General features: G+C 39.7%; 48 protein-coding genes. 7 read left to right on the top strand and 41 right to left on the bottom strand.

Annotated elements, in window-relative coordinates:
• Window positions 1-166 precede the first annotated feature (166 nt).
• Genes ftsY through QM374_RS06645 form a run of 3 tightly spaced genes read right to left on the bottom strand, consistent with a single transcriptional unit; the run spans window position 167 to window position 3231 of the window.
• Window positions 167-1618, bottom strand: a complete 1452-nt coding sequence (ftsY, locus tag QM374_RS06635) for a signal recognition particle-docking protein FtsY (protein ID WP_414311236.1) — start codon at window positions 1616-1618, stop codon at window positions 167-169.
• A 3-nt stretch (window positions 1619-1621) separates the two neighbouring features.
• Window positions 1622-2440, bottom strand: coding sequence for a Cof-type HAD-IIB family hydrolase (locus QM374_RS06640; protein ID WP_414273701.1), 819 nt, complete (start codon window positions 2438-2440; stop codon window positions 1622-1624).
• Window positions 2440-3231 (bottom strand): Cof-type HAD-IIB family hydrolase, encoded by a 792-nt coding sequence (locus QM374_RS06645; RefSeq protein WP_075231679.1) that lies wholly within the window; start codon window positions 3229-3231, stop codon window positions 2440-2442. Before QM374_RS06645 ends, QM374_RS06640 begins: the two co-directional genes overlap by 1 nt.
• A 331-nt stretch (window positions 3232-3562) precedes the next feature.
• Between QM374_RS06645 and QM374_RS06650 the strand changes: the two genes are divergently transcribed.
• Complete coding sequence (locus tag QM374_RS06650) at window positions 3563-4030, top strand: 8-oxo-dGTP diphosphatase (RefSeq protein ID WP_414311237.1); 468 nt, start codon at window positions 3563-3565, stop codon at window positions 4028-4030.
• A 320-nt stretch (window positions 4031-4350) separates the two neighbouring features.
• Here the strand turns inward: QM374_RS06650 and QM374_RS06655 are convergent, their stop codons facing one another.
• The 4 genes from QM374_RS06655 to rnc form a co-directional block, all read right to left on the bottom strand.
• Complete coding sequence (locus QM374_RS06655) at window positions 4351-4929, bottom strand: HD domain-containing protein (RefSeq protein ID WP_414311238.1); 579 nt, start codon at window positions 4927-4929, stop codon at window positions 4351-4353.
• Between the two features lie 138 nt (window positions 4930-5067).
• Window positions 5068-5727, bottom strand: a complete 660-nt coding sequence (locus QM374_RS06660) for a trimeric intracellular cation channel family protein (protein ID WP_414311239.1) — start codon at window positions 5725-5727, stop codon at window positions 5068-5070.
• A gap of 86 nt (window positions 5728-5813) precedes the next feature.
• Entirely contained in the window at window positions 5814-9353 is a 3540-nt protein-coding gene (smc, locus tag QM374_RS06665) for a chromosome segregation protein SMC (RefSeq protein ID WP_414311240.1), read from the bottom strand.
• On the bottom strand, window positions 9344-10042 hold the full coding sequence (rnc, locus tag QM374_RS06670) for a ribonuclease III (protein WP_248034114.1): 699 nt from the start codon (window positions 10040-10042) through the stop codon (window positions 9344-9346). The genes smc and rnc overlap by 10 nt, the downstream gene beginning before the upstream one ends.
• Window positions 10043-10195: 153 nt before the next feature.
• Here rnc and QM374_RS06675 point away from each other — a divergent pair, with 153 nt between their 5' ends.
• The 3 genes from QM374_RS06675 to ffh are packed head-to-tail and all read left to right on the top strand — an operon-like array spanning window position 10196 to window position 12329.
• On the top strand, window positions 10196-10528 hold the full coding sequence (locus QM374_RS06675; RefSeq protein ID WP_000402065.1) for a putative DNA-binding protein: 333 nt from the start codon (window positions 10196-10198) through the stop codon (window positions 10526-10528).
• Window positions 10529-10530: 2 nt separating this feature from the next.
• On the top strand, window positions 10531-10746 hold the full coding sequence (locus tag QM374_RS06680; RefSeq protein WP_414311241.1) for a 2-oxoglutarate:acceptor oxidoreductase: 216 nt from the start codon (window positions 10531-10533) through the stop codon (window positions 10744-10746).
• A 17-nt stretch (window positions 10747-10763) separates the two neighbouring features.
• A complete protein-coding gene (ffh, locus tag QM374_RS06685; protein WP_414311242.1) occupies window positions 10764-12329 on the top strand; it encodes a signal recognition particle protein in 1566 nt (521 codons plus the stop codon).
• Window positions 12330-12352: 23 nt separating this feature from the next.
• On the opposite strand, the gene QM374_RS06690 is transcribed toward ffh, so the two are convergent.
• The 6 genes from QM374_RS06690 to QM374_RS06715 form a co-directional block, all read right to left on the bottom strand.
• Window positions 12353-13243, bottom strand: a complete 891-nt coding sequence (locus QM374_RS06690; RefSeq protein ID WP_414311243.1) for an RluA family pseudouridine synthase — start codon at window positions 13241-13243, stop codon at window positions 12353-12355.
• The gene (gene lspA, locus QM374_RS06695; protein WP_414311244.1) at window positions 13233-13694 is read right to left on the bottom strand and encodes a signal peptidase II; all 462 of its coding nucleotides are present in this window, start codon (window positions 13692-13694) and stop codon (window positions 13233-13235) included. Before lspA ends, QM374_RS06690 begins: the two co-directional genes overlap by 11 nt.
• Entirely contained in the window at window positions 13691-14599 is a 909-nt protein-coding gene (locus QM374_RS06700) for a LysR family transcriptional regulator (protein WP_414311245.1), read from the bottom strand. The genes lspA and QM374_RS06700 overlap by 4 nt, the downstream gene beginning before the upstream one ends.
• A gap of 257 nt (window positions 14600-14856) precedes the next feature.
• Window positions 14857-15462, bottom strand: coding sequence for a superoxide dismutase SodA (gene sodA, locus QM374_RS06705; protein WP_126419845.1), 606 nt, complete (start codon window positions 15460-15462; stop codon window positions 14857-14859).
• Between the two features lie 69 nt (window positions 15463-15531).
• Window positions 15532-16569 (bottom strand): DNA polymerase III subunit delta, encoded by a 1038-nt coding sequence (gene holA / locus QM374_RS06710; RefSeq protein ID WP_414311270.1) that lies wholly within the window; start codon window positions 16567-16569, stop codon window positions 15532-15534.
• A gap of 32 nt (window positions 16570-16601) precedes the next feature.
• On the bottom strand, window positions 16602-17537 hold the full coding sequence (locus QM374_RS06715; protein WP_414311246.1) for a dihydroorotate oxidase: 936 nt from the start codon (window positions 17535-17537) through the stop codon (window positions 16602-16604).
• 229 nt (window positions 17538-17766) lie between these two features.
• Here QM374_RS06715 and gdhA point away from each other — a divergent pair, with 229 nt between their 5' ends.
• A complete protein-coding gene (gene gdhA / locus QM374_RS06720; RefSeq protein WP_045763342.1) occupies window positions 17767-19113 on the top strand; it encodes an NADP-specific glutamate dehydrogenase in 1347 nt (448 codons plus the stop codon).
• Between the two features lie 100 nt (window positions 19114-19213).
• On the opposite strand, the gene QM374_RS06725 is transcribed toward gdhA, so the two are convergent.
• The 12 genes from QM374_RS06725 to budA form a co-directional block, all read right to left on the bottom strand.
• On the bottom strand, window positions 19214-19858 hold the full coding sequence (locus QM374_RS06725) for a TetR/AcrR family transcriptional regulator (RefSeq protein ID WP_414311247.1): 645 nt from the start codon (window positions 19856-19858) through the stop codon (window positions 19214-19216).
• Between the two features lie 17 nt (window positions 19859-19875).
• The gene (locus QM374_RS06730; RefSeq protein ID WP_414311248.1) at window positions 19876-20880 is read right to left on the bottom strand and encodes an NADP-dependent oxidoreductase; all 1005 of its coding nucleotides are present in this window, start codon (window positions 20878-20880) and stop codon (window positions 19876-19878) included.
• Window positions 20881-21021: 141 nt separating this feature from the next.
• On the bottom strand, window positions 21022-23640 hold the full coding sequence (alaS, locus tag QM374_RS06735) for an alanine--tRNA ligase (protein ID WP_414311249.1): 2619 nt from the start codon (window positions 23638-23640) through the stop codon (window positions 21022-21024).
• A 16-nt stretch (window positions 23641-23656) separates the two neighbouring features.
• Entirely contained in the window at window positions 23657-24142 is a 486-nt protein-coding gene (locus tag QM374_RS06740) for an LURP-one-related/scramblase family protein (RefSeq protein WP_414311250.1), read from the bottom strand.
• A gap of 273 nt (window positions 24143-24415) precedes the next feature.
• The gene (locus QM374_RS06745; RefSeq protein ID WP_414311251.1) at window positions 24416-24667 is read right to left on the bottom strand and encodes a hypothetical protein; all 252 of its coding nucleotides are present in this window, start codon (window positions 24665-24667) and stop codon (window positions 24416-24418) included.
• Window positions 24668-24809: 142 nt separating this feature from the next.
• Window positions 24810-25880 carry an ABC transporter substrate-binding protein gene (locus QM374_RS06750; RefSeq protein ID WP_414311252.1) on the bottom strand — a complete coding sequence of 357 codons (1071 nt, stop codon included), beginning with the start codon at window positions 25878-25880 and terminating at the stop codon, window positions 24810-24812.
• Window positions 25877-26650, bottom strand: a complete 774-nt coding sequence (locus QM374_RS06755; protein WP_414311253.1) for an ABC transporter permease — start codon at window positions 26648-26650, stop codon at window positions 25877-25879. Before QM374_RS06755 ends, QM374_RS06750 begins: the two co-directional genes overlap by 4 nt.
• Window positions 26647-27453 (bottom strand): ABC transporter permease, encoded by an 807-nt coding sequence (locus QM374_RS06760; protein ID WP_000754116.1) that lies wholly within the window; start codon window positions 27451-27453, stop codon window positions 26647-26649. Before QM374_RS06760 ends, QM374_RS06755 begins: the two co-directional genes overlap by 4 nt.
• A complete protein-coding gene (locus QM374_RS06765) occupies window positions 27434-28591 on the bottom strand; it encodes an ABC transporter ATP-binding protein (protein ID WP_049526954.1) in 1158 nt (385 codons plus the stop codon). Before QM374_RS06765 ends, QM374_RS06760 begins: the two co-directional genes overlap by 20 nt.
• Before the next feature lie 159 nt (window positions 28592-28750).
• Window positions 28751-29656 carry a UDP-N-acetylmuramate dehydrogenase gene (murB, locus tag QM374_RS06770; protein WP_414311254.1) on the bottom strand — a complete coding sequence of 302 codons (906 nt, stop codon included), beginning with the start codon at window positions 29654-29656 and terminating at the stop codon, window positions 28751-28753.
• A 117-nt stretch (window positions 29657-29773) separates the two neighbouring features.
• Complete coding sequence (locus QM374_RS06775) at window positions 29774-30526, bottom strand: YhfC family intramembrane metalloprotease (protein WP_414311255.1); 753 nt, start codon at window positions 30524-30526, stop codon at window positions 29774-29776.
• Window positions 30527-30538: 12 nt separating this feature from the next.
• A complete protein-coding gene (budA, locus tag QM374_RS06780) occupies window positions 30539-31267 on the bottom strand; it encodes an acetolactate decarboxylase (RefSeq protein ID WP_414311256.1) in 729 nt (242 codons plus the stop codon).
• A gap of 83 nt (window positions 31268-31350) precedes the next feature.
• Between budA and QM374_RS06785 the strand changes: the two genes are divergently transcribed.
• Window positions 31351-31779 (top strand): hypothetical protein, encoded by a 429-nt coding sequence (locus QM374_RS06785; RefSeq protein ID WP_414311257.1) that lies wholly within the window; start codon window positions 31351-31353, stop codon window positions 31777-31779.
• Between the two features lie 87 nt (window positions 31780-31866).
• The gene (locus QM374_RS06790) at window positions 31867-33141 is read left to right on the top strand and encodes a PLP-dependent aminotransferase family protein (protein ID WP_414311258.1); all 1275 of its coding nucleotides are present in this window, start codon (window positions 31867-31869) and stop codon (window positions 33139-33141) included.
• A gap of 18 nt (window positions 33142-33159) precedes the next feature.
• Here QM374_RS06790 and QM374_RS06795 read toward each other — a convergent pair whose 3' ends face one another.
• The 16 genes from QM374_RS06795 to QM374_RS06870 form a co-directional block, all read right to left on the bottom strand.
• The gene (locus QM374_RS06795; protein WP_049526966.1) at window positions 33160-33975 is read right to left on the bottom strand and encodes an ABC transporter substrate-binding protein; all 816 of its coding nucleotides are present in this window, start codon (window positions 33973-33975) and stop codon (window positions 33160-33162) included.
• A gap of 157 nt (window positions 33976-34132) precedes the next feature.
• Window positions 34133-34786, bottom strand: coding sequence for a phosphate signaling complex protein PhoU (gene phoU / locus QM374_RS06800; RefSeq protein WP_414311259.1), 654 nt, complete (start codon window positions 34784-34786; stop codon window positions 34133-34135).
• A gap of 10 nt (window positions 34787-34796) precedes the next feature.
• Window positions 34797-35555, bottom strand: a complete 759-nt coding sequence (gene pstB, locus QM374_RS06805; RefSeq protein ID WP_414311260.1) for a phosphate ABC transporter ATP-binding protein PstB — start codon at window positions 35553-35555, stop codon at window positions 34797-34799.
• Between the two features lie 12 nt (window positions 35556-35567).
• Window positions 35568-36371, bottom strand: coding sequence for a phosphate ABC transporter ATP-binding protein PstB (pstB, locus tag QM374_RS06810; protein ID WP_004252558.1), 804 nt, complete (start codon window positions 36369-36371; stop codon window positions 35568-35570).
• 10 nt (window positions 36372-36381) lie between these two features.
• Entirely contained in the window at window positions 36382-37266 is an 885-nt protein-coding gene (gene pstA / locus QM374_RS06815; RefSeq protein ID WP_006153485.1) for a phosphate ABC transporter permease PstA, read from the bottom strand.
• Complete coding sequence (gene pstC, locus QM374_RS06820) at window positions 37256-38173, bottom strand: phosphate ABC transporter permease subunit PstC (protein ID WP_414311261.1); 918 nt, start codon at window positions 38171-38173, stop codon at window positions 37256-37258. The genes pstA and pstC overlap by 11 nt, the downstream gene beginning before the upstream one ends.
• Entirely contained in the window at window positions 38173-39051 is an 879-nt protein-coding gene (locus QM374_RS06825) for a phosphate ABC transporter substrate-binding protein PstS (protein ID WP_414311262.1), read from the bottom strand. The genes pstC and QM374_RS06825 overlap by 1 nt, the downstream gene beginning before the upstream one ends.
• Before the next feature lie 110 nt (window positions 39052-39161).
• Window positions 39162-40475 carry an RsmF rRNA methyltransferase first C-terminal domain-containing protein gene (locus tag QM374_RS06830; RefSeq protein ID WP_414311263.1) on the bottom strand — a complete coding sequence of 438 codons (1314 nt, stop codon included), beginning with the start codon at window positions 40473-40475 and terminating at the stop codon, window positions 39162-39164.
• A 6-nt stretch (window positions 40476-40481) separates the two neighbouring features.
• Window positions 40482-41249 carry an inositol monophosphatase family protein gene (locus tag QM374_RS06835; RefSeq protein WP_414311264.1) on the bottom strand — a complete coding sequence of 256 codons (768 nt, stop codon included), beginning with the start codon at window positions 41247-41249 and terminating at the stop codon, window positions 40482-40484.
• The gene (locus QM374_RS06840; RefSeq protein WP_414311265.1) at window positions 41239-41517 is read right to left on the bottom strand and encodes a UPF0223 family protein; all 279 of its coding nucleotides are present in this window, start codon (window positions 41515-41517) and stop codon (window positions 41239-41241) included. Before QM374_RS06840 ends, QM374_RS06835 begins: the two co-directional genes overlap by 11 nt.
• The gene (locus QM374_RS06845; RefSeq protein ID WP_045763368.1) at window positions 41518-41919 is read right to left on the bottom strand and encodes a Spx/MgsR family RNA polymerase-binding regulatory protein; all 402 of its coding nucleotides are present in this window, start codon (window positions 41917-41919) and stop codon (window positions 41518-41520) included. It lies immediately after the preceding gene.
• A gap of 209 nt (window positions 41920-42128) precedes the next feature.
• On the bottom strand, window positions 42129-42752 hold the full coding sequence (locus QM374_RS06850; RefSeq protein WP_414311266.1) for a TIGR01906 family membrane protein: 624 nt from the start codon (window positions 42750-42752) through the stop codon (window positions 42129-42131).
• Entirely contained in the window at window positions 42742-43515 is a 774-nt protein-coding gene (locus QM374_RS06855; RefSeq protein WP_414311267.1) for a TIGR01457 family HAD-type hydrolase, read from the bottom strand. Before QM374_RS06855 ends, QM374_RS06850 begins: the two co-directional genes overlap by 11 nt.
• A 10-nt stretch (window positions 43516-43525) precedes the next feature.
• Window positions 43526-44263: an acyl-ACP thioesterase domain-containing protein gene (locus tag QM374_RS06860; RefSeq protein ID WP_414311268.1), complete on the bottom strand. Its 738-nt coding sequence runs from the start codon at window positions 44261-44263 to the stop codon at window positions 43526-43528.
• A 4-nt stretch (window positions 44264-44267) separates the two neighbouring features.
• Window positions 44268-45398, bottom strand: coding sequence for a radical SAM family heme chaperone HemW (hemW, locus tag QM374_RS06865; protein ID WP_281335027.1), 1131 nt, complete (start codon window positions 45396-45398; stop codon window positions 44268-44270).
• A gap of 175 nt (window positions 45399-45573) precedes the next feature.
• Window positions 45574-46709, bottom strand: a 1136-nt coding sequence (locus tag QM374_RS06870) for an LPXTG cell wall anchor domain-containing protein (protein WP_414311269.1), incomplete at its 5' end; no start/stop codon positions are given.

The raw sequence follows: 46709 nt of genomic DNA on the forward strand, positions 1-46709 counted from the left end.
ATTGGCTTGAACACCTTAATTGTATCGCGTTTGGAGTTTTTTGGTATAACCTTCGATGCGCACCCGCATAGCGGGTGGTTTTTTTGTCTCGCACCTAACGGAGCGAGACGGACTGAAAGTCACATAATCAAAAACAATCCTGCAAGAATTCTTGCAGGATTTTCTTTTATATCAAACCTTCTAGAAGGCCCTTCATAAAGTTCTCAGAGTTGAACTCACCGATATCATCAATCTTTTCACCAAATCCAATCAACTTAACAGGGATATTGAGTTCTTCACGGATAGCAAGAACGACACCACCTCGGGCAGTTCCATCAATCTTGGTTAAGACAATTCCTGTAACAGGCGTAATTTTTGAAAACTCCTTGGCCTGAACAAGAGCATTTTGACCTGTTGAGGCATCGAGAGCTAGGAAGGTTTCATGAGGAGCTTCTGGCACGACACGTTTAATGATACGACCAATTTTTTCCAACTCTGCCATCAAGTTTTCCTTGTTTTGTAAACGGCCAGCTGTATCAATCATGAGAATGTCAACACCTTCTGCTACTGCTCGTTCCATCCCATCAAAAACAACACTGGCTGGATCTGCTTTTTCAGGTCCAGTAACCACAGGAACATCTACACGACGGCCCCATTCTGCTAACTGAGCTACCGCACCAGCACGGAAGGTATCCGCAGCAACCAGCATGACTTTCTTGCCAGCTTGTTTGTAACGGTGTGCCAATTTACCGATTGAAGTTGTTTTCCCTACACCATTCACACCTACAAAGAGCATGACAGTCAAACCATCTTGGAAGTTAATGCTTTCATTGTATTGTCCATCTTTTTCGTAGAGCTCTACCAATTTTTCAATGATAACACGACGAAGGGCATCAGGTTTCTTGGCATTTTCAAGCTTGGCTTCGTAACGTAGCTCTTCTGTTAAGTTTGACGCTACCCGTACACCAACGTCACTCATGATTAAGAGTTCTTCTAGTTCTTCGAAGAATTCTTCATCAACAGAGCGGAAGTTAGCAAAGAAAGCATTCAAACGAGCACCAAATCCCGTACGAGTTTTCTTGAGACTACGGTCATATTTTTCCTGTACAGTCTCTTGGACTTGAGGAATTTCTTCGCTTACTAGATCTTCTTCCACTTCTTGAGAAGTGTCTGCTTCCATTTCGTCTGGTTGAACTTGATCAGATTCTTCCTCGCCACTATCACTTGAAGGTACTTCTTCGACTGGTGACTCAGATTTTTCTGCAACAAACTCTGCTACCTCTTGAGCGCTTTCTTTAGTTTCTTCAATTTCTGTTGACTCTGACTCTTCCTGACAACAATGACATTCAGTTTCTTCTTCAAGTTGAATTTCTTCCTGAGGAGTTGCTATTGGTTCAACTGTTTCTGTAGTAGTTTCTGCTACTGGTTCTTCCGACTCACTAGCTTCTTTAGAATAAGTTTCCTCAAATTCTGAACTTTGGTCGATTTCTTCAGTATTTTCCTCTTCAGCTTCCTTGCTTACAGATTCTGTAACTTCGTCGCCAGGTTCTGTCAGATCCAAGTTTTCCAAAGCTTCTTTAACGACTTCTTCGATTTTTGGTTCTTCTTTTCTACCAAATAAACGGTCAAATAATCCCATACTTTAGTTCTCCTTTAGTACATATTTTTCAATGGCCCAGGCAACAGCTTCCTCGTCATTGGTCATAGGGGTGACTACATTTGCAACTGCTTTAACTTCAGGAACAGCATTTTGCATGGCTACACCAAGACCTGCCCATTCTATCATAGAAAGGTCATTGGCCTCATCTCCACATGCCATCACCTGACTTTGGTCAATTCCTAGGTGGTCAATCAATTTAGCTAATCCCGTAGCCTTATGAACGTTCTTTGGCGACCATTCCAAAAGCATGTCGCGAGATTTAAAAATTTCGTAGTTGTTAAACAAGTCTGATGAAATGTTAGCAATTGCTGCATCCAGTGGTTCTTGGGCAAAGGCTGTCACACATTTATTATAAGTCATTTGACTAGACAAATCTTCAAAGTCAATTGGAACGAAAGTCAGAGCAGGATTAAATTTAGCATACAGACTCTCTTGATCTGATTGGATTTGGTAAACGGTGCCTTCTGAAATAGCATCTAAAGGAATGCCTAGTTTTTCAGTTTCTTCATAAATGCGTGTCACATCATCGATTGAAAAGACTGTTTTATCGAGAATCTCACCTGTATTTCTCTGAACCAATCCTCCATTAAAGGTAATGGTATATTCATCATCATGACCGTCTGTTCCAAGCTCTTTGAGGAAGAAATCCATGGCCTTGAGGGGACGTCCAGTTGTCAGTACCACTTTGACTCCCTGATCACGCGCAGCCTTCAACGTCGACTTGGTACGTTCAGTCAATTTCTTGTCTGTTGTCAGCAAAGTCCCATCTAAGTCTAGGGCAATTAATTTAATATCCGCCATTACAATCCCTCCATATAAGCAATAACTGATTGGTCTTTGTGATGTCCGATAACTGTTTCAGCTAGTTCTAAAATCTCTGGACGAGCATTTTCAGGTGCTACCGGGTGCCCTACAACTTGCATCATGTGCAGGTCATTAAGATTATCACCAAAAGCCATCACTTGATCCATATCCAGATTTAATTTCTTAGCCAATTCGACAATAGCGACTCCCTTGTCAACATGGTCTAAAACGATGTCAATGGATTCAAAGCCTGTCGTCATAGCCTTGACCCCAGGAACATGTTCATTGACCCAAGATTCTCCAGCTTCTACTGTCTCTTCAGTGAAGTTAGTTGTGAATTTGAAAATCTCATCGGTAATATCTTCTAGGCTGGCTACTTTTTTGATATTTTCATTGTAATGATGACTAAACATAAGATAGGTTTCATCTACTGTATCTAAGACATAGCAAGCCTCTTTACCAGTCAAGAGCATCTTTTTCTCATCAAAATAAGGTGAAGTCTTTAGTTTTTCAAATGTTGATAGGTAAAAATCTCGAGGCATGGTTGCTTCATAGAGGTCCTCTCCATGGAAACGAACGAGACTCCCATTTTCAGCAATGAAAATAATCTCATCTTTAACATCCGCAAAATGCTTTTCAAGTGACAAAAGCCCACGACCTGATGCTACAGCAAAATAGATTCCTTTTTCTTGATAAGAATGGAGCAACTTTTTCAGACGCTCCATATCAAATTGACCGGCACCATCCAAAAAAGTACCGTCCATATCCGTTGCTACTAATTTAATCATAAATTCTTCATACTCCAATTAATAAATCTACCTTCTATTATACCATAGAAAAAGTAAAAAAAGACGTGCTGAATTGACACTCCCTTAGCTTCTATAAATCAATCCATATGCCATTTTGAAGGCCAGGCTGATTTGCTTGCCTTCTTTTATATCCAACCTCTCAACACTTTTCTTCCAAAGTTCTTGATTGAAGTCTATTCTGAGAGTTAATCAGCTATTGCGTAAAAATTATCAATCTTTGACTGAGATACATTTGTCACAATCATAAATAGCATATAGTTCTTGACATATAATCTTGCATATGAAAAAATACTTGTTGGAGGTTGATAATATGACTGAAAAAATCAAAAACTGGGTTAATATTTGCGTTTTGAAAAATCAAGAAATTTTATTACTTAATAGACAGCACGATAATTTTCCTGGCTGGATTCCACCGGGGGGAAAAGTTGAATTCCCTGAAAGTTTTTTTGAAGCTGCATTACGGGAACTTAAGGAAGAGACTGGACTCACTGCATTAAATCTTGAGTTAAAAGGAATTTCAGGTTTTACTAATTCAATTGGTAATGAGAGATTTGTCTTCTATGACTTTTTATGTACTCAGTTTACTGGTGAACTAAGCACATCTGCTGAAGGTGAGCCAAAATGGTGGAATCTAAAAGATATTGGTAAAATACCAATGCAAGATGAAATAAGAAAAAGGCTACCGCTTTATTTAAGAAAAGGAAGCTTTGAAAGTATTAACTATTGGGATGATAATAAGAAATGCATTAGTGAAAACAAAACAATTTTATTTGACTAATATCCTCTACAGTATAATCAAATGCAAAAATCTCAATCCATTAGTAATTTTTGTATAATTCAATACTCAACACAATCTGTCTTTAATAACATATAATTTAACGTTATACAAAATAAGGATATCTAATAAAAATCATCTACTCTAACAACTTTTTCCTTCTATCTATAGATAGCTAAAAAGCCTTGGAAACAGATTATTCCAAGGCTTTCTTTGTATTTTATTGTTTCAATTTCCTTATTCCGATTTCAGTTGTGACAAGTTTAATCATATATATTTCCATCCTCCGGTTAAAATTCTATCTTCTATTGGGTTAATTGTTATTAAAAATATAAGCCCTTCTCCACACTTTCCTGAATTAACTCTTCTGTCAGTTTCCATAATTCTTCTGATTCACTTTTTATGAACTTTTTCTTTTCTAATACCATGTCTGCACTGATATTATCAGGATTATAATTGAATTCTGACACTTCCAAGTAATTTATCAGCGGTACCAAGGCGTCGATCACTCTTGCATATCTTGCCTCAGCACTCTGGCCTTTTTCAAATTCCAACCACAAATTTTTCATATTCAAATATTTCTCTTCTGGAAGGAGGCTCATTGTTTTTTCAATAGATGCTCGTTCTCTATCATGAGAATGAAGCTTTTTTTCATCATCAAAAACCCAAGTATCTCCGGCATAAATCTCACCTAAATCATGAATCAATAACATAGAAATGACCTTCTCCATATTCAATTTTTCAGGATAATAATCTTGAAGAACCATTGCAGCTATGGCACCCTGCCAGGAATGTTCGGCACTATTTTCAAATCTGCCATCAAAAGTTCTATTAAATCTTGTCACTGACTTTAATTTCTCTATTTCTTTAATAAAATCAACTGAATGTTTCAAATTACTCATTGCTATTCCTACCTTATTCGAAATTACAAATATAATAGCAAAAATTTATCTTTACATCATTAATTTCCCGTATTTGCAAAAAAGTAACGCCTAATCCACATGAGATTAGACGCTAATAAAATAACTCTCGCTTATTCATCAATTCAAGGTTCTCTTATCCATATTTGGCAAAGAGAGTCTGAATTTAATGATACAAAGTCGAATCACAAAACCAACAATAGAGAGAATGATAAAGGCAGTAATTCTTGGAAAGTGAAGGACAAAGGCCAACCAGTAATAAATAACTCCGATTACGAAAGATAGAAGGGCATAGATGTCTTCTTTTAGAACACTTGGAACTTCATTTATAAGGAGATCTCGGATAATACCTCCACCGGCTCCTGTTAGACAAGCCAAAATCCCTGCAGACATCAAATTTAGCTTACTATCCACTAAGGCTGTCGCTCCAATCAAGGAGAAGATAATCAACCCAATGGAGTCAAAGATGAGATAGGCTTCTCTTAACCACTTATAGAACTTTTTATCATGACTAGCATTGGCCTGTTTTGAAGTCACAAAGACATACATGATAACCGCTACCAGGATAGAGACATAAATGGGGCTAGGATCTGCTAGAGAAGCAGGAAAGCGACTGATAATAGAATCTCTTAGGATTCCTCCGCCTACTGCAGTTACAATTGCCAATAAACTGATTCCAAAAATATCTAAACGTTTACCAAATCCTTTGATGGCTCCTGAAGCAGCAAAGGCTATAGTCCCAATATAATTACAGATCATTAGGAATAGATCGAAATCCATATAAGCTCCTCAAATTATTTTGTAACCCTTCCGACTTCTTGAAGGTTATTTAAATGCTTAGCTTAAAAATTTGTAACGAGCACTAACTAAGCATCCATATTCTCTAAATCTTTTAGTTTAACCGAAACAATCTTAGAAACACCAGATTCCTGCATGGTCACCCCATAGATAGAGTCTGCTGCTGCCATGGTTCCCTTACGGTGGGTAACAACGATAAACTGGCTATCCTTGTCAAATCGGTTGAGATAATCCCCAAAGCGTTTAACGTTTGCCTCGTCAAGTGCAGCTTCTACCTCATCTAGGATTACAAATGGAATGGTCTTAACACGGATGATTGAGAAAAGAAGAGCTAGAGCTGACAAGGCCTTCTCTCCACCACTCATGAGATTGAGAGATTGGATTTTTTTACCTGGTGGTTGAACAGAGATTTCGACACCTGCTGTCAATAAATCTCCTTCTGTCAGGATTAGGTCTGCTTGACCACCGCCAAACATCTGCGTAAAGGTCACCTTAAAGGACTCACGAATAGCTTCAAAGGTTGATTTAAAGCGTTCCTTCACTTCATCATTCATCTCTGTAATGGTCTCAAGAAGAAGATTTTTAGCAGAAAGAATATCGTCACGCTGACTATTCAAGAACTCCAAGCGTTCGTGTACTTCGTCAAACTGTTCAATGGCATCCAAGTTAACAGGACCAAGTGAACGAATGGATTTTTCCAAATCCTTAACCTTTTGTTCAGCGATTGCTAAATCTTCCAACTGATTCGCTTGTTCTAATGCTTCTGTATAACTAATCTGGTATTCTTCAGTCAGTTGACCTTGAAGATAGCGAAGGCGGTCTGTAATCTTCTCTTTAGTCGCTTCTGCTCGTGTTTGCTTACGAATCCATTCTTCATTTTGCTGACGAGCTTGTTCTAAATGACTGGCAATATCATCCAATTGACCCTCAATATCATCTAGTTCAAACTGCTTACGAATCAATCCTTGTTGAATTTCTTCCTTGTGACTCTTAGCTTCTGATTCCTGCTTAGCCAAAAGTTCTGTATCAACTTTTTCAAGATTGTCTACCTTTTCTTGCAAAATACGTTCAATCTCTTCTTGTTCAATATTGAGGTTCTCAAGTTCTTTATTGATCCGTTCAATATCTGCAACTTCATAACGCTTTTGACCTAACATTTCTGTTTTACGAAGACGCTCTTGAGAAAGTTTTTCCTGTAAGTTTTGATAGCGTTCCTGAATAGCATTTTTATTGGACTTGATTTCTTCAATCTCAGATTCAAGCTTTTGCTTTTCGGTTGCAATAACTGCGAGACGTTCTTGGCATTTTTCTTTTTCAGCTTGCCAATCTCCACCTCTGAGATTAGTTAATTCTTGCTCCTGAAGTTTTAAGAGTGTTTCGAGTTCTTCGACTTGCTGGCTAGTTTGTTGATAAGCTAGGTACAAGCCTTGTTCCTGAATACGAGCCTGCTCTCCTTGGGACTTAATGGTCTCCAAAGTTTGAGTGAGGTTAGCTAAGTTTTCTTGAACTGATTTCAGATTTTCCTCCTCTTGACGAAGAAGCTTTTCTTCTTGAGCAATTTCTTTTTGCAATTGCTCCAATTCAGGCTTGATGAAAATACTGTTATTTTGACGATTGGCACCACCAGCATAAGAACCACCTGTTCGCAATTCTGTACCATCTAGTGTTACCATCCGAACTTGATAGCGTACCTTACGAGCTGCATCACGCGCATGTTCAACTGTATCAAAAATAGCTGTGGTAGCTAGCAAGTTTTTAAAAATGGCTTCATGTTTGGCATCAAAAGTAACCAGTTCATCTGCCATGCCAAGAAAACCAGGACTTGAGGCAATCACATCTTGGTTTTGACCTGAAATACTACGTGCCTTAATGGTTGTCAAAGGTAGGAAAGTCGCACGACCAGCTCGGTTTCTTTTTAGGAAATCGATAGCCTTAGTCGCTGCCTGTTCATCTTCAACGATGATGTGTTGGCTACTTGCACCGAGAGCAATCTCAAGGGCTGTCTGATAATGAACATCAAAGGTTAAATGTTCACTAACAGCTCCAATAATACCACCTAAGCGATTTTTTTCTTGGAGAACACTCTTGACACCCGCATAAAAATTGCTATGGTTTTTAAGAATATTTTCCAAACTTTGTGCCTTGGCCTGCTTGTTTTTCAGACTATCCAAACGGTCAAAGAGTTGATTTTGCTGGCTTTGATAAGCCTGCTTTTGTGCTTCTTCTTCTTTGGCACTGGTTTGATAGTCAGCGAGTAAGTTCTGTACTTTTTCTTTAGCTGATTTAAGGGCAGCTTCTTGCTCACTAGCCTTGGACTTGGCAGAAGCCAATTGTTCCTTCAAGGATTCTAATTGTTCTTCTTGCTTTTGAGTTTGTTGGCGACTATTTTCAAGGTCATTCTCAATCCGTGTCAGCTGGTTAGACACATCAGCTTCTTCTTGCAGAAAGGCAACGAAGCGTTCACGCAATTGCTCAATCATTTGGTCTGGATCATCAGAAAAAGCTAATAATTCTGCTTCTAAACGATTGAGTTCCTTCGTATTGACCGCTAAATTTTCTTCTAACTGACTGAGATTGGCTTCTTTTTCTTCCTTCTCTTGAATGAGAGCCTTTCTCTTTTCATCTAAACTAGCCAAACGTGCTTGAGCTTCTTGTTGATTGAGAGCAACTTGCTCCGTTTCAAGTTTAGACAAGGCCAACTTACGCTCTAATTCACTGATTAAACTAGTCAAATCCATCAAGCTTGACCGGTCGTTTGCCATCTCAGCCTGCAAGTCTTGACGTTTCTTTTTGAGAGTTTGATTTTCTTCTTCTAAGTCTTGACGTTTTTGATAATAACCGGTTAAAAGTTCTTGGACTTGGTTTAATTCTTCTTCTGTCACATCCAATTCAGCCTTATTGGACTGAATTTGTGCAACCAAAACGTCCAAGTAGATCGCTTTACGCTGACCGTCCAACTCCATAAATTTACGAGCTGTAGCTGCTTGCTTCTCCAAAGGCTTGATTTGATTATCTAACTCATAAATGATATCTTCCAAACGATCCAAGTTGTCCTGAGTTTGTTGGAGCTTGCTTTCAGTTTCTTTTCGACGGGTTTTATACTTCAAAACTCCGGCAGCTTCTTCAAAAATAGCGCGACGTTCCTCAGGTTTAGAATTGAAGATTTCTTCGACCTTCCCTTGGGAAATGATGGAAAAAGAATCACGTCCGAGACCAGTATCTAAGAAAAGATCATGAATATCACGGAGACGAACTTTTTTCCCGTCTATCTTGTACTCACTATCTCCACTTCGATAGATATGACGTTCAACTTTGATTTCCTGGCCTGCATCCTTGATAAAGCCATCTTGATTATCCAAAGTAACAATAACAGAAGCGTAGTTTAGAGGCTTCCGACTTTCTGTTCCTGCAAAGATGACATCAGGCATCTTCCCACCACGCAGACTCTTGACACTAGATTCACCAAGTGCCCAACGGAGACTTTCAGTGATATTTGATTTCCCAGAGCCATTTGGTCCTACAACCGCCGTCACCCCTTGGTCAAAAACAACCTTGGTCTTGTCAGCAAAGGACTTAAACCCTTGGATCTCAATTTCCTTTAAATACATGAATCCAGCCCTTTCTCAACTGCATTTTTAGCGGCTTCCTGCTCGGCCAATTTTTTAGAGCGTCCTTTACCTGAACCTAGACTTCGCCCCTCAACAAGGACTTCAACCTCAAACATCTTATCATGGGCTGGCCCAATCTCTGAAATCACCTGATAACGAATATCAACATCTCCATTAACTTGGAGCAATTCTTGCAGATGGGTCTTATAATCCTTGATCATCTCAAAATCGCCAGCTTCAACCTTAGGAATCATGACTTGGTAGATAAAGGTTTTTACAGTCTTAATATCCTTGTCTAAAAGCAGAGCACCCAAAAAGGCTTCAAAGGCGTCGCCCAAGATCGTGTCTCGATTACGGCCACCAGACTTTTCCTCCCCCTTACCAAGCTTGATAAACTGGTCAAACTGACAATCACGGGCAAAACCAGCCAAACTCTCCTCACGGACAATCATAGCACGGAGTTTTGACAGGTCCCCTTCTGGTTTTTTAGGGTATTTTTTAAACAAATATTCTGAAATCAATAATTGCAGAACAGCGTCTCCTAAAAATTCCAAGCGTTCGTTGTGTGAAATTTTTAAGAGGCGGTGCTCATTGGCATAACTGGTATGGGTAAAAGCTGTTTCAAGTAAGCTTTTATCTGTAAAAACAAGCTCAAAACGGTCTTGTAACACTGATTCTAATTCTTTCATGACTACCTCTTTCTAAATCATTATAATCCTATCCATTATATCAAAAAAAGCCTTCATAGTCAGAAAAGAACAGTGAAAAGCTTATTTTCTAACTTCTAGCTAAAATCAGCCCACAGCTAGCGGATTAGGCATTTTTTTGGTATAATAAATCTTATGGAAATTGAAAAAACCAATCGAATGAATGCTCTGTTTGAATTTTATGCAGCTCTTTTGACTGATAAGCAGATGAACTATATCGAACTCTACTATGCTGATGACTATAGTTTAGCTGAAATCGCTGAAGAGTTCGGCGTTAGTCGCCAGGCTGTTTATGACAATATCAAACGTACAGAAAAGATTCTGGAAGACTATGAAATGAAGCTCCATATGTACTCTGACTACATTGTTCGCAGTCAGATTTTTGATCAGATTTTGGAGCGTTATCCAGAGGATACTTTTCTGCAAGAGCAAATTGAGATTTTGACCAGTATTGATAATAGGGAGTAATCATGGAAAATCTTGTCGTTTATAAAGGAATACCCTGTAAATTATTAGCTGCAGAGGAACCATTTCCTAGTCGACTACAGATTATCTCGCCCAATGATATCTCCAAAGCTATGCAAATAGGTTTTAGCTGTTGGGGATATCCAAATGAAATCATGAAAGAAGTCACACCCGAAGAACTAGAGTGTTTGCAACATTTCGACCGATTTCCACTGAATTGAAAAAATAGGAGAAAAATATGGCATTTGAAAATTTAACAGAACGTTTGCAGAACGTTTTTAAAAACCTACGTAAAAAAGGAAAAATTACCGAGAGTGATATCCAAGAAGCAACCAAGGAAATTCGTCTGGCTCTTTTAGAAGCCGACGTTGCTCTTCCTGTAGTCAAGGACTTTATCAAAAAAGTTCGCGAACGTGCGATTGGGCATGAAGTCATTGATACCCTCAATCCAGCCCAACAAATCATCAAGATTGTCAATGAAGAATTGACGGAAGTTCTTGGTTCAGACACAGCTGAGATTGTCAAGGCACCAAAAATCCCAACCATTATCATGATGGTCGGTTTGCAGGGGGCTGGTAAAACAACTTTTGCAGGTAAACTTGCTAACAAACTTAAAAGGGAAGAGGATGCTCGTCCTTTGATGATTGCGGCCGATATCTATCGTCCTGCTGCTATTGACCAGTTGAAAACACTTGGACAACAAATTGATGTTCCTGTATTTGCTCTTGGTACTGAAGTTCCTGCAGTTGAGATTGTTCGCCAAGGTTTGGAGCAAGCCAAAGCCAACCATAACGACTATGTCTTGATTGATACGGCTGGTCGTTTGCAAATTGACGAGCTTCTCATGAATGAGCTTCGTGACGTTAAAGCCCTCGCTCAACCAAATGAGATTCTCTTGGTCATCGATGCCATGATTGGTCAGGAAGCTGCAAACGTTGCGCGTGAATTTAACGCTCAGTTAGAAGTGACTGGTGTCATCCTTACAAAGATTGATGGTGATACTCGTGGTGGTGCGGCCCTTTCTGTTCGTCACATCACTGGAAAACCAATCAAGTTCACTGGTACTGGTGAAAAAATTACAGACATTGAAACCTTCCACCCAGACCGTATGGCTAGCCGTATTCTCGGTATGGGGGATATGCTGACTCTGATTGAGAAAGCTTCCCAAGAATACGATGAGCAAAAAGCCATTGAAATGGCTGAAAAGATGCGAGAAAACACCTTTGATTTCAACGATTTCATCGATCAGTTGGATCAGGTGCAAAATATGGGACCAATGGAAGATTTGCTCAAGATGATTCCAGGTATGGCCAACAATCCTGCCCTTCAAAATATGAAGGTGGATGAAAAACAAATTGCTCGCAAACGTGCCATCGTCTCTTCTATGACTCCTGAAGAACGTGAAAACCCAGACTTGCTTACTCCAAGTCGCCGTCGTCGTATCGCTGCTGGTTCTGGTAATACCTTTATCGAAGTCAACAAGTTCATCAAGGACTTCAACCAAGCTAAACAACTCATGCAAGGTGTCATGTCTGGTGACATGAACAAGATGATGAAACAAATGGGCATCAACCCTAACAACCTTCCTAAAAATATGCCTGGTGGTATGGATATGTCAGCCCTTGAAGGTATGATGGGACAAGGTGGTATGCCTGACTTATCAGCTCTTGGCGGAGCAGGAATGCCAGATATGAGCCAAATGTTTGGTGGAGGTCTCAAGGGAAAAATCGGGGAATTTGCTATGAAGCAATCCATGAAACGCATGGCTAATAAAATGAAAAAAGCTAAGAAAAAACGCAAATAAAAGGGACTCGCTTGAGTCCTTTTTTAGTTATTTCGAAGTTTCTCTAAAGTCTCTTTAAAGATAGCTGGGATATCGGAAGTAAACTCCATAGTTTCACCTGTTCTTGGATGGGTAAATCCAAGTGTCTTGGCATGGAGAAATTGCCCATGTCCTTTCAGAGTTTTACGAGGACCATAAACCTCATCCCCAGCGACAGGATGACCGATGTAAGCCATGTGTACACGGATTTGGTGAGTACGTCCTGTTTCCAGTTGTAATTCCAGCAATGTATAATCACCAAAGCGCTCCAAGACTTGGAAACGTGTCACTGCTGGTTTCCCTTTTGCAGTCACAGCTTGTTTCTTACGGTCTTTTTCACTACGTCCGATCGGCGCTTCAATGACTCCACGGTCGTTTGGAAGATTACCATGAACGATGGCCCAATATTTACGAAGAGACTTCTTGTCCTTCAATTCTTGAGCTAGTGCTAAGTGGGCTTCATCGTTTTTAGCAATCATCAAGAGACCTGAAGTATCCTTATCAATACGATGGACAATCCCTGGACGCAAGACACCATTGATGCCTGATAGGTCTTTGATGTGGTACATAAGGGCGTTAACCAAGGTACCACTGGTATGTCCAGCACTTGGATGAACAACCATCCCTTGAGGTTTATTGACTACTGCTACATCCTCATCTTGATAAATGATTTCTAGAGGAATATCTTCAGCTACATACTCCAAAACCTCTGGTTCTGGCACCTGATAAGTAACGACATCGCCCTCTTGAACCGTATACTTGGCTTTTTTTACCTGACCATTGACCAAGACCTGACCAGACTTGATTTGTTCATTAGCGAGGCTACGAGACAATTCTGTCAAATCTGACAAAGCCTTATCTAAGCGTACCCCACCGGTTTCAATTTTAATTTCCATTCATTTCCTCTTTTAGCATTGCAAGTAATAATACAATCACTCCGACAGTCAGATAGCTATCAGCCACATTAAATATGGCAAAATTAACAAAGTCTAAGTGAAACATATCCACGACAAATCCTTGACTAATGCGATCGATAAAGTTTCCTAGACCACCTGCAATAATCAAAACCAGTCCAAAGACAGTCCAGAAAGAATCCTCTATATGCTTATGCAAATAGCAGATAGCTCCTACCATGACCACTAAGGTAATCACTGCAAAAAACCACTGTTGATCTTGAAGCATAGAAAAGGCTGCCCCCCTATTTTGCAGATAGGTTAAACTAACTAGATTTGGGATCCATGACTTGATTTCACCAAGAGCAATATTTTGAACGACGTACGCCTTTACAAATTGATCTAAGATAATCAAGGCTGCTATAATCCCTGCAATTATTCCGCTTTTTTTCATGCTTTCCTCTTCTGATCAAAATACTCTTGCATAATCTCTACAAATAAAGTCCCTGCTTGGCTCAAGTCTACTTCCTCACGTTTTACATAAACCATGCGATTATTGAGATTATCATTTAATGGAATAACGGTAATCCCGTTCACACTGTCGCTATCTAAGAATCCAGAACCAGTCGCATAAGCATTTGTTCTTTCAAGAATCCCATTTAAGGTAGCACGGTCAGTTACATTAAACATTTGAGAGCTAGCACTGGTATCCACAAAGTTCTCTGAGTAATAAAGATACTCATCCTTTTCCTGTGTGAATCGAACTGTTGGTAAATCAGCCAAATCCTCCATGACCAACTCTTTTTTCTTGGCTAAAGGATGCCCTTCACGCAGATAGATATGGGTTTGGAAAGGAATCAACTCAATCACTTCAAGTCCTAACTTTTCAACCCGTTGCATAATTCCCTTTTGGTTTTGATTGTTGAGGTAGATAATTCCAATCTCACTATGTCCTTGGGCTACTTCATCCAAAATCTGAACAGTTGTTGATTCAAAAATACGGAAATTTTTATAGTCAGGATATTGTTGCGAAAAAGCTGTAATGGTTGGTGGCAAGAAATCATAGTGCTGGCTGGCTATTGAAAACTCATCTTTCTCCTCTTCAGGATTGGCATACTGATTTTGGAAAATATCAAATCCTTTAACCAACTCTTGTGCCTTTTCATAAAATTCCATCCCACGACGTGTAAGAAAAGTTCCTGAACTGGTTCTGCGGAAAATCTTGAAACCTAGCTCTTTTTCCAAGTCTCTTACAGAAATAGATAGACTGGGTTGGCTAACGTACATCTTTTCAGCCGCTTCACGAAAAGTACCACTATTAGCAATAGCCACAACGTAGCGTAATTGTTGAATATTCATGATCTCTCCTTCGTTTTCTATCTTATCATTATACCATAAATCAAGCTTATCCAACAAAGGAAAATCATAAGACAGTTATACTCTTCGAAAATCAAATTCAAACCGCGTCAACGTCACCTTGCCGTACTCAAGTACAGCCTGCGGCTAGTTTCCTAGTTTGCTCTCTGATTTTCATTGAGTATTACTTCTAAGAAAAGCAAACAAAAAACACCTTTCAAGTTAGATGAAATTCTAACCAAAAGGTGTCGTTATTAAGATTATTTAGCTGCTGCGTAGAGTTCGTCTACTTTATTCCAGTTGATAACTGAGAAGAAAGCTTTGATGTAATCAGGACGAACGTTACGGTATTTCACGTAGTAAGCATGTTCCCAAACATCCAAGCCCAAGATTGGTTTTTTACCTTCTGAGATTGGTGTGTCTTGGTTTGCAGTTGAAGTTACTTCAAGTTTACCTTCTTGGTTAACAACCAACCATGCCCATCCAGAACCAAAACGAGTTGTTGCTGCTGCAGTGAATGCTGCTTGGAATTCTTCGAATGAACCGAAAGTTTCATCGATTGCTGCTGCAAGTTCTGCTGAAGGAGCTGTTTTTTCAGGAGTCATCAATTCCCAGAAAAGAGCGTGGTTCAAATGTCCACCACCGTTGTTGATAAGCGCTTGACGGATATCAGCTGGAATAGATTCTACATCAGCAAGCAAAGCTTCAAGGTCTTCACCGATTTCAGGGTGTTTTTCAAGAGCTGCATTTGCATTATTAACATAAGTTTGGTGGTGTTTGTCATGGTGCAAGTGCATTGTTTCAGCATCGATGTATGGTTCCAATGCATCGTAAGCGTATGGAAGATCTGGTAAGATAATAGCCATCTGTAATACCTCTTTTTCTTTCTATATAAAGATGATAACGCAATCATCTTATTTTTTCAAGTTATTTGCTCAATTTGACTGGCTGGCAATCTGCAATAGAGCCTTCTCAAATAGGTAGCCTTTCTCATAAACTCCTGTCTTAATTTGGTAATCAGCTTGGATAAGATGACGAATAGAATTCTGGAGAAAATCAAGGGATAGTCTTCGTGAATCACGAAGGGCAAATTTGATTTGGTAAGGATTAGGATTGCGACCAAGATAGTGACCTAAACTGCCGACCATCTGCGATTCTGTCTGACCAGACTCTTGCAATATTTTTACCTGTGTATAGAGTCTGAACTGCCCCAGCATAATGGCAATCAGTTTAATCTCATCTTCTCCCTGCAAGGTCAAATCCTTGACTAAATCACGCGCCTGATCGATCTTCTTCCCTAAAATCAACTGGGTTAGATCAAAGATATTATCCTGCAAAGTCTTTGGTATAGCTTCAACAATGTCTTCTTCTGTAATGTCACCATTATCTTTGTAGGACTGTAAGAAGAGTAAATTTTTCTGAATTTCACTAAATTGAAAACCTGATTTGATAAGCAACTGTTCGAAAGATTTTCCAGCAAAGGTAAGTCCTTGTTCCTGAGCCCACTTTTGAAAATAAGCACGCATCTCTTGTTCTTTTGGCTCAAAGGCTTCAAAAATCTTGGCATCCCTCTTTAGAATTTTAACTAGACGTCTCTTGCTGTCTAGTTTACCTTCAGCAAAAATAACTAATTTACTCGTCGGAGATGGATTTTCCAAATATTCTTCAAAAGCCTTAAGCTCGTCATCAGATAGATAGCGTTTTTTAGCTGTCGTTATATCGAGAAAATGATCTAAAATAACAATTTTTTCATCCGCAAAGAAAGGAAGACTGATCAGCTCTAGTTCCAAGCTTTTGTAGTCTACTTCTTTCATGTCAAAATAAGCAAAGTTCAAATCAGCAGAATCATAGCTGATTTGCTTTAGCACCTGAGTTTTCATGACTTCATACTGTCCTTGATCAGCGCCTGTAAACAAGGTCAAACTAGGTAAATTTGATAAAGATAGCTTTTGGCTTTCTTCTATTGCTAGCATCATTTCTCCTTTCTTTTTAGTTTCACTTTTATTTAATCAATATAATTCAATTTACCACGGAAATCTTCAAGGTTTTCATAACCTTTTTCCGTCATAATTTCTTTGAGTTCCTTTGTAATGCGTTCAAAAGCACCTACACCTTCTTTATGTAGGGTAGTTCCTACCTGCACCATGCTGGCACCACATAGGATATGTTCAAAAGCATCACGTCCTGTTAATACTCCACCAGTTCCGATGATTTGAATTTCTGGATTCAAGCGTTGATAGAAAGCATGGACATTTGCAAGGGCTGTTGGTTTGATGTATTCTCCACCAATCCCACCAAAGCCATTCTTAGGACGGATTACAACAGACTCGTCCTCAATATAAAGACCATTTCCGATAGAGTTAACACAGTTGACAAACTTGAGCGGGTATTTGTTGAAAATCGCTGCCGCTTGATCAAAATGAACAATATCAAAATAAGGTGGAAGCTTAATTCCTAGAGGTTTTGTAAAATACTCAAAGACTTCTGATAAGATACGATCTGTAGTTTCAAAGTCATAGGCAATCTGTGGCTTACCTGGAACATTTGGGCATGAGAGATTGAGTTCAGTTAACCCACGAAAATCACTCTCTTGAATCTTTTTCAAGATGGTATGAGTTTCCTCTGGAGACATTCCTACTAATGATAAAAAGAAGGTACGGTTTGGTTCCTTTTCTTGTAACTCTAAAAGATAGTTTAAGTAATAATCTAAACCATTATTTGGTAGACCCATAGAGTTGATTGAACCGAGTGGAACATCTTGATAACGTGGTTCAGGATTCCCCTGACGAAATTCCAAGGTTGCTGTCTTAGTGACAAAGGTGCCTGCTGCCGAGTTTTTGACACCTTCCAACTCCTCAACTGTCATACAAGCAACTCCTGCCGCATTCATCAAGCAATTGTCAAACTCAAAACCAGCAACCTGTGTTTTAGTTGATACCATGATTCTGTTCCTCCAGATTCCTTTTTATGTTTAATATTATACCATACTTTGACTTTTACTTTTCAATAAAACCATTTCCATGGAAAAGGTTCGTTTTTTAGCAAGTTTTGAATCAGTTGTATCAAATTGAAAGAATTTTTAGAAAATTTGTGTTTTTTTCTTTACACTGAAAAAATTTTCTGCTATAATGACTCATGTAATAAAATATGACAACAAAAAGGAGAACGATATGACATCTGCTAAAGAATATATCCAAAGCGTGTTTGAAACTGTAAAAGCTCGTAACGGGCATGAGGCTGAATTTCTCCAGGCGGTTGAAGAATTCTTCAGCACTTTGGAGCCTGTCTTTGAAAAACACCCTGAGTATATTGAAGAAAATATCTTGGCACGTATCACTGAGCCAGAGCGCGTAATTTCTTTCCGTGTTCCTTGGGTTGACCGTGATGGAAAAGTTCAAGTTAACCGTGGTTACCGTGTTCAATTTAACTCAGCTGTTGGACCATATAAAGGCGGACTTCGTTTCCACCCAACTGTAAACCAAGGGATCTTGAAATTCCTCGGATTCGAACAAATCTTTAAAAACGTTTTGACTGGACTTCCAATCGGTGGAGGTAAAGGTGGATCAGACTTCGATCCTAAAGGCAAAACTGATGCTGAAGTGATGCGCTTCTGCCAAAGCTTCATGACTGAATTGCAAAAATACATCGGACCATCTCTTGACGTACCTGCTGGTGATATCGGTGTAGGTGGACGTGAGATTGGTTACCTTTACGGACAATACAAACGCCTTAACCAATTTGATGCTGGTGTCTTGACTGGTAAACCTCTTGGATTTGGTGGTAGCTTGATTCGTCCAGAAGCAACTGGTTACGGTTTGGTTTACTACACTGAAGAAATGCTTAAAGCTAACGGCAATAGCTTTGCTGGTAAGAAAGTTGTGATTTCAGGTTCTGGTAACGTAGCTCAATACGCTCTTCAAAAAGCAACTGAACTTGGTGCAACTGTTATCTCTGTATCTGACTCAAATGGTTATGTCATCGATGAAAATGGTATCGACTTTGACCTTCTTACAGACGTTAAAGAAAAACGCCGTGCTCGTTTGACTGAGTATGCTGCAGAAAAACCAACTGCTACTTACTACGAAGGTTCTGTATGGACTTACACTGGAAACTACGATATCGCTCTTCCATGTGCGACTCAAAATGAGATCAATGGTGAAGCTGCGAAACGCTTGGTTGCTCAAGGAGTTATCTGTGTATCTGAAGGAGCTAACATGCCTAGTGACCTTGAAGCTATCAAAGTCTACAAGGAAAATGGAATCCTTTACGGACCTGCTAAAGCTGCCAATGCTGGTGGAGTAGCTGTATCAGCTCTTGAAATGAGCCAAAACAGCCTTCGCCTTTCATGGACACGTGAAGAAGTTGACGGTCGCTTGAAAGATATCATGACTAACATCTTCAATACTGCTAAAACAACTGCAGAAACTTACGGTCTTGGAACTGACTACCTTGCAGGTGCTAACATTGCAGCCTTTGAAAACGTAGCAAACGCTATGATTGCACAAGGGATTGTGTAAGATAAATCAACACAAAAATCCTCAATCACTTCGATTGGGGATTTTTATTTTGGTTTTAAAAAGAGCTCTCTTAATTTTTTAGTGAACTTAAAATTAAGAGTTATTTTACGATAACTAAGGAAAAAGAAAGACATTCGACAATTTCATTTGTTACTTTATCAATGTTTATATCTTCTTTGTCATTTATAATCATAGGAACAATATAAGAAAGACTTAAAGCTAAAATATAGCGAACGATCCTTTCATTTGACCAATCTCGGATAACACCATTTTCTTTAAATTGATTCAAAACAGGACTAATCGGATTAATGATAGAGTGTACAATGATATTTCCTAACTCTTCAGAAATAGTTTTATCAATAAGTGAACGACTCAAAAGAATTTTAACTTGCATTTTATTGTTATGAATAAAAACTAACCTATCCCGAACGATGCTTCTTAGAAAAAGTGAAAAAGATTTTTGCTCTATTGTAAATCTCTTATCCGAAAAATCAGCAATCACTTCTGGAATAACTTGCTCTAGAAATGTAGATAAAATAGCATCTAGGATACCTTCCTTGGTTTTAAAATAACTAAAAACGGTTCCTTCTGAGACTCCAGCGTGTTCAGCAATAAGATGAGAAGTTGTATTTTCAAAACCAATCTCTGAAAATAATTTTAAACTTGACATTAATACTTGACGTTGTTTTAAACTTAAGCTACTGGATTTTAATGTCTCTGCGAACTTATATTCTATAGTTTCCATTGCTAACTCCTCCCTATCTATTCTTTTATCTTGATAATTCTTTTACCACGAGTATGTCCCAATTTCAGACTACGATATGCCTCTCTAACAGACTCCAGAGAAAAACTATACTCTTTCTCAATATTTAGCTGAATTTTTCCATCTGAGACCATCTCCTCTAGAATTTTAAAATCATCATATGTAGAATGTCTTGGCCCAGTGAACTGAGCCCCTTTTATCATAACAAATGGTGAAGGTACTAAAGTTCCAATATCAGTTCCGTTCAATCCAAGATGGAAAGCTAACTTAACGTAATCACCACCATAGCAATCCAAGAATTTTGTAATAGGTTTTGGAGCTACTGATAAAAGAGACTTTTGGACATCCTCTTCATAAGATACTGGTATAGCACCTAAAGACTCTAAATATTCTGCATTATTCTTGCTAGCAATACCAATAACAGTTGCGCCCTTAGCAACCGCATACTGAACTGCAATACTTCCAATACCACCTGAAGCAGCCGAAATAACTACAACATCTTTTGAATTTAAATGAATTCTTCTAAAAGCACCACCGACTGTTAAAGAGGCCACCCCCATAGTAGCAGCATGATACATATCAATATTATCTGGTTTCAATGCAATTTCTGATTCATAAACACAAATTTCTGTTGCTAACGCACCCCTCTTAGTACCAAGTCCAGGATCACTTATTATTGTTCCAAAAACCTTGTCACCTACTGAAAAACGGCTCACTCCTTCACCAATCTCTGTTATAACACCAGCAAAATCCCTAGCGACACCTCTTGGAAATAAAGATGATTTTGATTCAAACCAACGACTTGGTTGTTTTAATTTTGTTAAGAAAGTCAAAAAACGAAGTGGCTTTGCCCCCTCGAAAGTTTTATAATCAATAGGATTTAAACCAACAGCAAATACTGCTACCCTAACTTGGTTCATTTTTAATGGTTCAGATGTAATATTTACTAAATCTAGAACTTTCTCATCACCAAAACGATTATACTGTATTGCTTTAATAACCATTATCTAATTCTCCTAATCCCTAACGAATTGAGTGAATACTCAATTAATTTTTATATATTATACGCTTATTCTTCAAAGAAATCAACTGCTCTATGATTTTTAAACAAAAAGACCTATCCGAATGGATAGATCTTTATTTTCTTACAATTTACCTGCTACTGCATCCAACAATTCTTGGATTTTCGCTTGGTTGCTTCCTCCTGCCATGGCCATGTCTGGTTTACCACCACCACGTCCATCAACGATTGGAGCTAATTCTTTAATCACATTACCTGCATGCACATCTTTTGTCTTGCTGGCTACAAGGACATTGACCTTATCACCGATAGCTGCGACAAGAACAAGAACATCAGAGTAATCTTTTTGTTTCCAGTTATCCGCAAAGGTACGAAGGGCACCTGCATCTGATACAGATACTTGGCTGGCAATGTAACGGTGACCGTTTGCTTCTTGAACATTCTTGAAGGCATCACCTGCTGCCGCTGCCGCTGCTTTTTCCTTCAATTCTGCATTTTCTTTTTGCAATTGACGAAGTTGTTCTTGAAGTCCTTCAACTTTGTGAGGTACTTCTTTGAGTTGAGGAGCTTTCAAGGTTGCTGCGACTGCTTTCAGTGCATCTTCTTGGTCACGATAAGCTTCAAAGGCCTCTTTACCAGTCACTGCCAAGATACGACGAGTTCCTGATCCGATACCTTCTTCTTTGACAATCTTGAAGAGACCAATTTCAGAAGTATTGCCAACGTGAGTACCACCACAAAGCTCTACTGAATAGTCCCCGATAGTGACTACGCGAACTTCCTTACCGTATTTCTCACCGAAGAGGGCCATAGCTCCCATTTCTTTAGCTGTGTCAATATCAGTCTCAACTGTTTCTACTGCGATGGCTTCCCAAATCTTCTCATTGACTTGTTGCTCAATAGCACGCAATTCTTCAGGAGTGACAGCTTGGAAGTGAGTGAAGTCAAAGCGAAGGAATTCTACTTCATTAAGTGAACCTGCTTGAGTTGCATGATGGCCAAGAATATTGTGAAGAGCTGCATGAAGCAAGTGAGTGGCTGTGTGGTTCTTCATGACACGATGACGACGATTGCTATCGATAGCCAAAGTGTATTCTTGGTTCAGAGCAAGAGGAGCAAGAACTTCAACGGTGTGCAATGCTTGTCCGTTTGGTGCTTTTTGAACGTCTGTTACAGTCGCTACGACATTTCCTGCAGCATCCAAGATTTGACCATGGTCCGCAACTTGTCCACCCATTTCAGCGTAGAAAGGTGTCTCTGCAAAGATAAGTGACGCAGTTCCTTCTGATACAGCTTCTACTTCAGCATTGTCCGCTACGATAGCAACCAACTTAGAAGACAATTGACTAGCATTGTAGTTGAAGACACTTTCTACAGTGATGTTTTGAAGGGTTTCATTTTGCATACCCATAGATCCGCCTTTGACAGCAGAGGCACGTGCACGCTCTTGTTGTTCCTTCATAGCTGCTTCAAAAACTTCACGGTCTACAGTCATACCAGCTTCTTCAGCGATTTCTTCTGTCAACTCTACTGGAAATCCGTATGTATCATAGAGTTTAAAGACATCTGCACCAGCGATGACAGATTGTCCTTTAGCTTTCAAGTCTGCTACGATGCCTTGGGCAAAGTGTTGACCTGAGTGAAGAGTACGAGCAAATGACTCTTCTTCGCTCTTAACGATTTTTTCGATAAAGTCACGTTTTTCTAGCACTTCTGGGTAGTAGCTTTCCATGATTTTTCCAACAGTTGGAACGAGTTTATAAAGGAAAGGTTCGTTGATACCCAATTTTTGACCATGCATAGAGGCACGACGGAGGAGACGACGAAGGACATAACCACGACCTTCATTTCCAGGAAGGGCACCATCACCAATCGCAAATGAAAGAGAACGGATGTGGTCTGCAATAACCTTGAAGCTCATGTTGTCGCCATCTTGGTCGTAAACCTTACCAGATAATTTCTCAACTTCACGGATAATTGGCATGAAGAGGTCTGTTTCAAAGTTAGTCTTAGCCCCTTGGATCACTGCTACCAAACGCTCTAAACCAGCGCCCGTATCAATGTTTTTGTGTGGCAATTCTTTGTACTCGCTACGAGGAACAGCAGGGTCTGCGTTAAATTGTGACAATACAATGTTCCAGATTTCGATGTAACGGTCGTTTTCGATATCTTCTGCAAGAAGACGAAGACCGATATTTTCTGGGTCAAAGGCTTCCCCACGGTCAAAGAAGATTTCTGTATCAGGTCCAGAAGGTCCAGCACCGATTTCCCAGAAGTTGTCTTCAATTGGGATCAAATGACTTGGATCTACTCCCACTTCAATCCAGCGGTTGTATGAATCCTTGTCATCTGGATAATAAGTCATGTAAAGTTTCTCTTTAGGGAAGTCAAACCACTCAGGACTTGTCAAAAGCTCATATGCCCATGTAATTGCTTCGTCACGGAAATAATCTCCGATTGAGAAGTTTCCCAACATTTCAAACATAGTATGGTGACGAGCAGTCTTCCCTACGTTTTCGATATCGTTTGTACGGATGGCTTTTTGCGCATTGGTAATCCGTGGGTTTTCAGGGATAATAGTTCCATCAAAGTATTTTTTAAGAGTGGCAACCCCTGAGTTGATCCACAAAAGTGTTGGGTCGTTTACTGGAACCAAGCTAACGGATGGTTCTACTGAGTGGCCTTTTGTAGCCCAGAAATCAAGCCACATTTGGCGGACTTGTGCACTAGATAATTGTTTCATATGTATCTCCTTTTTACTAATTTGATTGGCTTTCTAGCATTTCCACATAGTCGATAGCGACACAGAGGGAAATGACTAGGTCTGCATAAGATTCGTCATAAACGGTTACGGTATAGGTAGAGGTTAAATGGAAAAGTTCCTTAGCAATCTCTGCAATTACTTGATCGCGGTCATCTAGCAATTTAAAATTCAAATCCCAGACATTTCCTTCGATACGAATACCGAGATTGTCAAATTCATACTTATCTCTAAAGAACGTCAACTTCTTGCGGATATAAAAACTATCGCCGTTACTCAGTTGAATCTCAAAACGAGGTAGGAAAGTTAAGACTTCCTTACTAATCTCACTGACCTGTTCACCAGCAACATCATAGATGGTAAAGGTTTTAGGAATCTTAAAAAATGAACCTTCAACCTGATAGGCGACATTGCCCATTTCATCCTTGATATCAAAACGTTCACCACCTAGGCGAAATTTTTGTTTGACAAGAAATGTTCTCATAAACACCTCCAAAAATAAAAGACAAATCCATATCACGAAGGGCGAAAAACCGCGGTACCACCTTCATTCAATGAACTTGTCATTCTTTGATTCTTATGCAATTGTTGGATTGAGTAGCATGATTTTCTATCTTAGATGGCTCGCAGCACCGCCAATTCTCTGAACTAAGATGGAGAGAAAACCAATTCTCAACTTTCTTATTATATCGTTTTTTTAAGTCTGCGTCAACTGGAAATGATCTCCATTTTAATAAGCAACTCCCCATATCTCTGATTACTTTTTCAGGATATATTTTTTCTTACTGCCATTTTTCTTTTTATCCCAACTTTTATCCCAAGTTTTCGAATTGCTATACATAAATACGAAAATATTTGCAAATATAAAGTAACCTATCACCAAATGTATGGAATCAGTTTTTAGGTATTGTCGATCCAAACCATCCTTTAAATGGAATAGTATAATTGTTTCGTTAACAATCAAAAAGGTTGGCCAATAACTTTTTTTGAAAAAAGTAGACATTTTCATAATTTGTTACCGCTTTCTATTATTATAAACTTAGTATACTACTAGGCTATAAAATAAGCAAATAGGATAGTAAAAATATACAGCTATACAACTATTCAAAAAACGAACCAGTTTAACTGGTTCGTTTCGTGACTGCTAATTCCTACTTTCGATACATCTTAAATTGTAGGAATAGGTCGCTGTAGATTCCTGTCCATTTATGGTCAAATTTCTCATAGACCTCTAGGTGTTTCATAGTATCTGCATCAGGATAGAAGGACTTATCCTCTTTTGTCTCCTCAGGGAGCATTTCCTTAGCAGCATTGTTTGGTGTTGAATAGCCGACATACTCTGCATTTTTCAGAGCATTTTCAGGCTTCAACATGAAGTTGATGAAGGCATAGGCTGCATCCTGGTTCTTGACTGTTTTGGGAATAACCATATTGTCAAACCAAAGGTTGCTGGCCTCTGTCGGAACGACATAGCGAAGATTTTCATTTTTCTCTAGCATCTGACTGGCTTCACCAGAGAAGGTCACACCGATGGCAGCATTATTCTGAATCATGTAACCCTTCATCTCATCCGCAACAATAGCCTTGATATTAGGTGTTAGCTTATAGAGCTTATCTACCGTTTCCTCCAACTGCTGTGGATCTTTAGAGTTGAGGCTATAGCCTAGCGAGTTAAGACCTAAACCAAGTACTTCACGCGCCCCATCAAAAAGCATAATGGAGTTCTTATACTCTGGCTTCCAAAGGTCGTCCCAATGTTCAGGCGCTTCTTCCACCATAGTCTCATTGTAGACGATTCCCAAGGTCCCCCAGAAGTATGGGATAGAGTACTGGTTGTTGGGATCAAAGGACTGGTTGAGAAATTCAGAACCGATATTCTCAATGCCCTCAATCTTACTATAATCCAGTGGAACTAGAAGGTCTTCGTCCTTCATTTTGTTAATCATGTACTCACTTGGGATGGCAATATCATAAGTCGTTCCACCCTGCTTGATTTTCGTGTACATGGCTTCGTTGGAGTCAAAGGTTTCGTACTGGACTTGGATTCCTGTTTCTTCTGTAAATTTCTCCAGAAGTTGAGGATCGATATAGTCTCCCCAGTTGTAGATAACCAATTTTTGACTATCGCGACTATTGATTTTACTGTCAAGATGGTAAGAAATTCCCCACAAGACAAGGATAATCGCTAGAATTCCTGCTAAAAATGAATAGAGTCGTTTCATGCTTGCTCCTCCTTCTCACGTGAAATGAAGTAATATCCGACAACTAGGATAATACTAAAGAGAAAGACCAAGGCTGAAAGAGCATTGATTTCTAGCGAAATTCCCTTACGAGCTCGAGAGTAGATCTCGACTGATAGGGTTGAAAAACCATTTCCCGTTACAAAGAAGGTCACAGCAAAGTCATCAAGGGAATAAGTGAATGCCATGAAGTAGCCTGCGATGATAGACGGTGTCAAATAAGGGAGCATAATTTCCTTGAACATCTGGAACTGGCTAGCTCCAAGGTCATAGGCTGCATGAATCATATCCCCATTCATCTCTTTCAAACGAGGCAAGACCATGAGCACTACGATTGGAATGGAGAAGGCTACGTGACTAGACAGAACCGTCAGAAAACCAAGTGAAAACTTGAGTTGGGTAAAGAGAATCAAGAAGCTGGCACCAATCATGACGTCTGGGGCAACCATCAAAATGTTATTGAGTGATAGGAAGGCTTCTTGATATTTTTTGCGTGATTGGTAGATGTAAATGGCACCGAAAGTCCCGATAATGGTTGCTATCAAGGCTGATAAAAAGGCCAATAAGAAGGTTTGGGTGAGGATCAACATGAGACGGCCATCACCAAACATAGTTTTAAAATGACTCAAGCTAAAACCAGTAAAGCTATTCATATCATCCCCAGCATTGAAGGCATAACCAATCAAGTAAAAGATTGGCAGATAGAGGACAATAAAGACAAAGGCTAGGTAAAGATTTGATAATTTTTTCATCGTTCTCTCCTTTCCTTAGTCACCCACATGGTGATAAACATGGTCAGGATAAGAACAACACCGATAGTTGAACCCATACCGTAGTTGTCGTTGGTTAGGAAGTTCTGCTCGATGGCAGTTCCCAAGGTGATCACTCGGTTCCCTCCAATTAATCGTGTCAACATAAAGAGACTTAAACTCGGGATAAAGACAGATTGGACGCCACTTCGCACTCCGTTCATTGACAGAGGGAAGATGACATGACGGAAAGTCTCCCACTTGGTTGCACCGAGGTCATAGCTGGCATTAATGAGATTGTTATCCATATCATCCAAGACATTGAAGATTGGCAAAATCATAAATGGAAGCTCGATGTAACTCGCTACAAAAATAAATGAGAAATCCGTAAAGAGCAACTGCTGCGAACCGATTCCGATAAATTCGAGGAATTGATTAATAGAACCATTTTGCCCAAAAATCCCGATAAAGGCATAGGCCTTAAGGAGAAGGTTGATCCAAGTTGGTAAGATGATGAGCATGAGCCAGAGTTGACGGTGTTTAAGACGAGTCAGAAATAGGGCTGTTGGATAGCTGATAAGAAGCGTCACCAGAGTTACAATCCCAGCATAGAGAACTGAGTTAAAACTCATTTTGAGATAGGTTAAATTTTGTGACGCAAAATAGGATTTATAGTTTTCTAAACTGAACTGGCCTTCGATATTGAAAAAGGATTGTCCAAAAATTAAGACCAAGGGTGCCAAAACAAAGAGTGCAATCCAAAGCATGTAGGGCACTACAAAGAGTTTAGAGGTTGTTTTCTTCATCTCTTTCCTCCTCGATAGCGTTGATCAAACCTGCTTCTTGCTCTTCAATTTCTACGTATTCCTCGATACGTGCATCGAACTCTTCTTCTGTTTCATTAAGACGCATGATGTGGATATCTTCTGGTTCAAAGTCCAGACCGATTTCCTCACCAACGATGGCCTTACGAGTTGAGTGAATCATCCATTCATTGCCGAGTTCATCGTAGGCTATAATCTCATAGTGCACTCCACGAAAAAGTTGAGTATCAACCTTCACTTGGAGCTTGCCTTCTTCTGGAAGGGTAATGCGCAAGTCCTCTGGGCGAATGACGACTTCGACTGGTTCATTTGGCTTCATCCCACCGTCGACCGCTTCAAAGCGTTTACCGTTGAATTCGACCAAGTAGTCCTCTATCATGGTACCTGGCAGGATATTTGATTCACCGATAAAGGTTGCAACAAAGTGGTTGATTGGCTCATCGTAGATGTCCACTGGTGTTCCTGACTGAACAATTTCACCATCATTCATAACGAAGATCCAGTCACTCATAGCCAAGGCTTCTTCTTGATCGTGGGTAACAAAGACAAAGGTGATACCCAAGCGTTGTTGCAGTTCACGTAGTTCGTACTGCATGTCTGTCCGCAACTTCAAGTCTAGGGCTGACAAAGGTTCATCCAAGAGGACCACACGTGGTTGGTTGATAATCGCACGCGCAATAGCTACACGCTGACGTTGTCCCCCAGATAGCTTACGAATAGAACGTTTTTCGAAACCTTCCAACTGTACCATCTTGAGAACTTCTAATACACGTTGTTCGATTTCTTTTTTATCGACCTTACGCAAACGCAATGGAAAAGCAACATTTTCAAACACATTCATATGTGGGAACAAGGCGTAAGACTGGAAGACCGTATGAACATCACGTTTATTGGTTGGGATATCATTGATTCGCACGCCATCCAGTAAAATATCTCCAGTCGTTGCGTCTAGCAAACCAGCGATGATATTGAGGATGGTTGATTTTCCTGAACCAGATGCACCTAGCAGTGTATAAAATTTCCCTTCTTCCAACTCAAAGTTAATATCCTTGAGAACCTTGGTGTTGCTATCTTCAAAAACTTTAGAAACGTTTCTGAATTCGATAATTGGTTTTTTCAATTGGCATAAATTCCTTCTTTTTCATAGATTAACAGATCAGGGCTCTGTCAGGCCGCTACTACCTCTTGCAGGGAGTTAGACCACCTGCATATATCTTCGCTACCGATAGGCTTTCACCCCCTCTACATTCTAGTTAGCAGCAACTAGGCTATTTTTATTTTATTCATGCTCTCCTAGGATTCGAACTTCTCTCTCGAGGGTAACGCCTGAGTGCTCTTTAACCTTCTCAATGACAGACTCGATTAATTCCTCATAGTCCTTAGCAGTTCCATCAGCAATATTGACCATAAAGCCTGCGTGCTTTTCTGAGACTTCGACGCCACCGATACGATAACCTTTCAAGCCTGCTTCTGCAATCAATTGACCTGCAAAATGATCCACTGGACGTTTAAAAACTGATCCACATGAAGGATACTCTAAAGGTTGCTTGAGTTCACGAAGGTGAGTCAAGCGATCCATCTCCTGTTTGATGACTTGGTGATTACCTGGAGCTAGGGCGAACTTAGCAGAAAGGACTACTGCCCCTGATGCTTGAATAGCTGAATGACGGTAACCAAAGTTCAAGTCTTTAGCAGACAAGGTTTCGATTTCACCTTCCTTAGTCAAGATTTGACAAGACTGGAGAACATGAGCAATCTCACCACCATAAGCGCCAGCATTCATAAAGACAGCACCACCGACGCTTCCTGGAATACCACAAGCGAACTCAAAACCAGTCAAACTATGACGAAGGGCAATGCGAGTGGTTTCAATCAAGTTAGCTCCAGCTTCAGCCTCAATAGTGTAACCATCAACCGAAACATTATTGAGCTTGTCACACATGATTACAAAGCCACGTACTCCACCCTCACGGACGATAATGTTACTTGCATTTCCAAGAACCATCCAAGGAATATTCTCTTGATTGGCAAATTTTACCACACGAGCCATCTCGTAGCGATTACGAGGAAATACTAAATAATCTGCCTTCCCTCCAACTTTGGTATAGGTATAAGTTTTTAGCGGTTCATCGAATCGAATATCGATTCCTTCTAGGGTTTCATTTAATTTATCTAATACGGTCATTTTTCTAATCCTTTTATAAAATTCATTCCATTATACCATTTTTAGCTCTATTTTTCGATGATTTGGTTAGCTTTTTCAAAAGCTCAAACTAAAAAGAGGATGAACCTCTTTTTTGTATTATTGCTTTTTATAAAAGATCGTTTTTGTAAAGTAAATAAAAATAATAACTTCCACTGCTAACAATCCTTCTACGAGAAGAGGATTTGACAACCAACCAACTTGAGATAGGCTCGGAGCCAAATCAAATAGGGCGTGTAAACCATAAGCCGCTACTAGATAAATCCATTTTTTTTGGCGAACAGCTTGGAAAACCCAGAAGGTCAAACCGACTTGAAGAAGCAAGGCTAGGATTCTCTCTAATCCCAAAAGGTAAATCTGCCATGCCGCTAGATTGTTAATCGTAGCAAGCGTGCTTTCAGGCAAGAGTTGCATAATGTTTGGATTTTGAGATTCTACGGCTGAAAAGAGGATGAAGAGATTGAGTAAACTTGCAATCCCAATATAGATCAACTCTAAACCACCATGCCCCAATCCATAAGCAAGAGCATCTGAATCTTCCAAAGGTCTTTTCTTCTCCAACCATTTAAAGAAAATAAGTCGAGCTGTTTCTTCAAATAAAGCAGCCATAGAAATACCATAAATCACATAGAGAAGAGGATTTTCTGTCATGAGTGGAACTGTCCCATCCTTTTGTGGATGAAGAACCAAGAGATGAACGATTTTCTCCAAGACTTGAGAAGAGGCAAAAAATGCAACTGCCCCAAGCCCCAAAACTGCAAAATTTATCTTGTATTGCTTTCTTGCATACCAAACTGCTGCAATGAGAAAGGCAAATAAAGCCAGCATCGTTATTATTACATGAATTTTCATATATGACTCCTTTTATTCTGCCTGTTCGATATCTTTTTTCATCTCGTCAACATTAAACTTAGCAAATAGATACTGACGATCCTGAACAGGAAAACGTTGATCCAACTGGTCAACTGCACCCACTTCTACAATACCTTCCTTGATGACAAAATCCATAACGTGGCCACCAAAGGTTAGGTCATCTGAGATAAAGTGTAGATGGTAACCAGCAACACTAACTCCATGGAAAATTTCAGGTGTCCAGAAACCAACGATAGTTCCTGAGATATTGTCGCAGCTATATTCAGGCTGATGCGTCGCAACCTCAGCAAACTTCGTTTCAGTTGTTGATTTTGGAATCATACGAACATGCATATGCTTGAAATCACCATGAATCTTGATGGAACGGAAAAGATTTTCTCCATCATAATAGGACTCAATACGTTTTTCAAGTTCCTGATCAGTCATTTCAAAACGCTGACGGAAAATAACTTCTGCCTGATGGGGTACAACTGCTGCATAGGGAATCAAGGCATCTGGTGAAACTTCCACAATTTCAGGTTTCTCACCTGATCCCTTAGCCTGATAAGCTTTTCCATCTAAGACAATCAATTCTCCATCGATAGAGTCCAGCGTCCCTAAACCTAAATCACCATGTTCAAGCAATTCACCAACGGTCATGGTTCCACCGTAAAGTCCCGCCATCAAGGCTCCCAAAGTATTATATTGGAATAATTTAACTGGTTCTTGCACCTTTATCATCTCACTCTTCTTTGAAAATTTTACTTACTAAGTATATCACATTTCTGATTAGAATTGAATGCTAGACTGCCTTTTAATACTCAATGAAAATCAAAGAGCAAACTAGGAAACTAACCGCAGGTTGCTCAAAACACTGTTTTGAGGTTGTGGATAGAACTGACGAAGTCAGCTCAAAGCACTGCTTTGAGGTTGTGGATAGAACTGACGAAGTCAGCTCAAAACACTGTTTTGAGGTTGTGGATAGAACTGACGAAGTCAGCTCAAAACACTGTTTTGAGGTTGTGGATAGAACTGACGAAGTCAGCTCAAAACACTGTTTTGAGGTTGTAGATAGAACTGACGAAGTCAGCTCAAAGCACTGTTTTGAAGTTGTGGATAGAACTGACGAAGTCAGCTCAAAACACTGTTTTGAGGTTGTAGATAGAACTGACGAAGTCAGCTCAAAACACTGTTTTGAGGTTGTAGATAGAACTGACGAAGTCAGTAACATATATACAGCAAGGCGACGTTGACGCGGTTTGAAGAGATTTTCGAAGAGTATAACATTGCCAAACTTCTAAAAAAAAGGTACAATGTAACAAAATCATGAGAGGTCTGGGATGAAGCAAGAAAGCAAATATGAACAAGTCGTTCACTATCTAAAAAATGAGATAGAATCAGGTAGATTTCCCACTGGAAGTCGCCTACCTTCTATCCGAAAACTCAGTCAAGATTTTCACTGTAGCAAAGACACCATACAGCGCGCACTCTTAGAACTCCGATACCAGAAATATATCTACTCCAAACCTCAAAGTGGTTATTATGTATTGGAGCAACAAACCAGTCATGAAGATCTAATTATCTCAGTCAATGATGAACACGCAGCTGCCTATGATGATTTTCGTCTGTGTGTCAATGAGAGCTTGATTGGGCGAGAAAATTATCTCTACAACTACTATGAACATCAAGAAGGTTTAGAAGAATTACGTCAGTCTGTACAGACATTGCTCTTTGATCAAGCCATTTATAGTAAGGCAGACCAGTTGGTCATGACGTCTGGAACCCAACAAGCACTGTTTATTCTTTCTCAGATCGATTTTCCAGGTCAAGCTCAGGAAATACTGGTCGAACAACCGACCTATCATCGAATGAACCAGCTGCTACTAGCTCAAAATCTTCCCTATCAAACCATTGAACGTCGGGTGGATGGCATCGACCTGAAAGAACTTGAGGAGTATTTTAAAAGTGGAAAGATTAAGTTTTTCTATACCATTCCCCGTTTCCACTATCCTCTGGGGCATTCTTATTCTGAAGAGGAAAAACTTGCTATCCTTGACTTAGCTGCAAAATATCAGATTTATATCGTTGAGGATGACTACCTGGGTGACTTAGATCCTAAAATGGGACAAACCTTTCATTATCTGGACCAACATGATTTGGTCATCTATATCAAGTCCTTTTCTACGAGTCTATTTCCTGCCCTTCGAATCACTGCCCTACTTCTTCCTAATGCGATCAAGGAAGCTTTTGTGACCTACAAAAACATTCTCGACTATGACAACAACCTTATCATGCAAAAGGCTCTATCACTCTATATTGATAGTCAACTCTTTGAGAAAAACAGACTCGCAAGATTAGCACTTCAGGAAAAAAGTCAGGAGCACATCCAAAAACTTTTAAATAACTATCCCATTTCCTTGCCAATCTATTCTCTCCATGATGGAGTCTTACTTGATCTTAGAGATTATCCTAAGATTGCAAGTATCAAGCACAGTCCTTTAAATCTCGACTTTTTCGAATCATCCTACATAGGGACTTGTCCCTATCGCTTTGCAAAAGTTCCCCTAGAAAATATTGAAGAAACATTAAGCTATTTAAAAACAGAGCTGGACTGAGTCCAACTCTGTTATTTTTTATTGTTCTACTTCTGTTAGCTTAGCAGCTTTTTCAAGATAAGTTTGGTAAGTTCCGTCATCTTTCAGTTTTTGGATGACCTTATCAACTACTTCTTTCAAATCTGAGTTACCTTTTTTGATAGCTACGGCATTTGCTTCGCCTTCTTTCATAGTCAAGCTTACTGTAGCTACAGCCAAATCTGAGTTCTTAGCAGCATAGCTTAGTGCTACTGGCTCATCCATATGAACGGCATCAACCTTACCTGATTGAAGCTCATTGACTGCCTCACCCATGTTTGTCAAAGATGTCAACTGTGCCTTTGGAAGTTGCTCTTTGACCATGGATTCAGGAACAGTTCCTTTTTGAGCTGCAATATTAGCACTTGCTAGAGAGTCCAAATCCTTGTATTTTTCAAGATCTGACTTTCTGATAAGGAAGCTAATTTTATTTTCATAGTAAGGAATTGAGAAATCAAAGACTTCTTGTCTTTCTTCAGTTGCACTGATTCCCGCAATGGCCAAATCAGCCTTACCTGTCTGAAGACTAGTCAAGACATTATCAAAACTCATGCTTGAAACTTCCAATTTCACTCCAAGTTCATCAGCAATTGCTTGCGCCATGTCAATATCAGCACCTACGACTTGGTTCTTACCATCTACAAGGGATTGAAACTCAAAGGGAGCATAGTCTGGACTAGTTGCAACCACTAATTTTCCTTTTTGTTTGATAGCCTCCACTGCAGACTGTGAGCTTGAGCTAGACGATTGGCAAGCTACTAAAAAGAAGCTTGCAAGAAAACTACATAAAACAAATATCCATTTTTTAAAATTCATAAATAAACAACCTCTCTGTTAATTTTGTATAATTATAACTCTATAAACTTTGTTTGTCAAGCATATTCTAAATTTTTATGAAAGATTTTCAATTTTTCTTTCAAAAAAGGAGCTTCTACTTACTAATAAGCTCCTTTTTTTGCATAATTAATCAATCTTACAATTCAACAATCTTACCTGTTTCAAAGTAAACAACCCATTCACAGATATTTTTTGCATAGTCACCAATGCGCTCCAAGTATGAAATCACTTGGAAGTAATCACGACCTGTGACGATGGCTTCTGGGTTCTTTTTAATTTCTTCAGTTGCAAGATCACGGATATCTTCAAAATAGTGGTTAATTTTTTCATCCATGGTTGCAACTTCATAGGCCTTCTCAACAGAAGCGTTGAGGTAGAGGTCAAGTGTCGTTTCGACAAAATTCTTGACATCGCGTCCCATCTTCTTAATTTCTTCTTCGACGGCAGGGATGCGCTCCTCCCCCTTCATACGAATGGTTGCCTCAGCGATTGATACGGCGTGGTCTCCCATCCGTTCCAAGTCCGAAACAGCTTTTAGGACTGTTAAGACAGTGCGTAAGTCTTGTGAAACTGGTTGCTGAAGGGCAATGATTTCAAATGATTTCTTTTCAAGTTTCAATTCGTATTCATTGACTTCTGCGTCTTGCTCGATGACTTCTTTAGCCAAGTCACGGTCATGGGTGACAAAAGCACGTACAGTACGATTGATTTGGGAAAGAACTTCTTGTCCCATTGCGTAGAATTGGTTATGCAATTTCTCTAAATCTTCTTCAAATTGAGATCGTAACATCTTTTTCTCCTTATCCAAATTTACCTGAAATGTAATCTTCTGTTTCCTTATGTTGTGGGTAGAGGAACATTTCCTTGGTATCGTTAAATTCAATCAAATCTCCATTAAGGAAAAATCCTGTCTTATCAGAGATTCGAGATGCTTGCTGCATAGAGCGAGTTACCAGAAGCATGGTGTACTTGTCTTTTAGCCCATACAAGGTTTCCTCAATCTTACCCGCAGAGATAGGGTCCAAGGCTGAGGTCGGCTCATCCAAGAGGATGATTTTAGGGCTAGTCGCCAATACACGTGCCACACAAACACGTTGTTGTTGCCCACCTGAAAGACCAATAGCAGAATCATGCAAGCGATCCTTGACCTCATCCCAGATTGAAGCACGCTGTAAAGCTTTCTCCACAGCTTCATCTAAGACCTGCTTATCCTTTTCTCCATTTATGCGGAGGCCATAAACGACATTTTCATAGATAGACATAGGGAAAGGATTGGGTTGTTGGAATACCATTCCAATTTCCTTACGCAATTCAACTGTATCGGTACGAGGGCTATAAATATTGTGACCATTATAAACCACTGAACCAGTAGTAGTCACCTCTGGATTTAAATCTCCCATACGATTGATAGCCTTTAGAAGTGTTGATTTCCCAGATCCAGAGGGACCGATAAGGGCGGTAATTTCCTTAGGTTGGAATGATAAGGAAACACTATTCAAAGCCTTCTTTTTGTTGTAATAAACAGACAGGTCTTTGACCTGTAAAATCGGTTCTGTCATACTGTTTCCTTTCTAACCAAAGTGTCCAGTTACATAGTCATTGGTAGACTGTAGCTTGGCATTTTGGAAAATGTTTGACGTTTTATCGTACTCAATTAAATCACCTAAGTAGAAAAATCCAGTGTAATCACTAGCACGCGCAGCTTGTTGCATACTGTGAGTCACGATAATGATAGTAAAGTCCTTCTTCAACTCCAACATAGTTTCCTCGAGCTGAGCTGTCGCAATCGGATCCAAGGCTGATGCTGGCTCATCCATTAAGAGGATGTCTGGTTTTACAGAAATAGCACGCGCGATACAGAGACGTTGCTGCTGACCACCTGAAAGCATCAAGGCTGACTTGTGAAGGTCGTCTTTAACCTGATCCCAGAGGGCGGCCTGGCGAAGTGAGGTTTCTACAATTTCATCAAGGACTTTCTTGTCCTTAACACCTGCACGTTCATGTGCAAAGGTGATGTTGCGGTAGATTGATTTAGCAAATGGATTTGGACGTTGAAACACCATTCCGATGTGCTTACGCATTTCATAGACATTGATCTCAGGACGGTTAACGTCAATTCCTTGATAGAGGATTTGTCCTGTAACCTTAGCAATATCAATGGTATCATTCATACGGTTGAGACTGCGTAGGTAGGTTGATTTCCCAGAACCTGACGGTCCGATCAAGGCTGTAATTTTATTTTTTTCGAATTGCATATCCACGCCCTTGATGGATTCATTCTTACCGTAGTAAACATGTAAATCCTTCGTAGAGAGGGCCACTTTTTCTTCTGGAAAAGTAATGATATGCCTTTCATCCCAATTATATTTTGACATGGCTTCTCCTTTAGGCAGCGGTTAATTTCTTATGTAGATAGCTTCCGAGTTTACGTGCTCCAAAGTTAAAGATTAAGATAAAGATTAGGAGCACCGCAGCAGAACCTGCTGAAACAAGTGTTCCATCAGGAATAGTTCCTTCACTGTTGACTTTCCAGATATGAACAGCCAAGGTTTCTGCTTGACGGAAGATTGAGATTGGACTACTTACGCTGAGAACATTCCAGTTAGACCAGTCAAGAGCTGGTGCCGATTGACCTGCTGTGTAGATAAGGGCTGCAGCTTCACCAAAGATACGACCTGATGCAAGCACGATCCCCGTTACAATACCGGGAAGAGCTTCAGGAATAACGACATGAAGGACAGTTTCCCAACGAGAAAGTCCCAGCGCCAAACCAGCTTCACGTTGTGTATGGTGAACGTGTTTCAAGCTGTCTTCAACATTACGAGTCATCTGTGGAAGATTAAAGACGGTCAAAGCTAAGGCACCTGAAATAATTGAAAATCCATACTCAAACTGAACTACAAAGATAAGGTAACCAAAGAGACCGACTACGACTGATGGCAGTGAAGACAAAATCTCAATACAGGTACGTACGAAGTTGGTAACACGACCTTTTTTGGCATACTCAGCCAAGTAAATTCCAGCCCCCATGGATAATGGTACAGAAATAAATAAAGTGATAACCAAAAGGAAGAAGGAATTATAAAGCTGAATTCCAATACCACCACCTGCTTGATAAGAAGATGATTTCCCAGTCAAGAATGACCATGAAACATGTGGCAATCCTCGAACCAAGATATAAAGAATCAAGGAAGCTAGGATGGTCACAATGATTCCTGCGATGGTATAGAGGACAGCAGTTGCAAGTTTATCTAATTTCTTAGCGTGCATAGTTTTTCTTTCCTCTTTCTTTCGTAATCATTTTAATCACACTGTTAAAGGCCAAGCTCATCAAAAGCAATACTAAGGCCAGTGACCAAAGAACATTATTATCAACAGTTCCCATAACGGTATTTCCGATTCCCATGGTCAAAACAGATGTCAGAGTCGCTGCTGGTGTCGTCAATGAAGTTGGAACAACTGCTGAGTTACCAACTACCATCTGAATCGCAAGGGCTTCACCAAAGGCACGCGCCATTCCGAAGACTACTGCCGTAAAAATACCTGAACGAGCAGCCTTCAAGGTTACACGCCAGATTGTTTGCCAACGAGTTGCACCCATAGCTAAACTTGCTTCACGGTAGTGACGAGGAACTGCACGTAGGCTATCTGTTGTCATGAAGGTTACAGTCGGCAAGATCATAACAAAGAGAACGAAAATCCCCGATAAAATACCAAAACCTGTTCCACCAAAGACACTACGTACAAAAGGTACGACGACCTGCAAACCGATAAATCCGTAAACTACCGAAGGAATCCCAACTAGAAGTTCGATAGCTGGTTGCAAAATCTTAGCTCCTTTTGGCGATACTTCTGTCATAAAGACTGCAGCACCAATTGCAAATGGTGTTGCGATAAGAGCTGATAGGATGGTAACGATAAAGGAACCTAAAATCATTGGAAGGGCGCCAAACTGTTTACCTGAAGGGTTCCAAGTTGCACCAAAGAGAAAATCAAAGATATTCACACCATTGACAAAGAAGGTTGACAAACCTTTTTGGGCTACAAAGATTAAAATCATAGCCACAATGATAACAATCAAAGAGAGACAGGCAAAAGTCAGACTTTTCCCTAATTTCTCAAGACGAGAGTTCTTTGACGGAGAGAGCAATTTTTTAGATAATTCTTCTTGGTTCATTATTGACTCCCTTCTAGCGCTGTTACAGTCCCTGCAGCATCTTTTTCAACCTTCATTTCCTTAACAGAAATATAGCCCATTCCTTTAACGATTCCGTTCTGAGCTTCGTCTGAAAGAACAAAGTTTAAGAATTCGGCAACCAATTCATTTGGCTCACCAAGTGTATACATATGTTCATAAGACCACAAAGGCCAATTATTCGTGGTTACATTCTCTGAAATTGGTTCATAACCATTGAGTTTGATTGTCCCAACAGAATCATCGACATAGGCAAATGCTAGGTAGGAAATAGCTCCAGGGGTTTGAGAAACGATTGATTTGACCATCCCGTTTGAATCTTGTTCCTGACTTTGCATTGCTGATTGACCATTCATGACCACACTGTCAAAGGTTGCACGAGAACCTGAACTAGCCGCACGGTTGATTATAGAGATGGCTAAATCTTTCCCGCCGACTTCTTTCCAGTTGGTAATTTCTCCTGTGAAGATTTGTCGGAGTTGATCTGTCGTTAGATTATCAACATCTACTTCTTTATTGATAATAACAGCCAAACCTGCAACAGCTACCTTATGATCGACCAAGGCTGAAGCATCAATCCCGTCTTTCTCCTCAGCAAATACATCAGAGTTCCCAACATCTACTGCTCCTGATTGAACCTGAGACAGACCTGTACCAGATCCACCACCTTGAACATTGACCGTTTTACCGATATGAGCTGATGCGAATTCATCTGCCGCCGCCTCGACTAAAGGTTGGAGGGCAGTTGAGCCAACAGCCGTCATTGACTCCCCACGATCAATCCAACTTGCACACCCTGCTAGTGAACCAGCAAGTAAAAAGGTTGCAAGAAAGAGGGTGAGTTTTTTAATTTTTTTCACTATTTGTCTCCTTGAAAATAATGATGAATAGCTTGGAATTTCGCCCTATTTTTCTAATGTTTTATGCAAAAAATCCATACTTCCACTATAACATAGAATACTGATTTTGACTAGTTTTTTACTTTAAACCTCAGTCCCTTGGGGAAATAATTCTTCAAGGTATTTCCGGTCACTTTTGCAAAGCCTAGACCATTCCCACCAACTAAAACTTGGTACCAGCCATTTGACAAAGTTTCAGACAGCTGAACTGTTTCACCAGCTACGTATTTGACAAAGTCCTCTTCATGAATTTCAATTGATTGTTTGACTTGGCTTGGTTTCAAGGCTAAACCAAGAGCAAAACTTGGTTCAAAACGTTTCTTCTTAAAAGTTCCAAGATGAAGTCCGTTTCGAGCAATCCTAAGTTTACCCAAATCTGGTAGGACTTCTGGTAAGAGGTACAGTTGGTCTCCAAAAGTCTGTAAAATACCTGGCAAATTTATGTTTAGATGTTTTTTTTCAAAATCTTGCCATAAGGAAATCTGTTCACGAGATAGGTTGGATTTAGAAGATTTGAACTTCCCAGCCTTGTTTTGACCTTTAAACTGAATATGGGCAACAAACTGGCCCTCTCCCTTAAAGTGATGTGGGTACATTCTAGCTGTCTCAGGTATTTCAATTCCAGGTACCATACCATTGATCGGTTCGATTGGAATCAATTCAAAATCATAACTATCCAGCAACCATTTGATAATTTCTTCGTTTTCTTCTGGGGCCCAGGTACAGGTTGAATAAACCAAACGACCACCATCAGCCAACATGGTGACCGCATCTTCTAGAATTTCACGCTGCAAGTCAGCACATTGGCTTGGATATTCTACACTCCAATAATCCATAGCATCTGGCTGTTTTCGGAACATTCCTTCTCCTGAACATGGAGCATCTAGGATGATTAGATCAAAATATCCCTTAAACACTTTAGCCAAACGATCTGCAGATTCATTGGTTACAACTACATTTGTTGCACCAAAACGCTCCATATTTTCAACCAAAATCTTAGCTCGTTTGTTTGAAATTTCATTGGAAACAAGTAGTCCTTCGCCCGCAAGATAGGCTGCCAGTTGGGTTGATTTCCCACCGGGAGCCGCTGCCAAATCCAATACCTTCATGCCTGGTTTTGGTTGAGCTACTTGTGCAACCATTTGTGCAGCAGGTTCTTGGGAATAGACCAAGCCTGTTACATGCTCAGGTGATTTCCCTGAAACCTTGCCATAATAGCCCCAAGGTGTATGTGGAATAGCATCTGAAAAAGAAACTTGGCTTTCTTTTAAGGGATTGATGCGAAAGGCGGAAACTGCCTCATCATCAAAAGAGGCAAGAAAAGCTCTTGCCTCATCTCCCAATATTTCTTCATATTTTTTTACAAATCCTTCTGGAAATTGCATGTAAGTTTATTTCCTTTCATAGATATAGGATTGGATTTCTGCCAACTTGTCTGTTGGAACCATCATAATTGGTTGTCGTGTCTGAAAATCCAACGGCTCTCCATTTAAGGTTACAATCTGATACCCTAAACTTTTTCCAATGATACCAGCTGCCGCATAATCCCAAGGTTGGAGATAGGTGATATAGGTCAATAGCTGACCAGATAATATTTTTGAAAAGCTGATAGCTGCACTTCCATAGATACGTACACCAAGTGAAGCATTAGCCAATTCTGCCACACCCCAGGCATTTGTTTCCAACATGCCAGCGTTACTCGCAATTAGAAAATCTCGCAAGGGCTTATCCTTAAAACTAGGCAAGGGTTCTTCATTGAGACAGGCCTGAAAAGTACCTCCTCCATGATAACAATGACCTTTCATGACATCATAAATAATCCCAAACTGGCCCAAACCGTTTTCAAAATAAGCTACCATAATGGCAAAATCATCACCTTGGGCGACAAAGTTGTTGGTACCATCAATGGGATCAATGACCCAAACAGATCCATGTCCAACTGAAGCACGTAGACATCCCTCTTCTGCACAAAATTGGTCATCTGGATAACGCGAACGAATCTTATCAACTAAAAAATTCTGAACTTCCTTGTCCAAACGAGTCACCAAGTCTGTAGGGGATGATTTTCTCTCAATATGCAATTCTTCCTGCATATGAGCTAGAATATAGTCTCCTGCTTCCTTGACAATCTCTTTGGCAAACATAAATTTATTTTCCAAGAAAAATCTTCCCTTCCCCTTGTTCTTTGGCCAATTGGACAGCTCGATAGAAGGAGTAACCACTCGCAGTTTCAAATTCACGGCCCAAGCGTTTTTCTTCACTCTTGCTTGGAACAACCGCTTTGAATCCCTTATAGGAATCTAGTAGTTTTTTTGCCTCTACCTTAGTCTCATAGGCAGCTTCAACATCATTAAAAAAAGAAAGCACTGAAGCAAGTTCTTCAGTGCTCCACGACAAATCTAGTGGGTAACTATACTGTTTATTCATCTAATTAATACCAGCTCTCAATGTAGCTTCTTTCAGTTCTTGTTTACGGTAACTACGAGGGAGAAAAGCACGAATCTCATCTTCATTAAAACCGATTTGCATCCGCTTTGCATCAATAATAATCGGACGACGCAAAAGACTCGGATACTGCTCAATTAAATGAAGCAACTCCGATACTGAGATACTCTCTACATCAATATTCAATTTTTGAAAAATCTTTGAACGAGTCGAGATGATGTCATCAGTACCATTTTCGGTCAAGGAAAGAATGTGTTGCAGTTCTTTTCTCGTTAAAGGGCTGGTCATAATATTATGCTCTTGGAAGGGCACTTTATGATTCTCGAGCCAGGCCTTTGCTTTACGACATGATGTACAACTCGGTGATAAAAATAGTGTAATCATGCTTTCCTCTTCTTTACATACTTTTCTATTCCTATTATACAAAAAAATAAAGCGCTTGACTAGCTATTTCCGTAAAAAAACCTACTTTTTCAAGAAAAATAGGTTTTTTAGAATCAAATGTGAATGTTTTGCTTAAATGTAGAAATATTCATGTTACAAACGATAGTTTTTCCTACATTTTATTTGGAATCAGTAATACTTTTCTTCACTTATCTATTTGTTTTTCGACTTTGTAGGTACATAAATCCAAAAATCAATTCATACAAACAGAAAAATAGAAGAAAGGCATGGAGGAAAAATTCCTCTGGTAGGATAAGAATGACTGGATCTTTTGCTGGATCAAATAGCCAGGTATCATCACCTACAAAAAGAATTTGATGAAACAAAGTAAAGAACTGCTCAAATCCAATGAAAACTCCAACCAAACCAAGAAGCAAAGGTAGCGAGAGCATGATTAAGAGACCTCTACGGTACAGAGATAGAAATCCTTTCTGAATGACTTGCTTCCAAAAAAGATAGAATATCGGTAGAGTTACTAGTGCTACTCCTTGAGCCAGATGGAACAAACCCTTCACAACTGCAAAATGATGGATTCCAGATGCAGATGAAGAAAAATCTGGCATTTCCAATGCTTGATTTAATGGATTGGTCAAATAATCCATCAACACATTAAAATTATGTTGGATTGTCTGAGACTGGAAAGGAACACGGCTTGTTAGGTGTAACCAAGAAATCTCCAGAGGATAAATCAACCAAGACAGGTAGATGGTCAATAAAATAGCAAGCGAGAGGAGAAAGAACAGACTTCCTACAAAAGTAAATTTAGTTTTCATCAAAATTCCACTCCGCTAGACTTGAGAGGACATGGGTTGGAGCGATTGGTAAATCCGCTACTTCTTCAAGTTTTGTAAAACCAGTAGTTACTAACAAAGTTGGAATTCCATTATCGATACCAGCTCGAATATCAGTAAGATAATTATCGCCCACCATGACAATTTCTTGACGTTCAAGTCCTAGGTGTTCAACAGCCTTGTCCATAATAATCGCATTAGGTTTTCCAATATAAACTGGGTTTACACGAGTTGCTGCTTCAAGAAGAGTAATCAGTGAACCAGCACCAGGCAAAAGTCCACGTTCAGTTGGAATGTTCAAATCAGGGTTGGTACCGATAAAGTGAGCCCCTTTATGGATAGCTAGGGTTGCTGTAGCAAATTTTTCATAGTCTACTTGCCAGTCCAAACCAACAACAACATAGGCTGGGTTTTCTTTATCTTCCACATAACCAGCTGCTTGAATGGCTTCCTTGAGCCCTGTTTCTCCAATGACATAGACTGTCTTTTCAAGACCTAGGTCATTCATGTAATCAATAGTCGCTAAGGTTGCAGTATAGATGGTCGATACAGGCGTATCGATGTTAAAGTGATTTGCCAACATCTCTTGAACACTTTCAGGTGTACGAGTGGTGTTATTTGTTACAAAAAGATAAGGAATCTCTCTTTTTTGTAACTCATGGACAAAAGCTTCTCCTGCCTGGATTCTATCTTTCCCCTTATAGATCGTTCCGTCTAAATCAATTAAATATCCTTTATAAGTCATATCTTTCTTTCTAATCTTTGTTAATTTCTTGCCAAGTTATCTTTGCCTGAGCATTGATATCGCCATCACTTGAGACTTGGTGATTGCTTTCTAGTCCATTCAATTCATAACTAGAAGTAATCATTCCGCCTGGTCGAACTTCCTTGACATATTTGAGGTTGATTTTTTTAGGGATATAATTAGTCAGAAAATCAGCTCCCATGACCTCAAAAATCCAGTCCAAGTATTTACTGTTATTGACGTGACCATTCATATCTAAGTCATAGAAACGAACATGGTAGTCCTTGCTTATCGCTTCTTCCAGCTCTGTATATTTTGGTCCACGGACCAGTTTCTTAGAAAACTCAGATTGATAAGGTGCGACAATTTCTGGTACCACAGGATGAACCTTTCGACTCTCACGATCCATAAGAACAAAGATAGCTAGCATATGAATGATCTCTTGACCAGCTTCATCATAAATAGTAAATCGGCGGTAACAAAAGAGACGATTATAGGTCAAGGCTTCTGTTTCAATGGTGATTTCCTCAGCAAAACGAGGCAAACGAACCACATCGATATCATAATCTGTGATAATCCAGACCAGATTATACTGTTCTAAAACATCCTTGTCACTCACTCCCAGTTCAATTGACTGCATCCCTGATACCTGTAAGGACAACAAGATAACGTCTGGTAGTTTGATATGACCATTCATGTCAGCCATATCAAAAGGAATTTTCATCTTCATTTGATAAGTTAAACCCATAATTTTACTCCAATATAAATCGTTCTGCTACTGTATCTCCTAAAAAGAGACCTCTCTTGGTCATACGAACACGATCCCCCTCAACCTGCATAAGACCTTGTTGAATCAAGTCTTTGACGGTATCACCATAAAGTTCTTGGAAAGACCGTCCGAATTTTTCTTCAAAGCGTGCCATGGAAACTCCTGACTTCTTGCGAAGCCCAAGGAACATCTCTTCTTCCATTTGCTCCCTTTGACTCAAGTGTTCTTCATTGATACGAGCACTTCCCTCTTCTACTGCCTTTAAATAATGGCGGATCGGCCCATGGTTTTTATAGCGAACACCATCTACATAGCCAGATGCACCTGCACCAATACCATAATACTCAGCATTGTCCCAGTACATAAGATTGTGACGACTTTCAAATCCTGATTTTGAAAAGTTAGAAATCTCATAATGCTCAAATCCAGCTCTTTCTAGCTCTGCAATGATATACTCAAACATCTCCGCTTCTAATTCTTCCTTAGGAAGAGGTAATTTCCCTCGTCTCATACGATTCATAAAGACCGTATGATTTTCTAAAATTAAGCTATAGAGACTCATATGAGGAATATCAAGGGCAATTGCCTTAGCGACATTGTCCTTTACCTGATCCATGGTCTGCCCAGGAAGTGCGTAAATTAAGTCAATGGAAATATTGTCAAAACCAGCCAGTTTGAGACGATCAATATTTTCATAAATATCCTTTTCCGTATGACTACGCCCTATCTTTTTCAGCATTTTATCATCAAAGGTCTGAACACCTAGTGAAACACGATTAACTGCAGAATTTTGCAGAATAGCAATCTTATCAGCATCCAGGTCACCAGGATTAGCCTCAATAGTCAATTCTTCTAAGACTGACAAATCTAAGTTTTTAGTCAATCCTTCTAACAAAACTTCCAATTGAGAAGCGGACAAGGCTGTCGGTGTCCCACCACCAATATAGAGTGTACGCAATTTGTGAATATCATAAGAATGAAATTCTTGCAGTAGATGCTCTAGATAACTGTCTACTGGCTGATTTTTAATAAAGACCTTGGAAAAGTCACAATAATAACAAATCTGTGTGCAAAATGGTATGTGCACGTAGGCTGATGTCGGTTTCTTCTGCATAGTATTTATTATACCACAAAAGCGAACAATACTTAGAATTCCGTTTAACAAAATCCTAGCATTGTTCGCTTTCTTTATCTAAACATTCTTTTTATTTTACGACTAACATGATTCCCAGAACCAATCTAGTTTGTCTTTATAACACAAAAGAATGAATGTTTATTTGACTAAATTTTTAGTCTTCTTTTTTCTTTCCAAGAGCAAGTCCGAGACCACCTAGAATACCAAGAAGACCTAGAGATGCAAGAGTCGCATTTGATTCTGTTCCTGTATTTGGCAATACTTTTTGAGAATCATTTGACTTAGCTCCATTATCAATAGTAGTCTTAGTATCTACCTGATCTGCATTTGGAGTTGGAGTAGCTGGTGCTGGTGTATCTTGACCAGAACCTCCATTAGTATCAGGTGTTGCTGGTGTGACTTTACCTGGTGTTACCTTACCTGGTGTTGTTACTGGAACTTCAACTGTTGGTTGACCTGGCTCAGTAATCTTACCTGTACCTGGGACATCTTTCTTAGGAAGTTTGTCATTTGGTACTTTACCTTTACCATCTTGACCGATTTCAACAGTGATTGGACCATCTTCACCTGGGATTTCTACCTTAGTTCCTGGTGGGAATGTTGAGCCATCTGGTTTCTTCGGTGTTACTGTAACGTCACCTGTCTTAGGATCTTGTTCAACATCTACTGTTGGTGTCTTTTGACCTGGTGTTGTTACATCCACTGGTTGTGATGGTTTCTTGTTCGGTTCGGTTACTGTTCCTGTACCTGGGACATCTTTCTTAGGAAGCTTATCATTTGGTACTTCACCTGAACCATTGTCGCCGATTGTGACTGTGATTGGTGTGTTGTTTTCACCTGGAATCACAACCTTGCTGCCTGATGGGTAAGTTGAGCCATCTGGTTTCTTAGGCGTTACGACTGCATCACCATTTGGTTTGCGTGTGATTTCAATCTTACCTGGTTTTTCAGTTCTTGGTGCATTTGGTGTTACCTTAGCTGGAGTTTCTACTGGAACTTCTACAGCTGGTTTACCTGGTTCTGTAATCTTACCTGTACCTGGGACATCTTTCTTAGGAAGTTTGTCATTTGGTACTTTACCTTTACCATCTTGACCGATTTCAACAGTGATTGGACCATCTTCACCTGGGATTTCTACCTTAGTTCCTGGTGGGAATGTTGAGCCATCTGGTTTCTTCGGTGTTACTGTAACGTCACCTGTCTTAGGATCTTGTTCAACATCTACTGTTGGTATCTTACGAGCTGGTGTTGTTACATCTACTGGTTGTGATGGTTTCTTATTAGGTTCTG

Source organism: Streptococcus infantis, from assembly GCF_047465525.1.
Lineage (GTDB): Bacteria > Bacillota > Bacilli > Lactobacillales > Streptococcaceae > Streptococcus > Streptococcus infantis_R.

Excerpts from the sequence above, each read along its gene's own strand:
- ftsY (WP_414311236.1), bottom strand. The coding sequence starts at position 1,618 with ATGGGATTATTTGACCGTTTATTTGGTAGAAAAGAAGAACCAAAAATC.
- QM374_RS06640 (WP_414273701.1), bottom strand. The coding sequence starts at position 2,440 with ATGGCGGATATTAAATTAATTGCCCTAGACTTAGATGGGACTTTGCTG.
- QM374_RS06645 (WP_075231679.1), bottom strand. The coding sequence starts at position 3,231 with ATGATTAAATTAGTAGCAACGGATATGGACGGTACTTTTTTGGATGGT.
- QM374_RS06650 (WP_414311237.1), top strand. The coding sequence starts at position 3,563 with ATGACTGAAAAAATCAAAAACTGGGTTAATATTTGCGTTTTGAAAAAT.
- QM374_RS06655 (WP_414311238.1), bottom strand. The coding sequence starts at position 4,929 with ATGAGTAATTTGAAACATTCAGTTGATTTTATTAAAGAAATAGAGAAA.
- QM374_RS06660 (WP_414311239.1), bottom strand. The coding sequence starts at position 5,727 with ATGGATTTCGATCTATTCCTAATGATCTGTAATTATATTGGGACTATA.
- smc (WP_414311240.1), bottom strand. The coding sequence starts at position 9,353 with ATGTATTTAAAGGAAATTGAGATCCAAGGGTTTAAGTCCTTTGCTGAC.
- rnc (WP_248034114.1), bottom strand. The coding sequence starts at position 10,042 with ATGAAAGAATTAGAATCAGTGTTACAAGACCGTTTTGAGCTTGTTTTT.
- QM374_RS06675 (WP_000402065.1), top strand. The coding sequence starts at position 10,196 with ATGGAAATTGAAAAAACCAATCGAATGAATGCTCTGTTTGAATTTTAT.
- QM374_RS06680 (WP_414311241.1), top strand. The coding sequence starts at position 10,531 with ATGGAAAATCTTGTCGTTTATAAAGGAATACCCTGTAAATTATTAGCT.
- ffh (WP_414311242.1), top strand. The coding sequence starts at position 10,764 with ATGGCATTTGAAAATTTAACAGAACGTTTGCAGAACGTTTTTAAAAAC.
- QM374_RS06690 (WP_414311243.1), bottom strand. The coding sequence starts at position 13,243 with ATGGAAATTAAAATTGAAACCGGTGGGGTACGCTTAGATAAGGCTTTG.
- lspA (WP_414311244.1), bottom strand. The coding sequence starts at position 13,694 with ATGAAAAAAAGCGGAATAATTGCAGGGATTATAGCAGCCTTGATTATC.
- QM374_RS06700 (WP_414311245.1), bottom strand. The coding sequence starts at position 14,599 with ATGAATATTCAACAATTACGCTACGTTGTGGCTATTGCTAATAGTGGT.
- sodA (WP_126419845.1), bottom strand. The coding sequence starts at position 15,462 with ATGGCTATTATCTTACCAGATCTTCCATACGCTTACGATGCATTGGAA.
- holA (WP_414311270.1), bottom strand. The coding sequence starts at position 16,569 with ATGCTAGCAATAGAAGAAAGCCAAAAGCTATCTTTATCAAATTTACCT.
- QM374_RS06715 (WP_414311246.1), bottom strand. The coding sequence starts at position 17,537 with ATGGTATCAACTAAAACACAGGTTGCTGGTTTTGAGTTTGACAATTGC.
- gdhA (WP_045763342.1), top strand. The coding sequence starts at position 17,767 with ATGACATCTGCTAAAGAATATATCCAAAGCGTGTTTGAAACTGTAAAA.
- QM374_RS06725 (WP_414311247.1), bottom strand. The coding sequence starts at position 19,858 with ATGGAAACTATAGAATATAAGTTCGCAGAGACATTAAAATCCAGTAGC.
- QM374_RS06730 (WP_414311248.1), bottom strand. The coding sequence starts at position 20,880 with ATGGTTATTAAAGCAATACAGTATAATCGTTTTGGTGATGAGAAAGTT.
- alaS (WP_414311249.1), bottom strand. The coding sequence starts at position 23,640 with ATGAAACAATTATCTAGTGCACAAGTCCGCCAAATGTGGCTTGATTTC.
- QM374_RS06740 (WP_414311250.1), bottom strand. The coding sequence starts at position 24,142 with ATGAGAACATTTCTTGTCAAACAAAAATTTCGCCTAGGTGGTGAACGT.
- QM374_RS06745 (WP_414311251.1), bottom strand. The coding sequence starts at position 24,667 with ATGAAAATGTCTACTTTTTTCAAAAAAAGTTATTGGCCAACCTTTTTG.
- QM374_RS06750 (WP_414311252.1), bottom strand. The coding sequence starts at position 25,880 with ATGAAACGACTCTATTCATTTTTAGCAGGAATTCTAGCGATTATCCTT.
- QM374_RS06755 (WP_414311253.1), bottom strand. The coding sequence starts at position 26,650 with ATGAAAAAATTATCAAATCTTTACCTAGCCTTTGTCTTTATTGTCCTC.
- QM374_RS06760 (WP_000754116.1), bottom strand. The coding sequence starts at position 27,453 with ATGAAGAAAACAACCTCTAAACTCTTTGTAGTGCCCTACATGCTTTGG.
- murB (WP_414311254.1), bottom strand. The coding sequence starts at position 29,656 with ATGACCGTATTAGATAAATTAAATGAAACCCTAGAAGGAATCGATATT.
- QM374_RS06775 (WP_414311255.1), bottom strand. The coding sequence starts at position 30,526 with ATGAAAATTCATGTAATAATAACGATGCTGGCTTTATTTGCCTTTCTC.
- budA (WP_414311256.1), bottom strand. The coding sequence starts at position 31,267 with ATGATAAAGGTGCAAGAACCAGTTAAATTATTCCAATATAATACTTTG.
- QM374_RS06785 (WP_414311257.1), top strand. The coding sequence starts at position 31,351 with ATGAAAATCAAAGAGCAAACTAGGAAACTAACCGCAGGTTGCTCAAAA.
- QM374_RS06790 (WP_414311258.1), top strand. The coding sequence starts at position 31,867 with ATGAAGCAAGAAAGCAAATATGAACAAGTCGTTCACTATCTAAAAAAT.
- QM374_RS06795 (WP_049526966.1), bottom strand. The coding sequence starts at position 33,975 with ATGAATTTTAAAAAATGGATATTTGTTTTATGTAGTTTTCTTGCAAGC.
- phoU (WP_414311259.1), bottom strand. The coding sequence starts at position 34,786 with ATGTTACGATCTCAATTTGAAGAAGATTTAGAGAAATTGCATAACCAA.
- pstB (WP_414311260.1), bottom strand. The coding sequence starts at position 35,555 with ATGACAGAACCGATTTTACAGGTCAAAGACCTGTCTGTTTATTACAAC.
- pstB (WP_004252558.1), bottom strand. The coding sequence starts at position 36,371 with ATGTCAAAATATAATTGGGATGAAAGGCATATCATTACTTTTCCAGAA.
- pstA (WP_006153485.1), bottom strand. The coding sequence starts at position 37,266 with ATGCACGCTAAGAAATTAGATAAACTTGCAACTGCTGTCCTCTATACC.
- pstC (WP_414311261.1), bottom strand. The coding sequence starts at position 38,173 with ATGAACCAAGAAGAATTATCTAAAAAATTGCTCTCTCCGTCAAAGAAC.
- QM374_RS06830 (WP_414311263.1), bottom strand. The coding sequence starts at position 40,475 with ATGCAATTTCCAGAAGGATTTGTAAAAAAATATGAAGAAATATTGGGA.
- QM374_RS06840 (WP_414311265.1), bottom strand. The coding sequence starts at position 41,517 with ATGAATAAACAGTATAGTTACCCACTAGATTTGTCGTGGAGCACTGAA.
- QM374_RS06845 (WP_045763368.1), bottom strand. The coding sequence starts at position 41,919 with ATGATTACACTATTTTTATCACCGAGTTGTACATCATGTCGTAAAGCA.
- QM374_RS06850 (WP_414311266.1), bottom strand. The coding sequence starts at position 42,752 with ATGAAAACTAAATTTACTTTTGTAGGAAGTCTGTTCTTTCTCCTCTCG.
- QM374_RS06855 (WP_414311267.1), bottom strand. The coding sequence starts at position 43,515 with ATGACTTATAAAGGATATTTAATTGATTTAGACGGAACGATCTATAAG.
- QM374_RS06860 (WP_414311268.1), bottom strand. The coding sequence starts at position 44,263 with ATGGGTTTAACTTATCAAATGAAGATGAAAATTCCTTTTGATATGGCT.
- hemW (WP_281335027.1), bottom strand. The coding sequence starts at position 45,398 with ATGCAGAAGAAACCGACATCAGCCTACGTGCACATACCATTTTGCACA.